General features: G+C 68.6%; 52 protein-coding genes (1 of these 52 cut by a window edge). 33 read left to right on the top strand and 19 right to left on the bottom strand.

The window, feature by feature from the left end; genetic code table 11:
• A protein-coding gene (locus tag Aple_RS09190) for a choice-of-anchor I family protein (RefSeq protein WP_155344075.1) crosses the window boundary here: on the top strand, nucleotides 1–644 show its 3' end. The gene continues 886 nt to the left of window position 1, outside the view; the window shows 644 of its 1,530 coding nt (coding positions 887–1,530); its start codon lies beyond the left edge, outside the window; it ends in the stop codon at nucleotides 642–644.
• A gap of 80 nt (nucleotides 645–724) precedes the next feature.
• Nucleotides 725–2,269 carry a serine/threonine protein kinase gene (locus Aple_RS09185; RefSeq protein WP_155344074.1) on the top strand — a complete coding sequence of 515 codons (1,545 nt, stop codon included), beginning with the start codon at nucleotides 725–727 and terminating at the stop codon, nucleotides 2,267–2,269.
• Between the two features lie 108 nt (nucleotides 2,270–2,377).
• On the opposite strand, the gene Aple_RS09180 is transcribed toward Aple_RS09185, so the two are convergent.
• Nucleotides 2,378–3,043, bottom strand: a complete 666-nt coding sequence (locus tag Aple_RS09180) for an HAD family hydrolase (RefSeq protein ID WP_246264278.1) — start codon at nucleotides 3,041–3,043, stop codon at nucleotides 2,378–2,380.
• A gap of 282 nt (nucleotides 3,044–3,325) precedes the next feature.
• Between Aple_RS09180 and Aple_RS09175 the strand changes: the two genes are divergently transcribed.
• The gene (locus Aple_RS09175; protein WP_155344073.1) at nucleotides 3,326–3,496 is read left to right on the top strand and encodes a hypothetical protein; all 171 of its coding nucleotides are present in this window, start codon (nucleotides 3,326–3,328) and stop codon (nucleotides 3,494–3,496) included.
• Here Aple_RS09175 and Aple_RS09170 read toward each other — a convergent pair.
• Nucleotides 3,493–4,137 carry an FMN-dependent NADH-azoreductase gene (locus tag Aple_RS09170; protein WP_155344072.1) on the bottom strand — a complete coding sequence of 215 codons (645 nt, stop codon included), beginning with the start codon at nucleotides 4,135–4,137 and terminating at the stop codon, nucleotides 3,493–3,495. The genes Aple_RS09175 and Aple_RS09170 overlap by 4 nt on opposite strands.
• Nucleotides 4,138–4,299: 162 nt before the next feature.
• Between Aple_RS09170 and Aple_RS09165 the strand changes: the two genes are divergently transcribed.
• Nucleotides 4,300–4,692 (top strand): MarR family winged helix-turn-helix transcriptional regulator, encoded by a 393-nt coding sequence (locus Aple_RS09165; protein WP_218038203.1) that lies wholly within the window; start codon nucleotides 4,300–4,302, stop codon nucleotides 4,690–4,692.
• Here the strand turns inward: Aple_RS09165 and Aple_RS09160 are convergent.
• From Aple_RS09160 to Aple_RS09130, 6 genes are all read right to left on the bottom strand, one after another.
• Complete coding sequence (locus tag Aple_RS09160; protein WP_373869575.1) at nucleotides 4,689–5,720, bottom strand: IS630 family transposase; 1,032 nt, start codon at nucleotides 5,718–5,720, stop codon at nucleotides 4,689–4,691. The genes Aple_RS09165 and Aple_RS09160 overlap by 4 nt on opposite strands.
• A 590-nt stretch (nucleotides 5,721–6,310) precedes the next feature.
• Complete coding sequence (gene hrpA / locus Aple_RS09150; protein ID WP_155344069.1) at nucleotides 6,311–10,147, bottom strand: ATP-dependent RNA helicase HrpA; 3,837 nt, start codon at nucleotides 10,145–10,147, stop codon at nucleotides 6,311–6,313.
• 60 nt (nucleotides 10,148–10,207) lie between these two features.
• On the bottom strand, nucleotides 10,208–10,678 hold the full coding sequence (locus tag Aple_RS09145) for a winged helix-turn-helix domain-containing protein (protein ID WP_246264277.1): 471 nt from the start codon (nucleotides 10,676–10,678) through the stop codon (nucleotides 10,208–10,210).
• Nucleotides 10,679–10,817: 139 nt separating this feature from the next.
• The gene (locus Aple_RS09140) at nucleotides 10,818–11,597 is read right to left on the bottom strand and encodes a serine hydrolase (protein WP_170321359.1); all 780 of its coding nucleotides are present in this window, start codon (nucleotides 11,595–11,597) and stop codon (nucleotides 10,818–10,820) included.
• 342 nt (nucleotides 11,598–11,939) lie between these two features.
• Nucleotides 11,940–12,590, bottom strand: coding sequence for a hypothetical protein (locus Aple_RS09135; protein WP_246264275.1), 651 nt, complete (start codon nucleotides 12,588–12,590; stop codon nucleotides 11,940–11,942).
• A 29-nt stretch (nucleotides 12,591–12,619) separates the two neighbouring features.
• Nucleotides 12,620–13,807, bottom strand: a complete 1,188-nt coding sequence (locus Aple_RS09130) for an AAA family ATPase (RefSeq protein WP_281361537.1) — start codon at nucleotides 13,805–13,807, stop codon at nucleotides 12,620–12,622.
• A 606-nt stretch (nucleotides 13,808–14,413) separates the two neighbouring features.
• Between Aple_RS09130 and Aple_RS09125 the strand changes: the two genes are divergently transcribed.
• The 4 genes from Aple_RS09125 (at nucleotide 14,414) to Aple_RS09110 (ending at nucleotide 16,584) form a co-directional block, all read left to right on the top strand.
• Nucleotides 14,414–15,157 carry a MerR family transcriptional regulator gene (locus tag Aple_RS09125; protein WP_155344064.1) on the top strand — a complete coding sequence of 248 codons (744 nt, stop codon included), beginning with the start codon at nucleotides 14,414–14,416 and terminating at the stop codon, nucleotides 15,155–15,157.
• The gene (locus tag Aple_RS09120; protein WP_155344063.1) at nucleotides 15,154–15,768 is read left to right on the top strand and encodes a hypothetical protein; all 615 of its coding nucleotides are present in this window, start codon (nucleotides 15,154–15,156) and stop codon (nucleotides 15,766–15,768) included. Before Aple_RS09125 ends, Aple_RS09120 begins: the two co-directional genes overlap by 4 nt.
• A 125-nt stretch (nucleotides 15,769–15,893) precedes the next feature.
• On the top strand, nucleotides 15,894–16,160 hold the full coding sequence (locus tag Aple_RS09115; protein WP_155344062.1) for a hypothetical protein: 267 nt from the start codon (nucleotides 15,894–15,896) through the stop codon (nucleotides 16,158–16,160).
• Nucleotides 16,153–16,584: a PIN domain-containing protein gene (locus Aple_RS09110; RefSeq protein WP_155344061.1), complete on the top strand. Its 432-nt coding sequence runs from the start codon at nucleotides 16,153–16,155 to the stop codon at nucleotides 16,582–16,584. The genes Aple_RS09115 and Aple_RS09110 overlap by 8 nt, the downstream gene beginning before the upstream one ends.
• A gap of 78 nt (nucleotides 16,585–16,662) precedes the next feature.
• On the opposite strand, the gene ppgK is transcribed toward Aple_RS09110, so the two are convergent.
• On the bottom strand, nucleotides 16,663–17,385 hold the full coding sequence (ppgK, locus tag Aple_RS09105) for a polyphosphate--glucose phosphotransferase (RefSeq protein ID WP_155344060.1): 723 nt from the start codon (nucleotides 17,383–17,385) through the stop codon (nucleotides 16,663–16,665).
• Nucleotides 17,386–17,549: 164 nt separating this feature from the next.
• Between ppgK and Aple_RS09100 the strand changes: the two genes are divergently transcribed.
• The 6 genes from Aple_RS09100 (at nucleotide 17,550) to Aple_RS09075 (ending at nucleotide 25,635) form a co-directional block, all read left to right on the top strand.
• Nucleotides 17,550–18,761, top strand: a complete 1,212-nt coding sequence (locus Aple_RS09100; protein WP_155344059.1) for an ROK family transcriptional regulator — start codon at nucleotides 17,550–17,552, stop codon at nucleotides 18,759–18,761.
• Between the two features lie 113 nt (nucleotides 18,762–18,874).
• On the top strand, nucleotides 18,875–19,720 hold the full coding sequence (locus Aple_RS09095) for a carbohydrate ABC transporter permease (protein WP_218038202.1): 846 nt from the start codon (nucleotides 18,875–18,877) through the stop codon (nucleotides 19,718–19,720).
• Nucleotides 19,713–20,519: a carbohydrate ABC transporter permease gene (locus Aple_RS09090; RefSeq protein ID WP_155344057.1), complete on the top strand. Its 807-nt coding sequence runs from the start codon at nucleotides 19,713–19,715 to the stop codon at nucleotides 20,517–20,519. Before Aple_RS09095 ends, Aple_RS09090 begins: the two co-directional genes overlap by 8 nt.
• A gap of 21 nt (nucleotides 20,520–20,540) precedes the next feature.
• Entirely contained in the window at nucleotides 20,541–21,812 is a 1,272-nt protein-coding gene (locus Aple_RS09085) for an ABC transporter substrate-binding protein (protein ID WP_155344056.1), read from the top strand.
• A 53-nt stretch (nucleotides 21,813–21,865) separates the two neighbouring features.
• Nucleotides 21,866–23,365: a glycoside hydrolase family 15 protein gene (locus tag Aple_RS09080; protein ID WP_155344055.1), complete on the top strand. Its 1,500-nt coding sequence runs from the start codon at nucleotides 21,866–21,868 to the stop codon at nucleotides 23,363–23,365.
• Nucleotides 23,362–25,635, top strand: a complete 2,274-nt coding sequence (locus Aple_RS09075; RefSeq protein WP_155344054.1) for a glycoside hydrolase family 31 protein — start codon at nucleotides 23,362–23,364, stop codon at nucleotides 25,633–25,635. Before Aple_RS09080 ends, Aple_RS09075 begins: the two co-directional genes overlap by 4 nt.
• On the opposite strand, the gene Aple_RS09070 is transcribed toward Aple_RS09075, so the two are convergent.
• Nucleotides 25,595–26,554 carry an NADP-dependent oxidoreductase gene (locus Aple_RS09070; RefSeq protein WP_155344053.1) on the bottom strand — a complete coding sequence of 320 codons (960 nt, stop codon included), beginning with the start codon at nucleotides 26,552–26,554 and terminating at the stop codon, nucleotides 25,595–25,597. The genes Aple_RS09075 and Aple_RS09070 overlap by 41 nt on opposite strands.
• Nucleotides 26,555–26,699: 145 nt before the next feature.
• Between Aple_RS09070 and Aple_RS09065 the strand changes: the two genes are divergently transcribed.
• From Aple_RS09065 to Aple_RS09050, 4 genes are all read left to right on the top strand, one after another.
• On the top strand, nucleotides 26,700–27,569 hold the full coding sequence (locus Aple_RS09065) for a LysR family transcriptional regulator (protein ID WP_155344052.1): 870 nt from the start codon (nucleotides 26,700–26,702) through the stop codon (nucleotides 27,567–27,569).
• Between the two features lie 123 nt (nucleotides 27,570–27,692).
• Entirely contained in the window at nucleotides 27,693–30,467 is a 2,775-nt protein-coding gene (locus Aple_RS09060; RefSeq protein WP_170321358.1) for an AfsR/SARP family transcriptional regulator, read from the top strand.
• A 62-nt stretch (nucleotides 30,468–30,529) separates the two neighbouring features.
• Nucleotides 30,530–30,958, top strand: a complete 429-nt coding sequence (locus Aple_RS09055) for a hypothetical protein (RefSeq protein ID WP_155344050.1) — start codon at nucleotides 30,530–30,532, stop codon at nucleotides 30,956–30,958.
• Nucleotides 30,959–31,105: 147 nt separating this feature from the next.
• Nucleotides 31,106–32,689 (top strand): serine/threonine-protein kinase, encoded by a 1,584-nt coding sequence (locus Aple_RS09050; RefSeq protein WP_170321357.1) that lies wholly within the window; start codon nucleotides 31,106–31,108, stop codon nucleotides 32,687–32,689.
• A gap of 37 nt (nucleotides 32,690–32,726) precedes the next feature.
• Here the strand turns inward: Aple_RS09050 and Aple_RS09045 are convergent, their stop codons facing one another.
• The 3 genes from Aple_RS09045 to Aple_RS09035 form a co-directional block, all read right to left on the bottom strand.
• Complete coding sequence (locus Aple_RS09045) at nucleotides 32,727–33,131, bottom strand: hypothetical protein (protein WP_155344048.1); 405 nt, start codon at nucleotides 33,129–33,131, stop codon at nucleotides 32,727–32,729.
• Nucleotides 33,132–33,348: 217 nt separating this feature from the next.
• Nucleotides 33,349–34,113: a hypothetical protein gene (locus tag Aple_RS09040; protein WP_155344047.1), complete on the bottom strand. Its 765-nt coding sequence runs from the start codon at nucleotides 34,111–34,113 to the stop codon at nucleotides 33,349–33,351.
• Between the two features lie 7 nt (nucleotides 34,114–34,120).
• Nucleotides 34,121–34,420 (bottom strand): hypothetical protein, encoded by a 300-nt coding sequence (locus Aple_RS09035; RefSeq protein WP_155344046.1) that lies wholly within the window; start codon nucleotides 34,418–34,420, stop codon nucleotides 34,121–34,123.
• A 53-nt stretch (nucleotides 34,421–34,473) separates the two neighbouring features.
• Here Aple_RS09035 and Aple_RS09030 point away from each other — a divergent pair, with 53 nt between their 5' ends.
• A complete protein-coding gene (locus Aple_RS09030; protein WP_155344045.1) occupies nucleotides 34,474–34,917 on the top strand; it encodes a tetratricopeptide repeat protein in 444 nt (147 codons plus the stop codon).
• 248 nt (nucleotides 34,918–35,165) lie between these two features.
• On the opposite strand, the gene Aple_RS09025 is transcribed toward Aple_RS09030, so the two are convergent.
• Together Aple_RS09025 and Aple_RS09020 are read right to left on the bottom strand one after the other, a co-directional pair.
• Nucleotides 35,166–35,324 carry a hypothetical protein gene (locus tag Aple_RS09025; RefSeq protein ID WP_155344044.1) on the bottom strand — a complete coding sequence of 53 codons (159 nt, stop codon included), beginning with the start codon at nucleotides 35,322–35,324 and terminating at the stop codon, nucleotides 35,166–35,168.
• A complete protein-coding gene (locus tag Aple_RS09020) occupies nucleotides 35,321–35,974 on the bottom strand; it encodes a DsbA family oxidoreductase (protein ID WP_155344146.1) in 654 nt (217 codons plus the stop codon). Before Aple_RS09020 ends, Aple_RS09025 begins: the two co-directional genes overlap by 4 nt.
• 146 nt (nucleotides 35,975–36,120) lie before the next feature.
• Between Aple_RS09020 and Aple_RS09015 the strand changes: the two genes are divergently transcribed.
• A complete protein-coding gene (locus Aple_RS09015) occupies nucleotides 36,121–36,720 on the top strand; it encodes a TetR/AcrR family transcriptional regulator (RefSeq protein ID WP_170321356.1) in 600 nt (199 codons plus the stop codon).
• Between the two features lie 111 nt (nucleotides 36,721–36,831).
• Entirely contained in the window at nucleotides 36,832–37,482 is a 651-nt protein-coding gene (locus Aple_RS09010) for an HAD hydrolase-like protein (protein ID WP_218038200.1), read from the top strand.
• On the opposite strand, the gene Aple_RS09005 is transcribed toward Aple_RS09010, so the two are convergent.
• Nucleotides 37,468–37,887 carry a hypothetical protein gene (locus tag Aple_RS09005; protein ID WP_155344041.1) on the bottom strand — a complete coding sequence of 140 codons (420 nt, stop codon included), beginning with the start codon at nucleotides 37,885–37,887 and terminating at the stop codon, nucleotides 37,468–37,470. The two genes, Aple_RS09010 and Aple_RS09005, sit on opposite strands and share 15 nt — an antisense overlap.
• Before the next feature lie 65 nt (nucleotides 37,888–37,952).
• Here Aple_RS09005 and Aple_RS09000 point away from each other — a divergent pair, with 65 nt between their 5' ends.
• The 11 genes from Aple_RS09000 (at nucleotide 37,953) to Aple_RS08950 (ending at nucleotide 49,173) form a co-directional block, all read left to right on the top strand.
• Entirely contained in the window at nucleotides 37,953–39,158 is a 1,206-nt protein-coding gene (locus Aple_RS09000) for a rod shape-determining protein (RefSeq protein ID WP_174889807.1), read from the top strand.
• A 10-nt stretch (nucleotides 39,159–39,168) separates the two neighbouring features.
• Nucleotides 39,169–39,882, top strand: coding sequence for a rod shape-determining protein MreC (gene mreC / locus Aple_RS08995; protein ID WP_155344039.1), 714 nt, complete (start codon nucleotides 39,169–39,171; stop codon nucleotides 39,880–39,882).
• The gene (locus tag Aple_RS08990; protein WP_155344038.1) at nucleotides 39,879–40,397 is read left to right on the top strand and encodes a hypothetical protein; all 519 of its coding nucleotides are present in this window, start codon (nucleotides 39,879–39,881) and stop codon (nucleotides 40,395–40,397) included. The genes mreC and Aple_RS08990 overlap by 4 nt, the downstream gene beginning before the upstream one ends.
• Complete coding sequence (locus Aple_RS08985; protein WP_155344037.1) at nucleotides 40,390–42,084, top strand: penicillin-binding transpeptidase domain-containing protein; 1,695 nt, start codon at nucleotides 40,390–40,392, stop codon at nucleotides 42,082–42,084. Before Aple_RS08990 ends, Aple_RS08985 begins: the two co-directional genes overlap by 8 nt.
• 14 nt (nucleotides 42,085–42,098) lie before the next feature.
• On the top strand, nucleotides 42,099–43,205 hold the full coding sequence (rodA, locus tag Aple_RS08980) for a rod shape-determining protein RodA (protein WP_246264271.1): 1,107 nt from the start codon (nucleotides 42,099–42,101) through the stop codon (nucleotides 43,203–43,205).
• Nucleotides 43,206–43,330: 125 nt separating this feature from the next.
• The gene (locus tag Aple_RS08975; RefSeq protein ID WP_155344035.1) at nucleotides 43,331–45,520 is read left to right on the top strand and encodes a sensor histidine kinase; all 2,190 of its coding nucleotides are present in this window, start codon (nucleotides 43,331–43,333) and stop codon (nucleotides 45,518–45,520) included.
• Complete coding sequence (locus Aple_RS08970) at nucleotides 45,513–45,926, top strand: roadblock/LC7 domain-containing protein (RefSeq protein ID WP_155344034.1); 414 nt, start codon at nucleotides 45,513–45,515, stop codon at nucleotides 45,924–45,926. The genes Aple_RS08975 and Aple_RS08970 overlap by 8 nt, the downstream gene beginning before the upstream one ends.
• Nucleotides 45,916–46,269, top strand: a complete 354-nt coding sequence (locus Aple_RS08965; protein ID WP_155344033.1) for a DUF742 domain-containing protein — start codon at nucleotides 45,916–45,918, stop codon at nucleotides 46,267–46,269. Before Aple_RS08970 ends, Aple_RS08965 begins: the two co-directional genes overlap by 11 nt.
• Nucleotides 46,250–46,822, top strand: coding sequence for a GTP-binding protein (locus tag Aple_RS08960; RefSeq protein WP_155344032.1), 573 nt, complete (start codon nucleotides 46,250–46,252; stop codon nucleotides 46,820–46,822). Before Aple_RS08965 ends, Aple_RS08960 begins: the two co-directional genes overlap by 20 nt.
• 111 nt (nucleotides 46,823–46,933) lie before the next feature.
• Nucleotides 46,934–47,236, top strand: a complete 303-nt coding sequence (locus Aple_RS08955; protein ID WP_155344031.1) for a hypothetical protein — start codon at nucleotides 46,934–46,936, stop codon at nucleotides 47,234–47,236.
• Complete coding sequence (locus Aple_RS08950) at nucleotides 47,236–49,173, top strand: hypothetical protein (RefSeq protein WP_155344030.1); 1,938 nt, start codon at nucleotides 47,236–47,238, stop codon at nucleotides 49,171–49,173. The genes Aple_RS08955 and Aple_RS08950 overlap by 1 nt, the downstream gene beginning before the upstream one ends.
• A 31-nt stretch (nucleotides 49,174–49,204) precedes the next feature.
• Here Aple_RS08950 and Aple_RS08945 read toward each other — a convergent pair whose 3' ends face one another.
• The 3 genes from Aple_RS08945 to Aple_RS55490 form a co-directional block, all read right to left on the bottom strand.
• Nucleotides 49,205–49,717 carry a hypothetical protein gene (locus Aple_RS08945; protein ID WP_155344029.1) on the bottom strand — a complete coding sequence of 171 codons (513 nt, stop codon included), beginning with the start codon at nucleotides 49,715–49,717 and terminating at the stop codon, nucleotides 49,205–49,207.
• 222 nt (nucleotides 49,718–49,939) lie between these two features.
• Entirely contained in the window at nucleotides 49,940–51,760 is a 1,821-nt protein-coding gene (locus tag Aple_RS08940) for a WD40 repeat domain-containing protein (RefSeq protein WP_155344028.1), read from the bottom strand.
• Between the two features lie 97 nt (nucleotides 51,761–51,857).
• Nucleotides 51,858–55,301: a discoidin domain-containing protein gene (locus Aple_RS55490; RefSeq protein WP_281361536.1), complete on the bottom strand. Its 3,444-nt coding sequence runs from the start codon at nucleotides 55,299–55,301 to the stop codon at nucleotides 51,858–51,860.
• A gap of 279 nt (nucleotides 55,302–55,580) precedes the next feature.
• Between Aple_RS55490 and Aple_RS08930 the strand changes: the two genes are divergently transcribed.
• Nucleotides 55,581–57,671: glycoside hydrolase family 3 protein (locus Aple_RS08930; protein WP_155344144.1), on the top strand; the 2,091-nt coding region annotated here is incomplete at its 3' end.

Below are 57,671 nucleotides of genomic sequence, written 5' to 3'. Positions count from 1 at the left end.
GCACCTACCTGGTGACCGCCAACGAGGGCGACGCCCGCGACTACGACTGCTTCTCCGAGGAGGTCAGGGTCAAGGACCTCACGCTGGCCCGGCCGGACGGGGACGCGCTCAAGAAGGACGCCGAGCTCGGCCGCCTCAACGTGACCACGACCTCGCCCAAGAACGCCGCCGGGGCCACCACCGACCTGCACTCCTTCGGCGCCCGGTCGATCTCGATCAGGTCCTCCTCGGGCGCGCCGGTGTGGGACTCGGGCGACCAGATCGAAAAGCTGATCGCCGAGAAACTGCCGGCCCAGTTCAACGCCGACCAGGAGAACAACACCTTCGACAGCCGCAGCGACAACAAGGGCCCCGAGCCGGAGGGTGTCGCGATCGGCGAGATCAAGGGCAGGACGTACGCGTTCGCCGGGCTTGAGCGGGTCGGCGGGATCGTCGCGTACGACGTGAGCAACCCGAGCAGGCCGAGCCTGGCCGGCTACGTCAACAGCCGCGACTTCACCGGCAACGTGGCTGCGGGCACCGCCGGGGACGTCGGCCCCGAGGGCGTGCTGTTCATCCCGGCCGCGCAGAGCCCGACCTTCCGGCCGCTGCTGGTGGTCGGTCACGAGATCAGCGGAACGACGGCCATCTACGAGCTGGGCTAACCTCCGCTGGATGTTCGTGAACCTGCCCGTCACTGCGGGCAGGTTCACTTATCTGTACGGATCCCAATACGGTATGACGCATGGTCGCACCCCTGACGCCTGAGGATCCCCGCGCGCTGGGCGAGTTCACGCTGTCCGGCCGGCTCGGCGAAGGTGGGCAGGGGGTTGTCTATCTCGGCGCGTCCCCTGATGGGGTGCCTGTCGCCATCAAGGTGCTGAAAAGCGGCTTCGACCCGAGTGTGCGGCAGCGGCTGGCCCGCGAGCTCGACGCGCTGCGCGGCGTGGCCTCGTTCTGCACGGCGCGGGTCATCACCGCCGAGGTGGACGGCCGCGAACCCTACGTGGTGAGCGAGTTCATCGACGGCCCTTCCCTCCACGACCGGGTCAGCGCCGACGGCCCGTTACGCGGGGGTGAACTCGAACGCCTCGCGGTCGGTACGGCTACCGCGCTCGCCGCCATCCACGGTGCGGGCATCGTGCACCGGGACTTCAAGCCGGGCAACGTCCTGCTCGGTCCCGACGGGCCCCGGGTGGTGGACTTCGGCATCGCCCGGCAGAGCGAGAGCGCCACGATGACGGCCGGGCCGATCGGCACCCCCGCCTACCTGTCCCCCGAGCAGATCGCCGGGCATCCGGCCAGCCCCGCGTCGGACGTGTTCGCGTGGGGGGCGACGATGGTGTACGCGGCGACCGGCCGCCCGGCGTTCGGCGCCGACAGCGTGGCCTCGGTGCTGCACCGGATCATGACGATCACCCCCGACACCACCGGCGTCCCCGAACCGCTCCGCGCCACCGTGCAACGCTGCATCGACAAGGACCCCACCCGCCGCCCCACCTCCCGCGACCTGCTCCTCACCCTGGTCGGCTCCACCCCCGACCCGCTCTCCATGGGCGCCGCCGCAGCCCACCCGCCGGCACAGACTCCCCCGCCGCCGGGCTACCCGCCCGCCGGGCAGTCATCCTGGCCCGGTCAGGCTCCCCAGTCCTGGCCCGGCGGCCAGCCGATGGGTACCGGACCAGGTCAGAGCTGGGAGCAGCATGCCACCGCGCCGAGCAGTACGGGCGGCAACCGAGGGCTGATGATCGCCCTGCTGGTGGCTCTGGTCGCGATCATCGGCACCACCGCCATCGTGGTCCCCCGCATCGTCTCCGGAACCGGCGACACCAACGCGAACTCGTCCTCCTCCACCGCCGAAGCGACCGTGGACCCAGCGGAGACTCCATCCGACGACGCCGAAACCCCTACCGAAGAACCCACACCCTCAGAGGACTCCACTGAGGACACCACCGAGGCCACCGACGCCACCGTCATCCCGGACGCCTATGCCGGAATCTGGGCAGGCCACATCGTGCCCGAACCCCAGGGCGCCATGAGCGAACACGACATCCGCATCGAACTCCCCGCCGGCGAAGCCACCGGCAAATGGTACGAAGACGGCTGCGACACCGGCACTCTGACGGTGAACAAGATCGAGGCCGACTCCATGGTCCTCCGCCTCGACAACAACGCCGGCTGCGTCCCCGGCACCGTCATCCTCACTCCCAAGGACGACCAGCTCGGCTACCAGTGGGACGACGACCTCGGGCTCGTCACCTACAAGGGCGACCTCAAAAAGGAAAGCTGACCGCGCGACTCACCCGATCGCCAATGCTTCCTCCGCTCGCAACCGGCAAGGGATGGCCCGACAGTCCGGCCGCTTTTCGCGGGTGTCCTCAACCTCGCGGTCGCGACCTTACGAGGGAGCGTCCAAGAGTTCAGCCAGCTCGTCCAACCCGTCGATGACGAAGTCACAGGCGGCGGACTCCGGACGATCGGCGTGCAGGTAACCCCACGGCCCCCTCCGCAACAACGCCGTGCGCATCCCTACCCGCGCGGCTGGAAGCACGTCATTGTCCAACCGATCCCCCACATAGAGGATCTCCTCTGGCGCCCGCCCCGCCACCTCCGCCACCTTCGCGAAGAACCCGGCCTGCGGCTTCGACAACCCCCACCCCGCCGAGGTGTAGATCGCGTCGACCGGCAACTCCATGGCCACCAGCGCGTCATACGCCTGCACCGGCTGATTCCCAGCGACGATCACCTGAAAGCCCAGCTTCCTGAGCTCCCCCAGACTCCCCCTGACATCCGGATAGAGATCGTCGCCATCGAAGTTCTCCCGAAGCCCATCCGGATCCTCCCGCCGCCACGCCTCCATCTCAGCCCGCACATCCAGCCCCGGCCGAACCACCTCAAAAGCATCCCGATGAGACCGATCGAGCGCCGCCATCCCGCCTAACACCCCCATGAACGTCAAGCGCGTCACCCCCAACCGATCAGCCCACCGCGACCAAATCCGCGTCTCATCAATCAACGTCTCCCCAACATCAAACACAACCGCCCGAATCACAACACCCTCCACATCAGGCCATCCTGCCGCTGGTCCGCGACCGACAAGATCTCCGCCTACGTTACTCCGGGTCTTCCCTGACATATGGGTCGCACGACGCGGTCCCCAACAAGGAGACCCCCGTGACCGACTTGGGATCCCCGACGGGTCAGGCACCGCCATCCGGCGCCGTTTACGCAGGAAATGGACCCGGTTGGAGGAAATCCTCTCCGACATGCTGACCATCGCCCGGCTGGACCCGGGAACCCCACAGGCCAGGGAACCAGCCGGCCTGGCTGAGCCGGCGAACCAGGAGTGCACAATGCGCCCCAGACGAGCAAAAGGCTCGTCCGGCCCTTTCAGGCGGGGTGCAGGCGGCCGGGTGCGCCTGGCCGCCTGCCCACCGACCTGCTGGACGACGGCGACCGCCACGCCATGCTGACGGTGTGGCTGCCGCCGCTCGCCCATCCCCACCTGATCGCCTAAGCGGGCACCCCGGCACGCCACAGGGTGTCGATCTCGCGCTGGGCCGCCGCCAGGCTCTCGACGGCCAGCGGGATCAGATCGGACATCGCCGGATTCACCTGGGCCAGCGTCAGCTCGGCCGTGATGAACCGCGGCCGCAACCCCACCACGGACAGCCCGTGCGGAAGCCACGGCTCGGCGTGGTCCCAGCCTTCACGCGGGGTGCCCGGGCCGTAGCCACCGCCGCGGCTGGCCAGCACGATGAACTCCTTGTCGGCCAGCAGCCCGGTCCCGGTCTCGGGGTCGTACGCCAGCCTGGGGGTGATGAGGTAATCCACCCAGGCTTTGACGCTGCTGGGCGCGCTGTAGTTGTAGAGCGGCATGCCCAGCAGGACCGTGTCTGCCCGCTTGACCTCGTCGACGAGCTGCTCGGTCAGCTGCCACGCGGCGGCCTGATCGGGGGTGTGCTGCTCGACCGGGGCGAGCCGGGCCAGGAAGGCCGCCTCGTCGAGGTGCGGCAGCGGGCGGCGGCCCAGGTCGCGGTAGGTGACAGTGCCCTCCGGGTGCGCCGCCCGCCAGACCTCGGCCGCTTGGGCGGTGAGCTTGCGGCTGGTCGAGCGCTCGCCCTGGATGCTGGAGTCGATGTGAAGCAGGTGTGCCATATGATTCCCCTTGGATAAATCGTTTGTGATACACAAATGATTACTACACCATCGACTGTTCTGCCAAGTCGGTAGACTGGTGTCATGACCTCCCCGCCCGCCACAGGCCAGACGGGCCACCGCTCGGGCCCCCTGCTGGACCACCTCGCGCGCCTTATTCGCATGCGCGCCGAAACGGTGCTGGCCCCACTCGGACTTCGGCCCCGCCACGTCGTCACGCTGACCGTGCTGCGCAACGGCGGCGCCTGCAACCAGCAGGCCTTGGCCACCATGCTGGCAATGGACGCCACCAACGTGGTCGGCCTGCTGAACGAACTCGAGGCCCAGAAGCTGATCGAACGCCGCCGCGCCCCCGAAGACCGTCGCCGCCACGTGGTGCAGCTCACCGAAGCGGGCACACAGCGGCTGGCCGACGTCGAGGCCGCCCTGGCGGCGGTCGATGACGAGGTGCTCGCCTCACTCGACGCCGACCAGCGCGAGACCCTCTACGCCCTGCTCCAGCAGGCGGTCAGCAACGGCAAGGTGATCTGCACCGAAACCGTTGTGGAGTGCTAGTGTCCTGGTCCAGAGATTCGAGCGCAGTAGCGGCCGATGGCGCCGATGATCTGGTCGGCGTCCTTGGTCCAGGTGAACGGGCGGGCGTTTTCGTTCCAGTGCTTGAGCCATTCCTGCAGCGCCCTTGTCAGCTCGTCGAGGGAACAGAACACGCCGCGATCGAGGCGGCGGCGCTGTAGTTCGGCGAACCACCGCTCGACCTGGTTAATCCACGACGAGTAGGTGGGGGTGAAGTGCAGGTGGACCGTAGGATGCGCGAGGAGCCATTTATGGACCACCGGGGCCTTGTGCGTGGACAGGTTGTCACAGATCACGTGAATCTCAAGGCCCGGCTCGACGTGGTGGAAGATCTCATCCAGGAAGTCCCGGAAGTCCACCGCACGATGCTGGGCCGATAACTTGCCGATCACCTTGCCGGTGGCCACGTTCAGCGCCGCGAACAGGTCGATGGTGCCGTGCCGGTGATAGTCGTGGCTGCGCCGCTCGGGCGTGCCGGGCATCATCGGCAGCACTGGCGCCGACCGCTCGATCGCCTGGATGTGCGGCTTCTCGTCGACGGACAACACCACCGCGTGCTCGGGCGGGGATAAGTACAGGCCGACCACATCGCGGATCTTGTCGATCAGCAACGGATCGGTGGAGATCTTGAACTCCTCCACCAGATGCGGTTGCAGGCCGAACGCCCGCCAGATGCGCCGCACGCTGGAGGCCGAGATCCCCACCCGGGCGGCCAGCTCCCGCCGGGACCAGTGGGTGGCTCCTTCGGGGACCTCTTCCAGGGTGCGCACCACCACCTCCTCCACCTGAGCATCGGTGAGCGTGCGTGGAGCACCGGGCCGCGGCTCGTCACCAAGCCCGTCCAGCCGGCGATCGATGAACCGATTGCGCCACTTGCCCACCGTGTCCCGCGTGACGCCCAGACGCCGGGCCACGGCGGTGTTGTCCAGGCCGTCGGCACACAGCAAGATGATCCGCGACCGGTGGGCCAGCACCTGCGCGGTCTTACCGCGAGTGGCCCACCCTTGCAGCGTCCGCCGCTCGTCTACGCTCAGCGTGAGCGGCCGTCGTGGTTTGCCCGCCATCCCTCCATTAGATGACGGAACTCAAAACCGGGACACTAGCCCCGTTTTCCGCACACGCTGCATCGTTGCAACTCAGTCGCTATACAAGATCCGGCACCTTAGATGATCACCCCAGGTCAATGGTGATCACGTGCGGAATGCAGGGCTAGCGTGACTCATCGGGCGGGGTCTGGGGCCACAGGTCCGGCTTCAGGCTTGGCTGTGATGTAGGGGGCCAGGCCGTAGTCGCCGACCAGACCGCCGACGCTCAGCCCACCTCACCCCCCCCCCGCTACCAGCAGATCGCCGACCGGATCGCCGCCGACATTCGCAGCGGCCATATCCCCGGCCGCCGCCCCGTCCCCAGCGAAGGCGCCCTCGTCACCGAGTACAGCGTCTCCAGGGGTCCGGCAGGCCATCACCTACCTCCTTCGCCACGGGTGGGTAATGACCGTCCCTTACCAGAGCGCCTACCCCGCCTCACCCCAGAGCCGGCTCACCGAGTAGGCGGTGTCTCCCTTGGGCGAAGTCGGGTAGGCGGAAGTAGCACGTGGGGCCTACAGCTGTTCCATCGCCTTTCTGATGCGTTTTTCGGAGACCGGGGTCGGGGTGCCGAGTTGCTGGGCGAAGAAGCTGACGCGGAGTTCTTCGATCATCCAGCGGATGTCCTTGACGGCGGGGGCGTCGCGGCGGGCGGGGGGAAGTTTGTCCACCAGGTCGCGGTAGTCGTCTTCGATGTCGTGGACTTTGAACATCCATTCGCGGTCGCGGTGCGGGTCGTCGGGGAGTTTTTCGAGGCGGCGTTCGATGGCTTTGAGGTAGCGCTGGAGGTCGGGGAGGCGGGCATGGCCGGTGGCGGTGACGAAGCCGGGGAAGACGAGGTTGCCTAGCTGGTCCTTGATGTCGGCTACGGCGTCGGCGGGGCCTTTGGTGGCGTTCTGGACGGTGTGCCAGAGGGCGAGCACGCGTTCGACTTTCGTGACGACGTCGTGAGTCGTCGCGTACAGGTCGGATCTGAGGTGGTCGTGAAGGCGGGTGAACGACTGCTCGTCCCAGGCGGGGCCGCCGGCGTCCTTGATGAGTTTGTCGGCGGCGCAGGCGGCGCAGTCGTCGAAGAGGGCGGTGGCGCCGCCGTGCGGGCTGCGGCTGAGAGCGAGTTTCTGGGTGGTGGTGAGGCCGCGAAGGATGGATTTGGCGGGGTTGAGGGTGCTGAGCAGGAGCAGTCGCCGGGTGCCCGCCCACATGGCGCGCTCCTGCTCGGCCGGCGTCTCGAACATCCGGACCGCGACCGTGTCACCGCGATCGACCAGCGCCGGATAGGCCCGCAACCGGCCCTGCTCGAACACCTTCGGCAGGGTCCCGATCGTCCAGGAGGTCAGGCCCTCGCGTTCGAGGCCGGTGGCGGCCTCAGAGAGGGTGGCCCGGAGTTTGGGCGCGAGCCGGCGTTTCAGCGCGTCGAGATCCTTGTCCTCGGCGACCGGCCGTTTGCGCTCGTCCACCACCCGGTAGGTCACGCGCAGATGGTCGGGCACCTGCTCCATGCTCCACGCCTCCCGGGGAATCACCACCCCGGTCATGCGGTGCAACTCGCGCTCCAGCGCGTCCAGGATCGGCTCGCTGCCCGGTGTCACCCGTTCCAGCACGGATTTGGCGAAGTTGGGCGCGGGAACGAAGTTACGCCGCAGATGTTTGGGCAGCGACCGGATCAGCGCGGTGATCAGATCCTCCCGCAGGCCGGGGATCTGCCAGTCGAAGCCCGCGCCGTTGACCTGGTTGAGCACCTGCAACGGCACGTGCACGGTGACACCGTCGGCTTCGGTACCAGGCTCGAACTGGTAGCTCAGCTTCATACGCTGACCGCTCTGCCGGATCACGTCCGGATAGTCGCGGGCGCTGACATCGGCGTTCTCGTTGACCAGCATGTCCGGCGAGAACGTGAGAATCGTCTTGTCGGGCGCTTTCTTCCACCAGCTGTCGAAATGCCGCCCGGACACCACCTCGGCCGGAATGCGCTGATCGTAGAAGTCGAAGAGGGTCTCGTCGTCGACCAGGATGTCGCGGCGGCGGGCCTTCTCCTCCAGCTCCTCAACCTCCTGCAGGAGCTTACGGTTCTCGTGGAAGAACGGATGGTGGGTCCGCCAGTCGCCGTCCACCAGCGCGCGCCGGATGAACAGCTCGCGCGACAGCTCGGGATCGATCCTGCCGTAGTTGACCTTACGCTCGGTGACGATGGGAACGCCGTAAAGCGTCACCTTCTCCAGGGCCATCACCGCGGCCTGGTCCTTCTCCCAGTGCGGCTCGCTGTACGCGCGTTTGACCAGATGCTGCGCGAGCGGTTCGACCCACTCCGGCTCGATCTTGGCATTGACCCGCGCCCACAGCCGGGACGTCTCCACCAGTTCCGCCGACATCACCCATTGCGGTTGCTTCCGGGCCAGCGCCGACCCAGGGAAGATCGCGAAGCGGGCGTTGCGGGCGCCGACATACTCGGTGAGCGGCCGCCGCTGCCCCGGTTGCTCCTTCTTGGCCACGTCCTTGACGCCGATATGCGACAGCAGCCCCGCCAGCAGCGACAGATGCACCCGCTGCGGGTCGGCGTCGGCGCTGTTGAGCGTGACGCCGAGGGTCTTGGCGACCTGCCGCAGCTGGCTGTCGATGTCCTGCCACTCGCGAACCCGCAGGTAGTTGAGGAACTCAGCCTTGCACAGCCGCCGGAACGCGCTGGAGGACAGCTCCTGCTGCTTCTCCCGCAGATACCGCCACAGATTCAGGTAAGTGAGAAAGTCGGATTCCTTGTCCGCGAACCTGCGGTGCTTCTCGTCGGCGGCCTGCTGCTTGTCGGCCGGACGTTCGCGCGGATCCTGGATCGACAACGCCGCCGTGATGATCATCACTTCGCGCACGCAGCCGTTCTGGTCGGCCTCCAGCACCATCCTGGCCAGCCGCGGGTCCACCGGCAACTGCGCCAGCTTGCGCCCCAGCGGCGTCAGCCCGCCCTTCGCGTCCAGCGCCCCCAGCTCGTGCAGCAGGTTGACGCCGTCCTTCACCTGCCTGCTGTCCGGCGGCTCCACGAACGGGAACGCCGCGATGTCCCCCAGCCCGAGCGAGGTCATCTGCAAGATGACGCTCGCCAGGTTGGTACGGAGAATCTCCGGATCCGTGAACTCCGGCCGCCCACCGAAGTCCTCTTCGGCGTACAGCCGGATGCACACCCCGTCGGACGTACGCCCGCAGCGCCCCTTCCGCTGGTTGGCCGACGCCTGCGAGATCGGCTCGATCGGCAGCCGCTGCACCTTCAGCCGGTGGCTGTACCGCGAAATACGGGCATTCCCGGGGTCGATCACATACTTGATGCCCGGCACCGTCAGCGACGTCTCGGCCACGTTGGTGGCCAGCACGATCCGCCGCCCGGTGTGCCGCTGGAACACCCGGTGCTGCTCGCCCGCCGACAGTCGCGCGTACAACGGGAGGATCTCCTCGCGGCGGCCCTTCAACGCGTCGGCGGTGTCGCGGATCTCCCGCTCCCCGCTGAGAAAGACGAGAATGTCCCCCGGGCCTTCCCGGTTCAGCTCGTCGACCGCGTCCACGATCGCCTGCGTCTGGTCGTCCTGATCCTCATCGATCGGGCGATAGCGCACCTCCACCGGGTACGTCCGCCCGCTCACCTCCACGATCGGCGCGCCGCCGAAATGCTGGGAGAACCGTTCGGGGTCGATCGTGGCCGAGGTGATGACGACCTTGAGGTCGGGGCGTTTGGGCAACAACTGCTTGACGTACCCAAGAATGAAGTCGATGTTGAGGCTGCGTTCGTGGGCCTCGTCGATGATCAGTGTGTCGTACTGGGAGAGGAACCGGTCGGTCTGCATTTCGGCCAGCAGGATGCCGTCCGTCATCAGTTTGACCAGGGTGCCGTCGCTCGAATGGTCGGTGAACCTGACCTTGTAGCCGACCGCCTCCCCGAGCGGGATCTCCAGCTCCTCGGCGATGCGCTCGGCGACGGTCCTGGCCGCGATCCGGCGCGGCTGGGTGTGCCCGATCAGGCCGTGCACACCCCGGCCCAGCTCCAGGCAGATCTTCGGCAGCTGGGTGGTCTTGCCGGAACCGGTCTCGCCCGCGACGATCACGACCTGGTGGTCCCTGATCGCCGCCAGGATGTCGTCCTTGCGCTGGCTGACCGGCAGCTGGTCGGGATAGGTGAGCACGGGAACGGCGGCGCGCCGGACCGCGACCCGCTGTTCCGCGACGTCGAGTTCGCCGGAGATCTGCGCGGCGATGGCCTGCCGGGCCTTCGGGTCGCGGACTTTGCGCATGCCGTCGAGGCGGCGGCCCAGCCTGCGCTGATCGCGCAACATCAGGTGGGGCAGGCGGCCCTGGAGGTCGGAGAGCGTATTCATTCCGTCCTCAAGGATAGGCAACCCGCCCCTGGGCACCGCCAATCGTTTTCTCCGGGCGCGTCAGCGGGGCGGAGCCTGGTACTTGTAACCCACGTTGCGCACGGTGATGATCCGCTCCGCGTGCCGCCCGAGTTTGCGGCGGAGGCGGAGAATGTGCACGTCGATCGTGCGGGCGTTGTCGTCGCCGTACCGGTCCCAGACGGCGGCCATGAGCTGTTTGCGGTTGTAGACGCGGCCGGGCGCGGCGGCCAGGTAATCGAGCAGCTCGAACTCGCGGTAGGTCAGTTCGACCGAGACGCCGTCCAGGCGGACGGTGCGGGTGTCGCGGTCGATCTCCAGGTCGTCCCGGCGGCGCGGCGGCAGCTCGGGTTCCGCTCGCGGTTCCGTACGCGGTGCGGAGACCAGGTGGCTGACGATGACAAGCGCGGAATCGGTGCCGGGAACGGGGATGACACCGAGCACGGTGCCGTCATCCACGATCGGTTCGTGAGCGGAACGCGGGACGAAGTCGATGACGTTCGCCTGAGACATCGGGATTCTCCTTTTTTGCCTGGTTGATGTGGCCGACGGGGGTGCGCGGTAGATCAACAGGCGGCGCTGCAGACGCGGAGCAGATCGATGTAGCGACGCTCGGTCAGGGCATCCATGCTCGAATCTTGGCATGAATAATTCATATTGTCCAGGTAGGAATTAAGGGGAAGGTCCCCCTGAGGGGCAGCGGCACGCACGGGTAGAGCCGGACCAGGCCGAGGCCGGGAAGGCGCCGGGACACGAGGGCGCTGACCTGTTCGATCGTGGCTATGCCGGTTTCCATGGTGGGTTGGATGTCGGATTGCACGGAGATCAGGTAGTCGCGGCCCGGCCCGAAGACCCGGCCGTAGCTGGTCACCGCCCAGGTGTTGTCCACAAACGCCCGCGGCGTCCAGCCGTTCTTGAGCGCGACCCGATCGCCAGGCCGGGCTCCCGCGCTGATTCCCCACTTCTGGGCGGGCTCGACTTGCTCCATCAGGGCCAGCACGTAGGCCCGGTCCTCCGGTGCGAGCCCTTGGGTGCCTTTGACCAGGGCGGTGAGCAGTCGTACCCGATCGGCTGGGCTGGTGGTGGTGCCCCAGAAGTGGCTGGGGCCAGGGGCGGTATCGGTCAGGCCGAGCTGGCGGTAGGTGGTCTCCAACCCGGCGGCCCCACCGATCCGGCGGTAGAGCTCATCGGCGGCAAGGTTGTCGCTATGGCGGATCATGTCCTCGGCAGTCGCCTGCTCCGCGGCGGTGAGTCTCCGACGCTCCGCCCGAACCTGGCGCAGCAGCGTGACCAGAATGTCCACCTTGCTCCCACTAGCAGTGATCTGATCCTTCCGAGTGGACCGGTAGCCGACGGTCGCCCCGGTAATCAGATCCTTGACCATGACCGCGACCTGTCCCGGCCGATGAGCGACCAGCTCACCTAACTCCACATCCAGCTCGCGCCGAGCTTCCTCTGCCGCCCTCTCATCCCGATATCGCGTGGTGCAAGGCGCGGCCACGCTCCCGACGGAAGGTACGTCGCCCCCGAACCAGCCAACAAGCCAACCAGCACATAGCGGACAAACCCTGACATGCGGGGATGCTAGCGACCACACCGTGCGTTTCCGCTGCCGTTTGACCTAGTCGTAACGACAACGTTTCTCATGAGGGCACGCGGATCGCTGAACTCGCCATACTGATCGAGACCTTCAGGACCGCTGAACGACCTCGACGACTGCCCCCAGCGGGCACGAGATCATCGCGGACCATGACCGGCGCCCGGCGGGTCGCGTTCAGGGGTGTGCGGGTTGGCGCAGGTGTTCCGAGCAGCATCGAGTCGCATCACCGCACAATTGGGTCCACGAACGGTTCGACCCGACAGGATGCGCCAGGAGCCTCATCTCCCTGGCCTTCTCGAAGATCTCCGGCGCATCTGACTCTCGATATCTGCGGCCCGAGCGACTGACCTCGTTCATGAGGATCCGCTTCGGGTCGGAGAGCCGACCGGTATCTCTGCCCCGGTATCTCGCTGGCAACTGCCAGTTCGCTACGAATGCGGCGAGCGCGTCAGGGAAAAGTAACAGCCACGCCTCGGTTTCCCACACTGCCAATACATAATGCGCGGAGCCCAGCGCCTTGTTCATCGCCTTTTCCACACGCTCGCGCAGTACGGGATATTCGCTGCTATCCGCCCGGTCCAGATCCTCGTGCACGAAAACACAGGCGACCTCCGCGCCCTCCCGCGCGGCACGAGCGTTGACCAGCTTGCGCAACCGGTCGACCCGTTCGTCCAGACGTTCGTTTCCTGCCGCCCAGAATTTCATGCTCGGATTGATCTCGACCAGTCGTCCGCGCATATCTGGGCAGTGCTCTTCGAGCAGGGTTCGCAGACAGCGGCGATCATTGCTGTCCTCTCCGACCAGGACGACGACAGGGCGTTTCACGGCACGAGTTCGGGTGCCGCCATTCCGGCTCACAGATCACCCCCGAGCGCGCCGGAGAACCAGAGTTCACCAAGCGGCAGCCCTTCGCTGGCCGCGACGATCTCTTTTACTTTCTCATTTGAGATCGCGGGTATGATCGAGGATCCGTCGGCTGACCGCTCGCACACGATGAGCTCATCCGGCGTCAGGCGGTTGGCGAATGCCGGAGAATGCGTCGCGATGAGGAACTGGGTGCGCTTGCTTTGTTCGCGTATGCGGTTGACCAGTAGCTCCAGTGCCTGCGGGTGAAGCCCGTGGTCGATTTCCTCGATGCACGTCAGCGCGGGCGGCCTCGGGTCGTAGAGGAGGGCCAGCAGGCTCAGCAGGCGGATCGTTCCGTACGAGGCGTCCGCGAGTTGGGTGGGGTCACGCAGGCCCCTTTCGCGTAGGACTACCACTACTTCACGAGCCGGGCCGGACGGGTGCTCGAAGTCGATGTCCTCCAACTGTGGCAGCACCGCGACAGCGTCTGCCACAAGGAACTCCCATGCCTCCGTGGCCGACAGTGAAAGGAGGGAGATGGCCAGGTTGGAGGCGTCCGAATCAATCGCGGAGAACTTGGTCCCCCGCATGCGCGAAGGCTTGGCCGCTGCTTCCACGTCAATCTGTACTATCTTGAAGGAATCCAGGAAGTCGGCGAGTGAACGCACTTGCGCACCGCCCATCCCGGGAGCCAGCCGAGAGAGCGTGGAAAGCCCACTGCTGAGAGGGTTGATGCCCAGGGCAGCTTCACCGAGCCGACTCTCGTCAAGCCGGAAAGGAGGAGGCGCGAGTATTTCGCGCACTGAACCATCCGGTGCGAGCGTCTCCATCGATGCGCTGGCCCCTTCCACCTGGGTCAGCCTCCGTGTTCCGTCCGCAAAATCGAAAACGAACCGCTCTTCGCGGGCTAGGACGGGACCGGTAAGTTTGAGCGTATAGTGACCTGCCACAGTCTGGGCGTCCCAGGTGCCGCTAAGGTCGATCTGAAGAAAGTCATCAGCTCGGTCGCCGCGGAACAGAATTGACTCAAGACCACCCCGGCGTTCGAGTGCCGGTTCCAAGTCCGTTCTCACGATGTCAGCCAGGAATCGGAAGACTTCGAGCACATTAGTTTTTCCCGCGCCGTTCGGCCCGACCATCACGTTCACGGGCCCAAGTGGAAGCGTGATATCTCGTAGGCTTCGGAAGTTACGCACCCGCAATTCCAGCAACCGATCGTCCACAACATCCCACCTGTCCGCTAGTCACACGATCATCCTGCCGGAGTTCCCAGGCTCGAAGTGATACGGCAACGGGCCATCCCCGCGGGCGCGGGGCCAACCAAAAGCGTAGTCGTTACTGTGGGTCATAACCGCTCCACGCCAGGGAACGTCGCTGACGATTGGGCCCTCATAGGGGTTCGATCGGCTGGCAATCCTGTGCGGCACCGACGGGGCGTGACCAGGCCTGCTTCCCCGGCTCTTCTCGATCGCATTGGTCGTGCTCTCGTCCTCGATCATGCGGTGGATCTGGGCCTGGATGCCGGGTACGTCCTTCGGGGCAGGTAGTCGAAGATCGACTTGCCGGTCCGCTCGACCGGGTCGTAGCCGTAGGTCTCCTGGACGCCCGCGCTGATCTCCTGGACCGAGGCTAGCCAGCTCGGCGGGAGAGTTCATTGTCCCGGAACTCGTGTCGGTTATGCCTGGTTAGTGTGCTCTGATGGAAGCACAGACGACACCAGCCTTCGAAGAGATCGGGGACGCTGTTTGAAGCGTGCGAGAAGCGTTTGACCTTGTCGTAGCGTCAACGTTTCTAATGGGGGCATGCGGATCGGTGAACTCGCCGCACTGGTCGGGATCTCCACCCGCGCTGTGCGCCACTACCATCACCTGGGACTTCTCCCCGAGCCGGTACGGCTGGCCAACGGTTACCGTGATTACGGCCTTCGTGACGCTGTCACTCTGGCCCGGATTCGGCGGCTGGCCGAGCTCGGCCTCTCGCTTGACGAGATCCACGATGTCCTGGCCGACGATCAGGGTAAGGAGCTTCGCGAAGTCCTCGCGGGGCTTGACGCTGACCTGGCCCGTCAGCAGGACATGATCGCCGCGCGCAGAGCGCGCCTGGCCACGCTGCTGACTGAGCCCGATCTCACCCCCGAATCGGCGGTCTCGCCCGACCTGGCGGCGGTGCTTCGAGACTTGACCGCCGGCGGGTCGAGTTTCGCCGCCCTCGACCGGCAACTCCTGGCCCTCATGGACACGGTCGCGACACCCGCCGATCGCGATCAGGTCCTCGACCTGGTTCGTCCCCTCATCGAGCCCGATGCCCTCGCTCGCAGCCACGATCTCTACGCCCGCCTCGACGACCTGGCCGACGCCGACCCGGCCGACCCCCGTGTCGCCGCCCTCGCCGCCGACCTGGTCGCCCACATTCCCGCCGACATGGCCGCCGCGATGATCGCCCACTCCGACGGCGACTGGCAGGGCTGGATATTCGACGAGGCCACCCCCGCCCAAGCCGAGGTCTTCCGCCTGGCCGTGATCACCCTGACGGAGCGCACTCAATGATCGCAATCATCCGCAGAATCGCTGGATTCGACGCGAAAGGCATGGTCAGCCTGGTCCTCTGGGCGCTCCGCCGCCGCAACGGCGTCCCGCCCGGCTCGGTCGAGGTCACGTACGCAAAAGAACAGACCACCACATTCGTCATCTTTCTGATCTTGATGGCTTTGGAAACGGTCGTCCTCGACGTGATCCTCCGCGCCATCGACGCCCCGGAGGCCGTGCGCCTGCCCGTCCTCTTTCTCGACCTCTACGGCATCCTCATCGGCCTCGCGGTCGTCGCCGCCTGCGTCACCCGCCCCCACGTGGTGACCGCCACCGAACTACGCCTCCGCTACGGCGCCTTCTTCGACCTGCGCATCCCCCGCGGGCAGATCGCCACCATCCGCCTGTCCCGCAACTACAACGAGAACGGCATGGTCACCGTCACCGGAGACCGCCTCAGCCTCGCCGTCTCCTCCCAAACCAACATGATCGTCAACCTGACCGACCCGATCACCATCACCCGACCCCTCGGCCGCCAGGCTCAGGTCACCACCATCCGCTTCTTCGCCGACGACCCCACCACGGCCCTCACCGAACTGAGTCTCCGAAGTTCGGACTCCCCTGCCATGTGAACGCCCACACCGAAACCTGTGCCGTACAGCATGGCGGACGGCCAGACCGAAGCGTCCTGGTGGAAATCCGGTTCCTGGCCAAACAGCCTGGGTAGCGGGCCAAACTGGGAGTATGATCCCCGGGTATGAGCGACATTAAGCGGCGCATCACCATCACCGTAGACCCGGTGGCAGCGGACTACGCCGAGCAGCTCGTCGCGGCCGGCCGTGCAGAGTCGGTGTCCGCCGCGTTCAACGCGGCGATCCTGGCTCGCCGGCGCCGCGAGCACCAGGGCCTTGCGCTGCTGCGCGAGCGGGCAGCTCACGCCGACCCGGCCAGGGTCGCCAGGATGCGCGCTCACATCGACCAGCAGGCCCGCGCCCAGGGCTTCCAGGTAGCGGCCGGTGAGTGATCACACTCCGACGCCGTACATCCTCGACACGAGCGTCCTGCAAGAGTTGGTCCGCGGGGACGGCGATCTCATCAGCCTGATTCAGGACTTCGACAGGACCGGCCAGCCCATGGTGGCGCCGGTCCTGGCCGTGGCCGGGGCGCTGCTGGCCAATCGCGGCGTCGCGGACGCTGAGGCATCGCTGGCCGGATTTTCGGCTTTCGGCAACGTCGTCATCGCACCGTTGGATGGCGTTGATCAGGCAGCTGATCTTGTCGACATGATCTCCGCCACCGGACTTGACCCGTGGAATGCGCACGTCGCCGCAATCGCCAACGTCTCGGTCTGCCCGATCCTCACCATGAACGCCGCCGAATGGCAGGAGCCCTCAGCCGCGCTCGAACACCCGCTCCACACCATCGAAATAGCCGAACCCGACAACTAGACCAGCAGGTGAGAGGGGTCGGAACGAACTGCTGCTCATCAGAGTCTGCCTCTCGCTGGTCGTTGTCGCCCCGGGGATTCACTTCTCGGTGGTGGCCAGGGCGGCGCCGACGATGCCGGCCTCGTTGAGGAGCATGGCTGGGAGGATCGGGGTGTTGATGGTGACGTCCGGGAGGAACTTCTTGGCCTTCTTGCTGACTCCCCCGCCGATGATGATCAGGTTGGGGGAGAGCAGGCGTTCCATCTGGAGGAGGTACTCCTGGACGCGGTCGGCCCAGATGCCCCAGCTGAGTTCCTTCTCTGAGCGGGCCTGGTCGGAGGCGCGGGTCTCGGCGTCCTTGCCGCGGATCTCGATGTGGCCGAACTCGGTGTTGGGGACCAGTTTGCCGCCGGTGAACAGGGCGCTGCCGATGCCGGTGCCGAAGGTGAGGACCAGGACCACGCCCTGGTGGCCCTGACCGGCGCCGAAGGTCATTTCGGCGATGCCGGCGGCGTCGGCGTCGTTGAGGACGTGGGTGTTCTTGCCGAAGAGGGCGCGGCCGTCGACGCCGACCCAGGAGCGGTCGACGTTGGCGGCGGTACGGATCTCCCCGTTGATGATCACTCCGGGGAAGGTGATGCCGATCGGGCCCTTCCAGGAGAAGTGTTTGACGATCTTCTGGACCACGTCGGCCACCGCGTCCGGCGTTGACGGCTCGGGGGTCGGGATGCGGTAGCGGTCTTCGACCAGTTCGCCCGTCTTGATGTCCACCGGCGCGCCCTTGATGCCCGACCCGCCGATGTCGATGCCGAGTACGTTCATGCTCTTCACCGTTACCCGCGGAAGGCCTGGTCACTCCCCCTGGACCACCACGGCCCAGATGGTCACATTTCCGGAAATCTCGTTGTGCGCTCCCTCTTGACGGGGTTTCCCGGTCAGGAATATCTTCACATCCGAATTTACTACCAAAGAAAGTCTACCTCCCCATGGCCGTACAGCGGTACAGCACAGACCGAGGCGATCTCACCCGGACGGCGATCCTGGCCTTGCTGGGCACGGTGGGGCCGCTGAGCCGGACCGAGATCGCCCGCCAGCTCGACCTCAGCCCCGCCACCGTCACCCAGCTCACCCGCGAGCTGATGGGGCACGGGATGCTGGAGGAGCTGGAGCTGGAGCCGTCCCGCGGCGGGCGCCCGGCGCAGAAGCTGGGGCTGATCGGGAGCGCGGGGCGGGCGCTGGGGGTCAAGGTGACCACCGACCACCTGGTGATCGTCGACGTACGGCTGGACGGCGAGGTGCTCGGCGCCTGGGAGCGGCCGGTGGACACCACGTCGCCGCGCGCGCTGGACGACCTGGTGGACGCCGTCGCCGACGCGGTGTCGCGGACCGCGGCCGATCCCCCGCTGCTCGGCATCGGGGTCGGGGTGCCCGGCAGCGTCGAGGACCAGGCGATCGGCACGGTGAACGCGCCGACGCTGGGCTGGCAGGCGACCCCGGTGGGAGACCGGCTGCGCCGCCGGCTGGACCTCCCGGTGCTGGTCGAGAACGACGTCAACGCGCTGGCCGCCGCCGAACGCCTGTACGGCAGGGGCCGTACCCACCGTGACTTCCTGGTCCTCACCATCGGGCGCGGGGTCGGCGCGGCGATCGTCACCGACGGCCGGGTCTACCGGGGCGCCAGGGGTGGCGCCGGGGAATTCGGGCACGTGCCGATGCTCGCGGCGGGGCCGGTGTGCGGGTGCGGTAACCAAGGGTGCCTGGAGTCCCTGGTGGGGGCGGCTGGGCTCGTGGGCGCAGCTCGTACCCGGATGGAGTTGCCCGAAGACGCGGGCGTCGCGGACGTCGGGCGGGCGGCGGCGGGTGGGGACGCGGCGGCGCAGGCGGTGTTCGCCGAGGCGGGGGCCGTGCTGGGGCGGGCCGCGGCCGGGCTGATCAACGTGGTGGATCCGGAGGTGGTCGTGGTGCTCGGGGAGGGGACCGCCGACTGGGCGTACTGGCAGGTGGGGTTCGATCCGGCGATTCGGGCGCATCTGTATCCGGGGCGGCGGGACATCTCGGTCGAGGTGGAGAGCTGGGATGACACCAGCTGGGCGCAGGGGGCGGCGGCGCTGGTGCTGGCGACGCCGTTCGACGCGGCGGGGGCGGCGGGCGAGCAGGGGCGCCTGGTCCGGGCCCGGCTGATCGGCTCGACACCATGACCGGCGCGAAAACAGCCGAAGTCAGCGCGAATCCCACAAGGAAAGCCGCCCCGGCGCATGCACGGTCGCATGCCGTGGGACCGCGCCGTTCCCGTTTGAGGTACGCGGGCACGGTGGCCCTTTTCCTGCTCCCCAGCGCCATCCCGCTGACGCTGTTCACGCTGATCCCGATGGCGAGCTCGCTGTGGACCAGCCTGCACGAGTGGAACCTGATCACCCCGATGCGCTGGGTGGGCCTGGACAACTACGTCGAACTGCTCGGCGAGGACCGGACCCTGGCCGCGTTCGGGCACACGCTCTACTTCATCGCCGGTTACCTGCCGCTCGTGTACGCCGGTGGGTTCGGCTTGGCGTTGCTGCTCAACCGGGCGATGCGCGGCCGGAACGTGCTGCGCGCCATCTACTTCCTGCCGGTGGTGACCAGCTGGGTGGTGGTCGCGCTGATGTGGAAGTGGCTGCTCAACCCGGCCAGCGGGGTGGTGAACTGGCTGATCGGCCTGGTCGGCCTGGAAGGGCCCGGCTGGTGGACGGATCCGACCTGGGCGATGCCGTCGATCATCCTGGCCTCGGCCTGGAAGGACCTCGGCTTCGTCATGATCATCCTGCTGGCGGGCCTGCAGGCGATCCCGCAGGAGTACCGCGACGCCGCACGAGTCGACGGCGCGACCGGCTTCAAGAGCTTCCGCTACATCACACTCCCCCTGCTCTCCCCCTCGACGTTCTTCGTCGTGGTGATCTCGCTCATCAACGGCTTCCAGGTCTTCGACCAGGTGCACGTGATGACCGGCGGCGGCCCGGCCGGCGCCACCACGGTGGTGGTCGAACAGATCTACGACCTCACCTTCAGGTACGGCAGGGCGGGCGCCGCCTCCGCCCTCTCCTGGCTGCTGTTCGCGGTCATCCTGATCGTGACGTTGATCCAGATCCGGGCCCAGCGCCGGTGGGTGAACTATGGGTAAGGTCCTGCGCGCGATCCCGGTGCTGCTCGGCGCGCTGGTGATGTTGTTCCCGTTCGCGTGGACGGTGGTCACCTCGCTCACCCCGGACGGCACGCTGCTGGTCTCGCCGCCCGACTTCACGCCGGAAGGCGCGGGCCTGGACGCCTACCGGCGGCTGCTGGAGGCGATGCCGTTCTGGCGGATCGTGTTCAACAGCGCCTGGCTCGCCGTCGCCTCCACCGTGCTCCAGCTGGTGACCAGCTCCATGGCCGCGTACGCCTTCGCCCGGTTGCCGTTCCCCGGCCGGAACGCGCTGTTCGCCGTCTACCTGGCCACGCTGATGGTGCCGATGCAGGTCCTGGTCGTGCCGCTGTTCCTGGAGATGCGGGCGTTCAACCTGGTGGACACCTACTTCGCGGTGCTCGCTCCGACGGTCGCCTCCGCGTTCGGCGTCTTCCTGCTGCGGCAGGCGATCGCGCAGGTGCCGCGCGAGTTCGACGAGGCGGCGGTACTGGACGGCGCGGGGCATCCGCGGGTGTTCGTCTTCGTGATCCTGCCGCTGATCCGGCCCGCGCTCGCGACCTTCGCCATCTTCGGCTTCATCGCCAGCTGGAACGCCTACCTGTGGCCGCTGGTGATCATCAGGTCGCCGGAGTTCATGACCATCCCGCTCGGGCTGGCCTCCCTGCACGGCCAGTTCACCACCGAGTGGAACGTGGTGATGGCGGGTTCGGTGGTCAGTGTCGTACCGATCCTCATTCTTTATCTCTTCGCCCAGAAACACGTCATCGCCAGCGTCGCGCAGTCCGGCCTCAAGTAATCCCCCCACGGAGGTACCACCATGAAGAGAACCACGAAGGCCGCGGCGGCGTTGCTCACCGCGGTGCTGGCCACCGCCTGCGCCCAGGGCTCGGCCACCCGGGACACCGGCACCGCGCCGGACGGCAAGGTGACGTTGCGCTACTTCACCTTCTCCGCCGCCCCCGACCACGTCGCCGACCTCGACACGATCGTGGCCGCGTTCGAGAAGGAGAACCCGCGCATCGACGTCGTCGTGGAGACGGCGCCGTTCGCGGACTACTTCACCAAGCTCCAGACCAGCATCGCCGGGAACACCGCGCCCGACACCTTCGAGCTCAACTACGAGAACTTCGTCACCTACGCCAGCGCGGGCTCCCTGCTCGACCTGGGCACCGCCGCCGCCGGCGACGACTACCAGCCCTCGGTGTACGCGGCCGAGTCGCTGAAGGCGTTCACCCATGGTGGCAAGCAGTTCGCCCTGCCCGCGTCGTTCTCTACCGTCGTGCTCTTCTACAACAAGTCGCTGTTCGACGCGGCCGGGCTGCCCGCGCCCACCGCCGACTGGACCTGGGCGGAGGAGAAGGCCGCCGCCGCCAAACTGACCGACAAGAAGAAGGGTGTGTACGGCGACTTCCAGCCGGTGCAGTTCTTCGAGTTCTACAAGACGCTCAAGCAGGCGGGCGGCGAGTTCCTGACCGCCGACGGGAAGAAGACCGCGTTCAACAGTCCCGAAGGGGTGAAGGCCGCGACCTGGCTGGTGGACAAGGTGGGTAACACCATGCCTACCGAGGCTGAGATCGGCGGCACGGCTGACTACGACACCAACCTGTTCAAGTCGGGCAAGCTCGCGATGTGGCACAACGGCATCTGGCAGTTCGCCGGGATGGCCGACGCGCCGTTCGAGTGGGACGTCGTGGTCGAGCCCGGCGACCAGACCAAGGCCAGCGCGGTCTTCCACAACGCCATCGCCGCGTCCGCCACCACCAAGCACCCGGCTGAGGCCTGGGCCTGGTCACGCTTCCTGACCTCCTCCCAGACCGCGGCCACCACCCGGATCAAGGCTTCCTGGGAGCTCCCGCCCATTTCTGACCAGGCGACCCTCGCCGGCTACCTGGACAACACGGCGAAGCCCGCCAACCGCCAGGCGGTCTTCGACTCGCTGGCGTCGATCGCCCTGCCGCCTGTCATCGCGCGCCAGCAGGAGATGCAGGACGCGATGACCGAGGAGCTGAGCAACGCCGCCGCCGGCCGCAAGTCGGTCCAGCAGGCGCTGACCGACGCCGCCGCCACCATCGACGGCCTGCTCGGCTGACGACCTGATGTCCGACACCACCACCGACGGCCTGCTCGGCTAAGGATCCGACCGTGAACGTAGGAAGCGACCTGACGCACGCGGACCTGGCCCGCCTGGCCGCGCGCAGCGTCGACCTGATCGACCGGCATCAGTCGCCCTCGGGGGCCTACCCTGCCAGTCCCACCTTCTCCGCCTACCAGGGCTACGCCTGGCTCCGCGACGGCGCCTTCATCGCCGAAGGCATGAGCCGCGTCGCCGACCCCGCGGGCCCGAGCGCCTTCCACGCGTGGTGCGCCCGCGTGGTCGGCGCCCGGTCCTCCCAGGTCACCGACCTCACCCGCCGCGCCTCCCGCGGCCTCCCCGTCACCCCCGCCGACATGCTCCCCACCCGCTTCACCCTCGACGGCTCCAACGGCACCGACGCCTGGTGGGACCACCAACTCGACGGGTACGGCACCTGGCTCTGGTCCCTCAACCTCCACCTGCGCCGCCACCCCACCGACATCCCCGGAGCCCCCGAAGCCATCCGCGTCGCCACCCACTACCTCACGACCTTCTGGCACCACCCCTGCTACGACTGGTGGGAAGAACACATCGACCAACGCCATGTGTCGACCCTGGCCGCAATCCATGCAGGCCTCCGCGCAGCGATCAACCTGGGTGCCCTGACCCGACCCCTCACCGAAGCTGCCGAAGAGGCCATCGACGGCATCTCCACTTTGATCTCGAAAGAGGGAGTAGTGGAGTCGGCCACGGCTCCGGGGGGCGTAACCGGTCAGGTCACGGCTCCGGGGAGCGCGACCGGCCAGACCATCACCCCAGGGAACGCAACCGGCCAGATCATCGCCCCAGGGAGCGAGGCCGAGGAGACCACCGCCCTGGGGAGCGTAACCAGCCGAACCACCGTCCAAGGGAGCGCAACCGGCCAGACCACTACCCCGGGGAGCGAGGCCGATCAAGCCGCCGCCCAGGGGAGCGTAACCAGCCAAACCACCACCCCAGGGAGCGAAGCCGGTCAGGCCACTGGGAGAACCACGATGCCGCGACTGCCAATTCGTCCGGCAACCACGGGGATAACGGGGGCGGGCGGAGCCCGAGGGGAAACAAAGGGCTGGGTGGGTGGGAGAACCCACCTCACCAAATGGCTGGGGTCGGATGCGGTTGATGGGAGTTTGCTGGCTTGTGTTGAGCCTTTTGGGCTCTATTCGGCAGACCACCCGGTGGCCGTGGGGACGGTCGCGGCGGTTGAGGAGTCCCTGGCCGATGGTTATGGGGTCTATCGGTATTTGGAGGACACCTTCTACGGGGGTGGAAGGTGGGTGCTACTCGCCGGGTTCCTGGGGCTGAACCATGTTGCCGCTGGTAGGCGTGGAGAGGCTATGGCGTGTTTGCGGTGGATGGCGGGGCAGGCCGACGCTGATGGGGAGTTGCCGGAGCAGGTTTCTGATCGGTTGTTGGCGCCTGGGCGTCGGCAGGAGTGGGTCGAGCGGTGGGGGCCGGTGGCCAGTCCGTTGTTGTGGTCGCATGGGATGTATTTGATGCTCGCGGATGAATTGGGAGTGGTCGCGTGATCCGGCATCGTCCGATGGGGTCGGGGCATCCGTACGCCGAGACCGAGGATCAGCGGGTGCCCGCCCGGCCGCTTGACGGGGAGAGCGTGGAGTTGCGGGTGCGGGCGGCGGCGAAAGTCGATGCCGTGGTGTGCGAGTGGGTGGCCGACGGGACGCCGATCGAGTTGCCCATGGAGAAAGCGAGCGCCGCCTCCGAAGGGACGAGCGCCGGGGATGGCGGGCATCTCGCGTCGGCTCAGGCCAAAGCGACGAGGGCGGCGGCCGCGGGCAGCTGGTCGGTTCGGTCACCGGTGCTGCGGGCCGGGTCACGGTACGCCTACCGGTTCCGGGCGGCCACAGCCGATGGTGCAAGCCGTACCTCCCGATGGTTTGAGGTGACGGCGGCGAGCTGGCGGGAGAGCGGCGGGAACCTGGAAGGGGCGGATCGGGTCGTTCCGGGAAGCGTCCGGTGGCTGCACGACGGCGACGGTGTCCTACGGGTGCGATTCGATATCGCGATAAATCCGGACGAGCACGTGGTCGGCTTCGGAGAACGCTTCGACGCCGTCGACCAGCGGGGCCGGACACTCGACGCGGTGGTGTTCGAGCAGTACAAAAACCAAGGAACACTAGGCCGCACATATCTGCCTATGCCGTTCTTTTTCGTGATCGGGCCAAACGGCAGCCACGGCTGGCACGTGCAGACCTCCGCACGAGTCTGGTTCGACGTCGGCGCCTCCGAACCAGGGCTCCTACGCGTCGAGGCGGAAACAAGCGGCGACCTCACGCTGCGCGCCTACGAAGGCTCCCCCACCGAAATCCTCGCCCAGTTCGTCAAAGACGTCGGCGCACCCGAAGAACTCCCCTCGTGGGTGTTCCGCCTCTGGGCCAGCGCCAACGAGTGGAACACCCAGGCCCGCGTACTCACCGAGATGAACCAGCACCGCGACCTGGACATCCCCGTCGGCGCCCTCGTGATCGAAGCATGGAGCGACGAATCCACCTTCACCGCGTTCCGCGGCGCCCAATACGACCCCACCGAACGCCCCCACACCTGGGCCGACTACAGCTTTCCCCCCAACTCCCCCTGGCCCGACCCCAAAGCCATGATCGACGAACTCCACGCCAGGGACATCAAGGTCATCCTCTGGCAGATCCCCCTGCAGAAGATGCGCCCCCACCCCACCGGCCAGGCCGCCATCGACGCCCGCCAACTCGTCGAGAAGGGCTACGGCGTGCGCGAAGCCGACGGCCGCCCGTACCGCAACAGAGGCTGGTGGTTCCCCCTCGCCCTGATGCCCGACCTGAGCTCCCAGGAAATCCGCGACTGGTGGACGGCCAAACGCCGCTACCTCGTAGCAGAGCTGGACATCGACGGCTTCAAAACCGACGGCGGCGAACACGCCTGGGGCCACGACCTCCGCTACGCCGACGGCCGCCGCGGCTCGGACGGCAACAACCTCGCCCCCGTCAACTACGCCCGCGCCTTCGGCGACCTCCTCCGCTCCTGCGGTAAACCCCCCGTGACGTTCAGCCGCGCCGGCTTCACCGGCTCCCAGGCACACGGCGCCTACTGGGCAGGCGACGAGGCCTCCACCTGGACCGCCTTCCGCTCCTCGATCACCGCCGGAATCACCGCCTCAGCCTGCGGCATCGTCTACTGGGGCTGGGACATCGCCGGCTTCTCCGGCCCGATCCCGGACGGCGAGCTCTACCTCCGCGCCGCCGGAACCTCCTGCTTCATGCCGATCATGCAGTACCACTCCGAGTACAACCACCACCGCCACCCCAACGGCGACCGCACCCCGTGGAACATCGCCGAACGCACCGGCGACACCCGGGTGATCCCAGTCTTCCGAAGGTTCGCACACCTACGCGAACGGCTCGTGCCGTACCTCACCGAACAGGCGAGAGCCGCCGTGCACGGCGGCGCCCCCCTGATGCGCGCACTGTTCTTCGACCACCCCACCGACCCGGAGATCTGGCGCTTCCCACTCCAGTACCAGCTGGGCGACGCGCTTCTGGTGATCCCGGTCACCGAACCCGGCGTCGACCAGGTGACCGGCTACCTGCCCGCAGGCGACTGGGTAGACGTCTGGACCGGAACGGAACACCAGGGAGCCCGAGAGGTCACGCTATCCGCACCGATCGAACACCCCCCGGTGCTGTGCCGCGCCGAACGCTGGACCGACCTGGCCGCGATCTTCTCGGACGCCGGTGCCGGCGGCCCGGAGCTGGGCGAGGCCGCGTTCAGCGCACCTGCAGCACGGTCTTGCCGCGCGGCCCCGTGACCTCGACGCCGCCGGCGAGGGCTCGCGGTGCCTCCTCAAGGGGGAGCCTCGCGCCGATGACGGGCCGGATGGTGCCTGCCGTGACGAGCCTGGCTAGCTCGGCGAGCCGTTCGGGCTTGCGATCGAGCCGGTAGTTCGCGGTGCGGATGCGCTGGTCGGCCAGGAGCTGCTCGTCCAGGCCGAAGGCGGTCGAGAACAGCGCCCCGCCGTCCCGTACGGCGCCGGCCAGGCTGCTGGTGATGGACCGGTCGCCGACGACGTCGAGGATCGCGTCGACTCCCCCGGGCGCGAGCCTGCGCAGGGCCTGTTCGAGAGGCTCGGCACCGCGGACGACGATCTCGGTGGCGCCGAGCCCTCGCACCTGCTCCGCGACCCGGGCGGAGGCCGTCGCGATGGTACGGATCCCAAGGGCCGCGGCGGCCTGCACCGCGAAAGTGCCCACGCCTCCCGTCGCACCGATGACCAGCAGCGTGCCGCCCTCAGGCACCCGCATGTGGTCGAGCACGCCGAGCGCGGTCATACCGGCGGTCGGGAGCGCGGCGGCCTCCTGGCTCGGCAGCTCGCCGGGGACGGCCGCCAGCGCGCCGAACGCGGGCACCGCCTGCACCACGCAGACCTCCGCGAACGTGCCGAACCGCAGCGGCTGGCTCCAGAACTGGCCGAAGACGCGATCCCCCACGCGGAACTCCGTGACGCCATCGCCGATCGCGGTCACGGTGCCGGCGCCGTCCATGCCGAGCGTGAGCGGGAACCGATACTCCCCCAGGCCCGCCAGCGCCCCGGAGGCGATGCCCATGTCCAGCGGGTTGATCGCCGCCGCCTCGATGGCGACCTGCACCTGGCCGCTGCCGGGCTCGGGCACGGGCAGCTCCTTGAGCGCCGGCGTGTCTCCGAAGCGCTCGATACCGATTGCTCGCATGCTCTCTCCATTCCGCGGTGGGCCCTCCGCCCAGCCGCCACGCCAGCCTGCGGGAACGGCGGGGTCTCACGGAATGACCGATCCGGCACCGACTAGGACCGAAAAGGCATCAATGACGATGCCGATCAGGCAATAGTGTGGAGGCATGGCAGCGGAGTCCCGACCCTTGCGGTACTTCGTCGCGGTGGCGGAGGAACGCAATTTCACCCGCGCCGCAGGACGACTCGGCATCGCCGGCCCCGCGCTGTCGCGAGCGATCCGCACCCTCGAAGCCGAGCTCGGCGTGCGCCTGTTCGAGCGCTCCACGCGAGTGGTGGAGCTGACCGAGCCCGGCGCGGTACTGCTGGCTCATGTACGGCCCGCCCTCGAAGCTCTCGACGCGGCGACCCGCCGTGCCGTGCGCGCCTCGGCACCGCATCGCAGCGTACTGCTCGCCGTCAAGGCCGATGCCGACGGCGGCCTGCTGGAGGACATCCTCGCCGCGGTGGCCACCGAGCCCGATGCCGAACCCGTCGCCGTACGCCTGTGCGGCTGGCGGGAACACACCCGCCTGCTGCGGACGGGCGAGGCCGACGCCGCCCTCATGTTCGAGCCCTACGACCCGGGCGGCATCGACACGGACGTCGTCGCGGTCGAGCCTCGCGTCGCGGCGCTGCCCGCCGACCACGCCCTCGCCAGGGCCTCCCAGGTACGGCTCGCCGACCTCGGCATCAGCCCCGAGCAGGTCGGCGAACGAGCGGAACGCGACATCGGCGAGCAGGGCGTGCACGACCTCGCGCAACTACTCGCGCTGATCGGCCTAGGCGCGACGATAACCCTGCTCCCAAGATCGGTCGCGGCCAGATACCCCCGCCAGGCGGTGGCCTACGTCCCCATCCAGGACTGCCCGCCCGCCCGGCTGGTCATCGCCTGGCCGGAGCGCTCCCGCAGCCGAGGCGTGGCCGCACTGGTACGCGCGGCGGCCGCCGTCGCCGAGTCGCGAGGGGTGGGCGCGACCGCCGAGGCGTCACGGTGAGCGGCACCGGGCAGGGCAACGTTTCCGCGTACGTGACGCATGCGCCGATCCGGCAACTGGAGCACGATCGGCTGGGAGATCCGGTGGCGGAGCTCCGGCGAGGCATTGTCAAATGTGTACATCATGGATTTCAACCTCCTCGGCCCGCTCGAGGTCGTGGACGGCGATCGGGTCATCCCCATCCGGGTACCGCGCCATCGCGCGGTCCTCGCCGTACTCGCCCTTGAAGGGGGACGCCCCGTCTCCCTCGAGCTGTTACAGGAGGCGCTGACGGGTGGCCGGGAGATCACCACCGGCGTGATCAAAGTCTACGTCAGCGACCTGCGGAAGATCCTGCCGAGGGATCTTATCGAGACCGTCCCGGCCGGATATCGGCTGCGGGTCGAGCCAGACCGGGTCGACGTGTGGCGCTTCCGCGACCTGGCCGGCCGTCGGGACGAGGATCCGGTCACCCGCGTCCGCACCCTGGAGCAGGCGCTGGACCTGTGGCGCGGTCCGGCGCTGGCCGACGTGGAGTCCGATCACCTGCGGCGGATGGAGGCCGCCGCGCTGGAGGAACAGCGCGCGGCCGTGGAAGAGGAGCTCTGCGACGTCCGGATCGGGCTCGGTCACCACCGCGAGTGCGTCGTCCAGCTCAGGAATCTTGCCCGCCGGTATCCGCTGCGGGAGCACGTCCACCTGCTCCTGATGGTCGCCTTGTACCGCTCCGGCAACCTCGGCGAGGCGCTCTCCCACTACCACCGGGTGCGGCAGGTCCTGGCCGAGGAACTCGGCGCCGAGCCGTCCGCCAAGCTGCGCCGAGTGCACGAACGCATGCTCCGCGAGGACCCGGCCCTGGACGCGGAGGAGGTCCGCACCCCTTCGGAGCTTCCCCCCGACGACCGCTCCTTCGTCGGCCGACGCGACCTTCTCGACGGCTTGTCGGCCGCGATCGCCCGCGGCCCCGCGCACGGGCCGCACCCCATCGTCCTGTACGGCCACGCGGGAGTGGGCAAGTCCGCGCTCGCCGTACACACGGCTTGGCGGTATCGGGCGCGGTTCCCCGGGGGCCAGCTGTTCGCGGATCTGCGCAGGCAGCCGGACGCGGCCGGGACGCTCGCCCGGTTCCTGCGCGCGTTCGGCTACCCAGGCGGCTCGATCCCCGCGACCATGGAGGAGCGGACCGCGGCCTACCGGACGCTCACCGCGGACCGCAGGCTCCTCGTCCTGCTCGACAACGTGACCGACGAGGAGCAGGTCCGCCCGCTGATGCCGACCGGCCCGGGCTCACTGGCGATCATCACGAGCCGCTCCGCGCTGGCCGGGCTGGCCGGAAGCGAGCCGTTCGAGGTCGACGTCTTCACGGCGGCTGAATCCCGTGAGCTGCTGGAGCGGATGGCCGGGCGGGCACGGGCCGAGGCCGACGGCGAGGCCACCGCGAGGGTGCTCAACGCCTGCGCCGGGCTGCCCATCGCGGTCCGCGCGGCGGCGGCGCGGCTTGCGGCCAGCCGGGACCGTTCCGCCCAAGGGCTGGCCCGGCGGCTGCGTGACGAGACCGCCCGCCTGGACGAGTTCCAGGCGGGCGACACCGGGGTTCGGCCGCTGCTCAGCCTGGCCTACGAGGGCCTCGACGCCCGGCCGCAGGCGCTGCTCGCGCGGCTGACCGCGATCACCGCCCCGAGCTTCGCGGCCTGGATCGCGGAACCCCTCGCCGGCGGGCCGACCTCCCTCGACGGGATCGCCGAGCGCGGCCTGCTGCAGCGGCTGGCCTGCGACGACGCCGGCCAGGACCGGTTCCGCATGCACGAGCTCACCCAGCTGATGGCCCGCGAACGGCTCCCGCCCGAGGACACCGCGCGGGCGCTGTCCCGCCTCGCGCGGGTGGCGCTGGCCCGGGTGCGGGCTGCCGTCCTCCCGCTGACCTCGGAGGGGTTCGGGGCAAGCCCTGGTCCGGAGGCGGTCAGCATGGGCACGACCGAGATCCGTGACTCGATCGAGTGGCTGGACGCCGAGCTCGGCTTTCTTACCGCGCTGGTGGCCGACCTGCACGACCTGCCCGGACACGCGTGGCGGCTCGCGCATGCCCTGACGCCTTTCCTGGAGGCACGCCACCAGCAGGACGAATGGCGGACCGTCAACCGGCACGCGCTCGCCGCCGCACGTGCCGACGGGGACCCGCTCGGTGCGGCGCTGGTCCTGCGCGATCTCGGTGACCAGCAGCGGGCCGAGCGCAACCTCGCGGGCGCGATCGAGACCTACCAGTCGAGCCTCGGGCAACTGATCCGGTACGGCGATGCCGTGGAGCGCGCACGGGTCCTACTCCGGCTCGGTGTGGCCCGGCTGGACCAGTCCCGGCTCGAGCAGGCGGAGCGCTCGCTCGCCCAGGGACGGGCCGAGTTCCGCGGTTGCGGCGACCGGCGCGGAGAGGCCGCCTGCGTGCGCGCGCTCGGCGTCGTCCGGCACCGGGCCGGGGACCAGGAAACCGCGCTCGCCTGCCTTCTCAGCGCGCTGCGTTCGGCCCGCGACCTTGGCGACCGCTACGGCCAGGCCGCCTGTCTGCATGCCCTGGTCTCCGTACGGCTGGCGCGGGGAGAGGTGAGCGCGGCGCGCCAGCATGCGGAAGAGGAACGGGACCTGGCCGACCACCGCCTGCGTGACCTGAGATTGACCGCGAACGCGCTGCTCAGCATGGCCATGGTCCTGGCGGCACAGGGCGATCCAGAGGCCGGGGAGCACGCGGGCGAGGCGGCCAGACGCCTGCGCGCCCTGGGAGATCGATGCGGGCACGCATGGGCGCTCACCACGATCGGCGACATCACCGGCCGAGCGGATGAGCTGGACCTGGCCTACTCGATGTTCGGCGAACTCGGCGACCAACACGGCCTCGCCGAGACTTCACGCAGACTGAAACGATCCTGAACCCCTCTGCTCGCACTCTGTCCATGACGCGGGAACCGCCCGCGCAGAGGAAGGACAGAGCGATGAGACGCATCCTCCACCTGCTCGCGACCATCACCCTGACCGTCGGCCTCATGGCCGGGGCCACGGCCGGCGCACAGGCCGCCACCGCCGGGGCACCCACCACCGCCTTGGGCCTGACGTCCTTCGGGCTCGACTGCGGCCACTGGTACAACGCGACGTGCAACCTCTATTTCAGCCGCAGCCTCACCCGCAAGCTCGCCAAGCTGCCGTCCATCGGCCGGTCGTCCCTCGGAGAGTGCAACAAGCTGTCCGACTGGAAGGCGAAGGCCGCCTGCTTCGGGCTCGTCGTCGTGGCCAGGTCCGTGCAGAAGACGGTGAAAACCGCCGCCAAGAACAACCAGTGCCTGAAGATCCGCTTCCAGAAGGCGGCCCCGGCCGTGATCGTCGGATGGTGGCCCTCGGGCAGCCAGAAGTACTGCAAGAACTGAACCGGACGGTTCGAGGTGATGGCGTGGGGACCACGCCATCACCATTTCCTGATATATGGCCACTCAACGGGTGGATGGGAGATCCTTGTGTCGAATTGGACGCGACCCGTTGCGTCCGGGCGCCGACACCGAGGGTTGGAACCGACCGTGCCCGAACAGCCGTCCCGAATCGGGGGCTACCGGATCGTGCGGCGGTTGGGACAGGGCGGGATGGGGATCGTCTATCTCGCGGAGGCGGAGTCCGGCGCCCAGGTGGCGCTGAAGGTGATCCAGGGCGAGTGGGCCCGCGATCCCAGGTATCGGCGCAGATTCCAGCGTGAGGTGAGGATCCTCCGGCGGGTGGCCGACTCCGCGCGGTTCTGCACCGTGCCCATCCTGGACTCGGGGACCGATGGGGACCGCGCCTACCTCGTCACCGAGTTCGTGGACGGGCAGGATCTGGCCGAGCGGGTAGCCCGGGACGGCCCGCTCACCGGGTCCGATCTCCTCGACCTCGCCACCCGGATGCTGGTCGCGCTGGAGGCGATCCACGCCGCGGACGTCGTGCACCGCGATCTGAAGCCGGGAAACGTCCTGCTGGGCCCCGACGGGCCGAAGGTCATCGACTTCGGCATCGCCCAGATGGCGGATCCGTTCACGCTCACGACCACCCTCGTCGGCACCCCCGGCTACATGTCGCCGGAACAGGCGTTGGACCACCAGGTGACCTTCGCAGCCGACGTCTTCTCGTGGGGCGCGGTCACGGCGTTCGCGGCGACCGGCCGCTGTCCTTTCGGGGAGGGCAGCTCACCCGCCGTCACTTTCCGGGTGGCGTACGAGGAGCCCGACCTGGAGGGCGTCGACGGGCGTTTGCGCGACGTGATCGCGTGGGCGCTGAACAAGGCCCCGGAACGCCGCCCGACTCCACGCGAACTGTACGCGGCGCTCACCGGTGAGCCTGGTGACGTGGTGATCCCCGCCGACAGCGGGTGGACCGTGCCGGACCCGCACCTGCCGCCCGGGCCTTCCGGCCGCCCGCCGGCGGGCGGCCGCCTGGCCAAGCGGCTGGCGGGGCCGGTCGCGGTGGTGCTCGCCCTGATGGGCGTCTACTTCCTGACCGGCCTCCGTGAACTCCTGGGCGAGCCCGGCTGCGCCGACCCCGGTGAGACCCGGGCCCTGCCGCTCTCACTGACGGACTTCGACACCACGAGGAAGGGCCGGGTGGCCGCCACGGAGGACGGCTGGACGGTCACGTCCCCGGGTGGTTACACCTGGACGGGCGTCCACGGGCGGCTGCCCGCCTGGTGTCGCCTCCAGGTCGATCTGGACGTCCAGGTGAAGGGACCGACCGAGGAACCCTACCTGGGCATGGGCTGGGGGTACGGCATCGGCGTATGCTCCCGCTTCGACGGCAGCCAGCCGCGGGGACTGTCCCTCCAGTACGCCTTCTACCAAGGGGATGAAGCGCAGGAGAACCACATCAAGGTGGTACGCCTGCCGGCCGCGAACGCCCATCCCGGCGCCCAACCCGCCGATCCTCCCCAGGGCCTGGACCAGGGCACCCACCACTGGCGGATCATGTTCGACCAGGGCAGGGTGGCCTACCAGCTGGACTACGGCGTGATCCAGACCTCCTGGTATCCGGTCACCGGCGACCCGCCGCTGCTGGCCGACTGCCTGGACAGCTCGTTCGTGCTCCGCTCCTGGCTGGCCGAGGTCGAGGTACGCAACGTGACCGTCAGCCCCGGGTGAACGCGATTCTGGGCCTCGACTGCCCCGAATCGCGGGCCTACTGTCGGCGGAAGGAAAGGAGCGTCATGAAACTCATCACGATCGCCTCCGTGCTCCTCGCCGGCGCTTCCTGGCTCGGCGTCGCCCCGATCGCCCCGATCACCGCGGAAGCCCAAACGGCCTGCTCATGGACGCTGGTCGCGCCGGGACAGAAGAAGACGGTGAGCAAACGGATCATTCGCCTGCAGAAGTGCGGCGGAAGCATCCGCGCGACCCTGACCGGCGGCCGGGCCGGAGACGTGGTCAGGCTCGAAATCCGCGCTGGCGCCGCGAAGTCGGCGAAGGTCCGCAGCGGACGGACCACGGCGATAACAGCGTCGCTGGCCATAGGCTCCCGGCAGGCGAGATCCTGCGGCACGCCGGCAAAGGGAAGCAAGTCCTGCACGGCATGGTGGCCATCCACGTCGGGCGGTCCTCCACCGACAATTCCATGATCGAGTACAGCTCCCGCACGGTCGGCGGCCTACGTGCCGGCCATAGTCGAACCCAAGTCCGACGGCGTGAGCGAGTTTCAAGACTCAGCAATTGCCAATTCACGTGCCGGTACGGCAGCTGAGGTCCGCGCATGGGCACGACGGCAGGGGCTACCGGTGGCGGCCACGGACCGGATCCGGGAATGCTTACGATTCCGGTTCGGTGTCGAGGAGTTTGGCTGCGGCATGCGGATCCATGAGGGTGGACCAGATCTGCTCGTTTCCGATCAAGGACCGGTCGGGCATCCGCGGCTCGGGTGCCCAGCTTTGCGGGTCGCAGCCAGGTACGAGTTCCAGAACCAGAGCCACAAGATCGGTAGGTACAGGGCCGGTGATGCGGACCGCGCAGTAGGTCTCGTGCCCGTCATCGGCCCGAACCTGGATGCCGATCACACTGGTGCCGAGGTCGGCACTGTGCTCATGGCCGTCGTGGAGCGAGGAACAGGTGAGCGTGTGGATCGCCTGCCGCAGGCGGCGTAGCGCGCGGACACCGCTTTCAGCTTGATAGCGGACGCGATCCTCTTCCGCGGGCAGCAGATGCCCGACATAGGTGGCGGCGGTGATCGCCTCGGCGTGCACGGTGTTGTAGCGGGCACGGGCGGCCTTCGCGTCGGCTTCGAGTGCGGTATAGAAGTCGTCGACGGCGCCGTCCTCGCGGGTGCCCGCGGCGATGATCCACGCTAGGTCCGCTTCCAGCCAGGCGGCCGCACGCCAGCGCTGGATCTTCACCTTGAACAGGATCTGATCGGTGATCACGCGGATCCGCTCGCGCGAAGTGGCGGCGTCGGCGAACTGGGCGGATGCTTTGGCCAGCACCGGGTGGTCGATCTCGTCGAGTGGATCGTCCACCGGTGGTACCGGCAGGCGCAGATCATCGCGAAGGGCGCGGAGGGTGGGACGGGCTCGCCGCATCGCAGGATCAGTCCTCCCGGGCACCACCGACGGCGTTGATCTGCTCGGCGGTGAGGCCGGTGAGCAGGGCGACGCGGGCGAGGTTGGAGCCGTCGAGCTTGCGCATGGACTCCATCATCCTGGAGCGGATCTCCTCGCGCCGTAGTTCCAGATAAACCCGGACTGCTTCGGCGACCAGGTCCTTCTTCGTCAGGCCGAGGAAGTGCGCACCGTCGGAAATCAACTGATCGACCTCGGGGTCGACCTTCAGCGGAGCGGTGGTCCGGCTCGGCTTGGCAGGCGCACCGGGTCCCGTTGTCGTAGCCATCGAATACCTCCTCTGGTACCACATGGTACCGACTCTCCGATGGAATCTCCAGATTGGAGGCTGACCCTTCGTCATCCAGCAATCACGCAGCGCAAGCCCTCGGGCGCCACCAGGAAGCGGTCGCAGTTGCCGCACACGCTCTCGAGCTTGCCAGACAGGCCAAGTACTTCGGCGGGCAGCCGGACCTCGACCCGCCCATCCAGGCCCTGGTCGTGCAGTCCACATCGCTCTTTGAGCTGAGTCCCTTCGAGGGTACAGCCGCCGCGTCCAGGCAAATCCTTCGCCACCATCCCGATGGCATCAGCCACTGGTTCGTGTTGACTCGGTCTCTCGCCAGTCCGGAACAATGGGCCGAGGCCCTCGAAGCGGTGAATCGGTGGATCGAGTTGGATTCCAGCCCGACCGCGTGGTCGTACAAGGCGAAGGCGCTGCTCGAGCTGGGGCGCTATGAAGACGCCGGCCGGGCCGGTGAACCGATGAACTCGTTGCGGCCATGACCACAGATGCCTTGATCTCCTGGCCATCACCTACGACCAGGGAAAACTCGTGCACCACCTCCGTGGACGCAACCATGCGTCGCCACGGCATGATGATCAGCCACGGCGATTCCGCGAGTGCCGGTGCGTCTCCGACTCAGCGATGACCTCCCTTTCAATCCGAACGGCGCAAGTTCACGGCGCCTGGAGTTCCGAGAGTGTGCCGCTGCTCCCGTCCGTCTCGTTGAACGCGATGCCGCCGAGGCGGGTCATCGTGCAATCGCCTGGCCGAGCTGGGGCGATGGCGGGGACGGGAGCAGGCAGGCGTCGCCTTCGCACAGCGCCGCGTCGGTGTCGCCGAGTATCGTCAGCAGGCCCGTCGGTTCGTCGGGTTCGGGGGTCTGATCGGTTCTCGCGGGGCTGCTCATGCCGCGTTCTCCTTCTCGTCATGCACCTTGGTCAATACGTCGGCGAACGTCGTGGATTCCTGGGCGCCGGAGACGGCGTACTTGCCGTCGAAGACGAAGAACGGCACGCCCCGGATGCCATACCGTGCGGCCTGCTGCAAATCGGCCTGCACATCCGAGAGGTGCTCGTCGCTGTTGAGCGATCGTACGACGTCGTCGCGATCGAGACCGATCTCCGCGGCGAGGTCCGCGAGGTCGCTGACGCGGCCTACGTGGCGGCCTTCGGTGAAGTAGGCCGCCATCAGCCGTTCTTTCATCTCCGCCTGGAGTCCGCGTGTCTTCGCATAGTGCAGCAGTTCGTGCGCCCTGAGGGTCTTGGTCATCTTGAGCTGGCCATAGTCGAACTCGAGTCCGACGGCGTGAGCGAGTTTCAAGACGTGCTGCTCCATTTCGCGCGCCTGCGCCAGAGGGACTCCCATTTTGTGCGCGATGAGCTGCACGTGACTTTCTTCGACGTCCTCGGGTGTGTCGGGGGCGAGCTCGAAGGAGTGGAACTCGACCTCGACCGGCAGACCGGACGCGGCGACGGCCGCCTCGAACTTGCGCTTGCCGATGTAGCAGAACGGGCACGCGATGTCGGACCAGATGTCGACCTTTATGGTGCTGACCACGGCTGCCAACCTCGCTTCTCCCGGACTTGTGTCGCCGGCGCCTGCCGATCCCGCGGGCGCCGTGGTAAGTTGAGCTTCGCCTCAAGTTACCTTCCGTACCGTAGCACCAACTTGAGGAGGCCATCAAGTTAGGGGGTGAGACCAGCGTGGCGCCTACGAGCGGCAAGCCGGCGTTGCGCCGTGACGCTCGGGAGAACCTGGAAAGGCTCACGGCGGCGGCGGTGAAGGTGTTCCTGGCTCAGGGTTTCTGCGCCCCGCTGGAGGAGGTGGCCCGTGCCGCGGGGGTGAGCATCGGCACTCTCTATAACCGGTTCGGCACCCGCGAAGCGCTCATCGACGCCGTGGTTCCGGTCATCGCCGCAGACCGTACGGGCAAATTGGCGGCGGAGGCGCAGGCGCAGCCCGACTCGTGGTCGCGGTTCCGGTTCTACGTGACGCGCCTGCTCGAGCTCCAGGCCGCTTCTCCCCCGGTCGACGACATCATGGCCCGCCGCTACCCCGGCTCGCAGGAGCTGACCAACCAGTGCGACCACGCCCTCGCCCACGCCACCCGGTTCATCGAGGCGGCCCAGGCCGACGGCCGTCTGCGCGGGGACTTCCGAATCGCCGACCTGACCGCCATGTTCCTCGCGAACTCCGGCATCCTGCGCGCGGCCACGACAGTCGAGGATGACGCCTGGCGGCGACACCTCGAGTTCGTTCTGGACGGCCTACACGTCGATCCCGCCAGCCGCGGGACCGGATAGACGGGCGGGATCTTGTCACCGGGCTGCCGAAGACCGCCGAGATCAACCGGACCGGCCGCGACGGACACGGTCATATTGACGCCGAGGCCGATGAAGGATGGACTGCCACACGTGAGCAGCGGACGCTACTGTCTTTTCGACCTTGATGGCACCCTGACCAACCCGGAGACCGGCATCATCGACTCGATGCGCCACGCCCTGGCGGCGGTCGGGTCGCCGGAGACGGATCAGGCGCTTCTCCGTTCGCACATCGGCCCTCCCCTGCAGGACGTGTTCGTCCGGCTCGGCGTCCCGCCTGAGCGTCTCGGCGACGCGGTGGCCGCGTACCGGCAACGATTCACTGAATCCGGAATGTACGAGAACGAGATCATTCCCGGGATCCCCGACGTGCTGACGTCCCTAGTGGCCGCCGGCTGGACACTCGCAGTGGCAACCTGCAAGCCGACCGTCTTCGCGGAGAAGATCCTCGCGCATTTCGCGCTGGACAGATTCTTCACATTCGTGGCCGGGGCGACTCTGGACGGGTCCCGGCGGCACAAGGCCGACGTGATCAGACACGCGCTCGGCGCGCTCGGCGCCCCGCCCGAGGCGACCGTCATGATCGGCGACCGCCGCGAGGACGTCGCGGGCGCGGCGGAATGCCGGGTGCGCAGCATCGCCGTCACCTGGGGATTCGGCGACAACGCCGAGTTCGGCGAGCCGGGCGTCCTTGCTGTCGTCGACACGCCGGTAAGCCTCCTTGAGGTGCTATCGACAGCGTGACCGTGCCAGCTCTGAGCAGGATCTGGTGAGCATGGCTGCGCGTGCATGAGGCGCGGCGGTGGTGAACCGGGCCACCGGCTGGCCGACCAGCACGACCGCCGCTGCGAACGCGGCGACCCCGAACGCCAGCAGGTACGCCGACTCGAAACGGCCGAACGTGCGGGCGGGCGTGAAGAACTTGGCCTCCAGGTTCCACACGTCGATGTCTGGCCGCCCCGACACGCGGGCGAGCCCGGCCTGGAACGCGGGCAGGTCGGCTTCGCCGTTCTTCAGTCGGACCAGGGCGTTGACATACGCCTTGAAGCCGATGAGGTGATCGGAGTACTTCGCGCACCGCCCGCGCGAGCGAACAGGCTCACGTACCAGCTCGTCAAGAAGGTCGCCAAGCTCGCCAAGGACATCCACCGCAGGGCCGTTTAACCCCTCGCTTCCAGGGCAGACGGAGTTCCCCCGTCTTAAGGCTGGTAATGATGGGCATTGCGTGGGGTCTGTTCGGCCGGGACATCGCCGTCGATCTGGGTACCGCCAACACACTGGTCTACGTCCGCCGCAAGGGGATCGTCCTGAACGAGCCCTCAGTCGTGGCGATCAACCTGCACACCGATCGGATCGTCGCCGTCGGCAAGGCGGCCAAGCGGATGATCGGCCGTACCCCACCGCACATCGCCACGATCCGGCCGCTCAAGGACGGCGTCATCGCCGACCTGGACGCGGCCGAGCGCATGCTGCGGCACTTCATCAGGAAGGCGCACCGCAGCCGGTTCCTGTCCAGGCCCCGGATCGTGGTGGCCGTGCCGAGCGGCACGACCGGGATCGAGCAGCGCGCGGTCAAGGAGGCCGCCTACGAGGCCGGGGCCCGCCGGGTGCACATCGTCGAGGAGGCCATGGCCGCCGCGATCGGGTCGGGGCTGCGGGTCAGCGAGGCGACCGGGAGCATGGTCGTGGACATCGGCGGCGGCACCACCGAGGTGGCGATCGTGTCGCTGGGCGGGACCGTGGTGGCCAAGTCGATCCGGGTCGGCGGTGACGAGCTGGACGAGGCGATCATCACCTTCGTCAAGAAGGAGCACGCCCTCCTGCTCGGGGAGCACACGGCGGAACGGATCAAGATCACGCTCGGGGCCGTACAGGACGAGCGGTCGGCTGAGGCGCCGAAGGGGCGGCATCGGACCGGGTTGCCGGCGGAACCGGTGGTCGAGGAAGAAGCGGAGGAACCGCCGGAGCAGACCGTGCCCGCGGCTCGCGGGTGGAACCCGTTCCGGCGGGCCGACCAGCCGTCGCAGGCGCCGCCAGGGGAGGCGGCGGCCGAGCCCGAGGTGACGACGATGACGATCCGGGGGCGGGATCTCGTCACCGGGCTGCCGAAGACCGCCGAGATCAACCGGGCCGAGATCAGCGAGGCCATCGAAGGCCAGGTCCAGACGATCATCGACGCGGTGCAGAGCACGCTCGACCAGTGTCCCGCCGAGCTGGCCGGAGACCTGCTGGACAACGGGATCGTGCTCACCGGGGGCGGCGCCCTGCTGCGCGGCCTGGCGCATCGGCTCGGCAAGGCCACCGGCATGCCGATCCATCTCGTCGAACGGCCGCTCTACTCGGTGGCGCTCGGCGCGGGACAGTGCGTGGAGCGGTTCGGCGCGCTGCGCGAGGTGTTCCTGCCAGATTCCCGCCGCTAGGACGCCGCCGATGAGAAGCCGCCCGGCCCGCGTGCTGCTGCTGCTCGCCGCCGTCTCCCTCCTGCTCATCGCCCTGGACCGCTGGACCCCGCTCGACCCGCTCCGCCGCGCCGGTTCCCTGCTGTACGGCACGACCGCCTCGCTCATCGCCGCGGCGACCAGGATCGGCGACAACGCGGACCGATTACGCGCCCTGGAACGCGAGAACGCGGCCCTTCGCGCCGACAATCTCACCCGGCGGGAGACCTCCGCGGCGATCACCCTGCCCTACCGCGGCCTGCCCGCTCACGCCGTCGGCTTCGCCCCCGGGACCATCACCATCGACATCGGCACCGGCGACGGCATCACCCGAGACCTCACCGTCCTGAACGCCGACGGCCTGATCGGCCGCGTCACCTGGGCGGGCCCCACCACTGCCACCGTCTCCCTGCTCACCGACCGCGCCGCCTCGATCGGCGCCCGCGTGCCCTCCGGCGAGGTGGGCACGATCACCGGCCACGACGACCTGCTTCTATTGCGCCTGCTGAACCCTCAGGCCGCCCTCGCGCGCGGCGACAGGGTGACCACGCTGGGCTCCGACAATCACCGGCCCTACATCCCCGGCGTGCCCATCGGCGAGGTCATCCAGGTCAACCCCACTCCGGGCGCGCCCACCCAGACCGCCCTGGTCCGTCCGTACGCCGCGCTCACCACCGTCGATCTGGTCACGGTGGTGCTCCCGTGAAGGCCGTCGTGCTGGTGCTGCTGGCGCCGGTGGCGCAGCTGATGGTGATCGGCCGGTGGGGTGGTCCCGAGCTGGCGCTGGTGGCCGTCGTGGTGCTGGCGCGGGCGCCGGGAACGGGGGCGGTGCTCGGGTTCGTGGCGGGCATCGCGGCGGATGTCGCGCCGCCGGCGGAGCTCGCGATGGGGACCAGCGCCCTGGTCCTCACCTTCGCGGGGTACGCCGCCGGGCAGCTGGGCGCTCGCCGGTTCCAGGAGCGTTCCCTGGCGGCCTTCGGCGAGCGCTCGGCGGCCGAGCGGTCGGCGGCCTCCTGGGTCGGGCTGCTCGGCGTGATCGCGGTGGCGGCCACGCTCGCGCTGGCCGGGCTCGACCTTGGGATGGCGGTCGACATAGGCGATCTCGCCTGGCGGGTCGGGTGGAACCTGGGGGCGGTGGTCGCGGGGGCCGTCGCGGTGGTGGGGCTGTCGAGGCGGCGGGTGGGGGCCGGGCGGGCTGTGCTGCGGAGGCGATATGCCTAGGCTGCTCGCGTTGCATGTGGTCATCGGGGCGATGCTGGTCACGTTGCTCGGGCGGCTCTGGTTCCTGCAGGTGGCCGATGGTCCGGTCTACGTGCGGGCGGCGGCGGAGACGCGGGTCAGGACCGTGGCCATCGCGCCCGTGCGCGGCAGGATCCTGGACGCGACCGGCCTGCCGCTGGTGGCCAACCGCACGGTGCCGGTCGTGGCGGTGGACTACATGGCGCTCATCCATCAGGCCGATGGGGGGCGCTCTGTGCTGGCGCGGCTGGCCGAGGTGTTGCGGGAGCCGTACGAGCGGGTGGCCGAGCGGGTGCGGTTGTGCGGTGGGGAGGTCCGGCGGCCGTGCTGGCCGGGGTCGCCGTACCAGCCGATTCCGGTGGCGGGCGAGGTGGACGTGCCGACGGCGCTGCAGATCACCGAGCGGCAGGAGGAGTTTCCCGGCGTCAGCACCGAACTCCAGCCGATTCGCACGTATCCGCTGGGTGCGGCGGCTGTTCACACGCTGGGCTACGTCCAGGCCGGGGTCGGGCAGGACGGCCTGGAGGCTGGGTACGACCGCGAGCTGGCGGGAACCCCCGGCCGCCGGGACGTGGTCGTGCGCAACACCGGCGAAGTGGCGCATGTCCTGCGCGAGATCCCACCCGTCCCCGGGGCCGATCTCGTGACCAGTCTCGACGCGCGGATCCAGCAAATCAGCGAGCGCGCGCTCGCGGACGCCATCGCCGGCGCCCGGCGGCGGGGGCTGCCCGCGGACTCGGGCGCCGTCGTCGTGCTGGAAGCGACGACTGGCCGCGTGACCGCGCTGGCGGCCAACCCCTCCTACGACCCGGAGGTGTGGACCGGCGGGGTTTCCCAGCGCGAATTCGAGGCGCTGCCGCTCGCGTCCAGGGCCGTGCTCGGGCAGTGGCCGCCCGGTTCGACGTGGAAGGTCGCCTCGGTGGCCGCCGCCGCGAAGGCCGGGTACGACCTGTCCGCGAACTACGACTGCCCGGGGAACTACCGGGTGGGCGACCGATCGTTCCGCAACTTCGGCGGCCTCGCGCTCGGCCGGATGGACCTGCGCGAAGCCCTCGTGCAGTCCTGCGACACGATCTTCTACCGGATCGCGGACGAGCTCTGGGCCGACCGCAGGGACGCCGTCCTGGGCGAGGTGGCCAAGGGATTCGGGTTCGGCGCCAGGACCGGCGTCGACCTGCCGAGTGAGGCGAAAGGCGCGGTGCCGGGCACCGGCGACCTGCCGGGACACGCGGCCAACTTCGCCATCGGCCAGGGAGACGTCCTGGTCACGCCACTGCAACTGGCCCGCGCCTACGCCGCGATAGCCAACGGCGGCACGCTGTTCAGCCCTCGCGTGGCCAAGGCCGTCGTCCGCCCCGGCGGCGAGGTCATCCGGACGATCACCCCGCCGTCCACACGTGTTCCGGTCCCGCCCGGCGTCCTGGCGTTCATCCGCGACGCTCTGACCGACGTCCCCAGGACCGGTACGGCCTCCGCCGCCTTCACCGGTTTCACCCATTCCATCGCCGCCAAGACCGGAACAGCCGAAGTATCCGGCCGTGCGGACACGTCCTGGTTCGCCTCATTCGACCAGCGCTACGTGGTGGTCGTGGTCGTTTCCCAGGGCGGCACCGGCGCGGAAACCGCGGCCCCCGCCGCGCGAGCGATCTGGGAGGGCATCTCCCTATGACGATCGTCCGGCCGATGAGCACGGCGCGGGTCGCGAGCGGGCGAGGGTGGACGCCCGAGCGGGGTGGCGTGGACTGGGTGCTGGCCGGAGTGGCCGTGGCCCTGTCGGGGGTCGGGTTGCTGCTGGTCTGGTCGTCGGGGGGCGCGGAGATGGCGCGGCGGCAGGCGGTGGCCGTCGGTCTTGGCTTGGTCGCCATGGCGGTGCTGGCGCGGCTCGACCTTCGGGCGCTGCGGTCGTTCACGGCGGTGTTCTACCTGGTCGCGGTCGTGTTGCTGGCCGCGGTGCTGCCGCTGGGGGATCAGGTCAACGGGGCGCGGTCCTGGCTGGATCTGGGGTTGCGGTTCCAGCCGTCGGAGCTGGCCAAGGTCGCGCTGGTGCTCGTGGTGGCGGTGCCGCTGGCCCCCGGAGATCGCGGGCCGAGAGCGCGCGGCGTGCTGGCCGCGCTCGGGCTGGCAGGGCTGCCGATCGGGCTGATCATGCTGCAGCCGGACCTCGGCACGGCGCTGGTGTTCACCGCGACCACGGCCGGCGCGGTGCTCGTGTCCGGGGCGAGCAAGCGCCTGATCGCGGGGCTGGTGCTCGCCTCGGCCGGGGCGGTGGCCTGGCTGGTGACGGTGGCGCGGCCGTACCAGATCGAGCGGCTCGCGGTGTTGCTCGATCCGTCGGCCGATCCGGGCGGCAGCGGGTACACGGCGGCGCAGGCGAAGATCGCGATCGGCTCGGGCGGGTTGCTCGGGCGGGGGTTGTTCCAGGGCGAGCAGACGGCCGGGGGGTTCGTGCCCGAGCAGCACACCGACTTCATCTTCACCGTCGCCGGTGAGGAGCTGGGGTTCGCCGGGTGCGCCGCGATCCTGCTGCTGGTCACGGCGCTGCTCTGGCGCGGGCTGCGGATCGCCGCGGCCAGCGCCTCGCCGTACGGGCGGGTGGTGGCGGGGGCGGTCGTGAGCTGGCTGGCGTTCCAGGCGTTCGTGAACGTCGGGATGACCGTCGGGCTGATGCCCATCACCGGCCTGCCGCTGCCCTTCGTCTCCTTCGGCGGCTCGGCCACCATCGCCTGCCTGGCCGCCGTCGGCCTGCTCCAGTGCGTACGCCGGACCAGATCGGCGATCGTCTCCGGTTAGCACCACAGTTGCGGGCGGGGCCGGAGGAGAACTATGTTGCTCTGATTGTGGCGGCGCATAATCAGCGCTGCCGTGCGTTCGGGGGCGCTGCATGCTGGCGCCATCACCCGAGCGAGACGAGAGCCATGGGTTTAAAACGTGACACCATCCGATCCAAGGCGTTCTCCCTACTCGTGGTCCCGCTGCTGTCGCTGACGGCGATCTGGGCCTACACGGCGGTCACGGCCATCGGCGAAGCGACCACACTGCAGGGGATCGCGGCACGTTACAGCTCCTATCTGGGTCCCGTGGAGGACCTCAACAACAACCTCCGCGAAGAACGCAGGCTCAGCGTTGTCGCGCTCCACGACGACCGCGACGCGCGCGGCGAGCTGACCAGGCAGCGCAGTGCCACCGACAATGCCCGGGACGTGTTTAGGGCGGCCACCGCCGAGCAGGACCCGCAGACCCTGCCCGAGCAGACCATGGAACTGATCGCCCAGCTGGACGGGCTGTCGGCGACCCGGCGGTCGATCGACACCGGCACCAGCACCGGCCTGACCGCAATGAGCGTCTACAGCGACCTGGTGGACGAGGTCTACGGCTTCATGGCCGGCCTGGCCCGCAACGACGGCATGTCGCTGGAACAGTATTCGCAGATCCGCTCGCTGGGCTCGCTCGAACTGGCGGTGGACCTGCTGGCCCGCGAGCAGAGCCTGATCGCCGACGCGGTGGTCAAGAAGGATCTCGGGCCGTCCACCCACACGGCCTTCAGCGAGCTGGTCAGCAGCCGGAGGTTCCTGCTCCGCAACGGTCACAGCGACCTGAGCCCGGCGTTGCGGGTGGAGCTGGAGCGGATCTTCGCGCTGCCCGTGTACAGCGGGGTGGTGGCGGGCGAGAACCGTATCGTCGCATTCGTGCCGACGCTGGGCGAACTGCCGTACGAGCTGGAGCAGTGGCTTCGCGACGCCGACGAGGTGAGCGCCGCCATCGAGCGGGTCACCGAGGTCGCGACGGAGCGCGCCCGCGACGACGCCGAGTCCCGGATCACCGCCGTGTTCACCAGGACCGCGCTGATCAGCGGCCTCGGCCTGATCGCGGTCGTGCTGTCGATCCTGGTCTCGGTCCGGTTCGGCCGCCGCCTGGTCCTCGAGCTGAGCGCCCTGCAGGAGTCGGCCGTCGCCATCGCCAGGACCCGGCTGCCCGATCTGGTGCGGCGGCTGCGCGACGGCGACAGCGTGGACCCGGCCGAGGAGACCCCGAAACTGGCGGAGGGGCGGACGGCCGAGGTCAGGCAGGTCTCCGAGGCGTTCAACTCGGTGCTCAGCGAGGCCGTGCGGGCCTCGGTCGGGCAGGCGGAGCTGCGCCGCAGCGTCGGGCAGGTCTTCCTCAACCTGGCGCGGCGCAGCCAGTCGCTGCTGCACCGCCAGCTCAGCCTGCTGGAGGTGATGGAGCATCGGGAGGAGGAGCCCGAGACGCTGGAGGATCTGTTCCGGCTCGACCACCTGTCCACCCGCATGCGCCGGCACGCCGAGAACCTGATCATCCTGTCCGGTTCGGCGCCGAGCCGCCGCTGGCGGGAGCCGGTGCCGATCTTCGACCTGGTTCGCGGCTCGGTGACCGAGGTGGAGGACTACACCCGGGTCACCGTGCACGAGATGCGGCACGCGCCGACCGTGGTCGGCACCGCCGTCACCGACCTGATGCACCTGGTGGCCGAGCTGATCGAGAACGCCACCGTGTTCTCACCGCCGGGCACCCGGGTGTTCGTCCGCGGCGAGACCGCCGCCAACGGCTACGCCATCGAGATCGAGGACCGCGGCCTCGGGCTCGAGCCGGGCAAGCTGGAGGCGCTCAACCGTCGGCTGGCCGAACCGCCCGAGTTCGACCTGGCCGACAGCGAGCGGCTGGGCCTGTTCGTGGTGGCCCGGCTGGCCGCCCGGCACGGGGTGAAGGTGGTCCTCCGCCCGTCCCCGTACGACGGGGTGACGGCGATCGTGATGATCCCGCCGAGCATGCTGGCCGCCGCCGACGAGCGGCCTACCCGCCCGGTACGGCACCAGCCACCCCCACCACCCCCGGCACGCACCCCACCCGTTCCTTCGCTCGTCGTGAGCGAAGACGACGACATGGAGGGGTTGCCGCAGCGGGTGCCGCAAACACATCTCGCCGCCCAGTTGCGGGGCGCCGAGCCGGAACGTCCGAGCAACCAAGCAGACATCGACGCGTCCACGGCGGAGCAGCGGGCCGGTCTGATGACGGCCATGCAGCGCGGCTGGGAACGCGGGCGCAGAGAAACGCTGTACGGCACACGAAAGGACAGCACCGATGGCTGAACTCGCGAAGGAGCTGGACTGGCTGCTCGACGACCTGATCCGGCGCACACCCGGTGTCCTGCACGCGATCGTGCTCTCCGCGGACGGGCTGGCGATGGGCGGCTCCCAAAGCCTGAACCGCGAGGACACCGAACATCTGGCGGCGATCGCGGCCGGCAGCCACAGCCTGGCCCAAGGGGCGGGGCGGCGGTTCGGAGTCGGCGGCGTCCGGCAGACGATCATCGAGCTGGACTCGGCGTTCCTGTTCGTCACCGCGGCCGGGGACGGCGCCAGGCTGGCCGTCATGACCGGCGCGGACGCCGATCTCGGGGTGGTCACCTACGAACTGACCATGCTGGTGAAACGGGTCGGGGAGCATCTGAGCACGCGACCGCGGGCCGCGAGCGGGCAGGTTCATGGGCGCTGAGGAAGACCCGGGGCCGCTGGTCCGCATGTACGCGGTGACCGGTGGGAGGGCCCGGCCGATCGGGGAGGCGTTCGACGTCGTCGCGGTGGTGACGACGCTCGGCATGCCGTACGAGCTGGTGGGGTTGTCGCCGGAGCACATCACGGTGCTCCGGATGTGCGTCCGGCCGACGACGGTGGCCGATATCGGCGTGCGCCTGCGCCTGCCGCTCAACATCACCCGGGTGCTGCTGAGCGACCTGCGGCGGGAGGGCCTGGTGTCGATCGATCGCCCGGCGGCCTCCGCCGCCGCCATGAACGAGCGGATCTATCAGGAAGTGCTCAATGGACTACGCGCGCTCTGAGACCTTGGCGATCAAGATCCTGGTCGCGGGCGGCTTCGGCGTGGGCAAGACCACGATGGTATCGGCGGTGAGCGAGATCCAGCCGCTGCACACCGAGGAGCTGCTCAGCGACCGCAGCGCGGCGGTGGACGACACGACCGGCGTGGAGATGAAGCTCACCACCACGGTCGCGCTCGACTTCGGCCGGATCACACTGCGCGAGGGCCTGTGGATCTACCTGTTCGGCACGCCGGGGCAGGACCGGTTCTGGTTCATGTGGGATGAACTGTCCATCGGCGCCCTGGGCGCGGTGGTGATCGCCGACACCCGCCGCCTCGGCGAGGCGTTCCCGGCGGTGGACTACTTCGAACAACGGAACATCCCATTCGTAGTGACGGTGAACTGCTTCGACGGTGCGCGGCGGCATTCGCCTCAGGCGGTGCGCAAAGCGCTCGCACTGCCGGAACACGTCCCGGTGGTGCTTTCCGACGTCCGCGACCGCGAATCGGTGAAGGAGATTCTGCTCACCCTGGTACGGCACGCCCGCGAACACGCGCCCTCCCTGACCGCCTAAACCCATAACTTCGGCGAGCGGAAGGGCCGATAACCAAACGGTCTTTCTACGCTGGGGTGGAGTATGGGACCTTCGGCTTGGATCGGTATCCGTACGGGAGCGAGGGCCCGGATGGCTGAGACGGCGAATCCGATGCACACGGCGTTGCTGGACTTACAGCGCCGAATTCGCACTGAATTGCACGTGATCGAGCAGACACTGGCGAAAGCCGACAAGCACATGGGCGGCGGGATGGTGTGGCTCGGGCCGGAGGCCCGGCGGTGGCGTGACGACCTCGGCCTGCGGCGGACCCAGCTCCGGCGGGCATCGGACCGGGTGGAGCGGGCGATCGACGACGCCCTGGCCGGGCAGCCCGTCAGGGTGCCGGAAGCCACGGCGGACGCGTATCGGCGGCAGCGAAGTGGGCGGTTGTGATGACGCCCTACAGTTCCGAGTTCCGTGGGGTCGACCCTGACCGGATGCTCGCGATGATCAATTCGATGGAGGCGGACGCGGAGGCGTTGGAGGCGTTCGTGCAGCGGTTCCGGGGGGAGTTCGTGCAGCTGGGGGTCGACACGTCGGCGTTGACGGAGCTGGAGCGGATCAGCGCGTGGACGCGGGACCAGCTGCCGTTGATGCGCCGCCGCCACGAACTGGCGATAGCCGCCGAGCGGGTGGGCGGGACCGCGTTCGTGCAGATCCCCGACGTCACGATGACCTTGGCCGAGGCCCACGCCAAAGGCCGGGACCTGGCCGCCATGTTCAGCACCGGCATCCTCTCCAACAAGGACTTCACCGCGAAGTTCAAGGGTGAACTGGTGCATCAGCACATCGGTGAACTCAAACAGCTCGCCGGTGACCAGGACGCCTCAGCCGCATTCGTGGCCGCGCTGCCCGGGCCGGTACGACAGGCGTTGCCGAACCTGCTGATGGAGACCGGCAGCTCGACCGCGCGTGCGGATCTGGCGGCGTTCTCGACGGTGTTCGGCGCGGCGTTGCGTGCCACCAAACCGCCGCCGGGGATGGCCGAGTACAAGCGTGAGCTGGCGACTCCGACGAATGAGGACGCGGCCTGGCAGCGGCTGGCGCTGCTGAAGGGCTCGGGCGCGCCTTCGGATGTGCTGGCGCAGACCGCACGGCTGGTGCTGGACCGCTTCGCGGCCGACCCCGGCCAAGACTGGTACGGCGGCGGGCTGGACGAATATCGCGCCTACGGATTACCGGGCGACTCGGTCGCCCTGGCGTTGCAGGTGATCGCCGACGACCCGGTCGCGGTCCGGTCGGCGTTCACCGAGACGGGCCGCCCGGAGCGGATGAGCCGGCTGTTCGAGTACGCCCAGCGTCATGAGGGCGACATAGCGGACGTGCTCGGCCGGGCGCTGGCGACCGGATCGGGCGTCCACCACGAGCAGCCGGGCGCCCACAGCGCCGACGCGGCAGCCTTCGCCTTCGACACCATCACCACCACCGCGTCCTTCGGCCAGAACATCCCGACCGCCGCCCAGGACTCCATGGCCGAACTGGCCGCCTCCTACCGACACGAAATGTTCGCCGGCGCCCGCGTCGATGACGGCAATTTTCGCACCTCGGGCATGACCGCACCCCCCGATTTCTCGACGATGCCCGGACTGACTCCGAGCTTCTATCTGAGTCCTCAGCACACCTACGGCTTCCTGAAGTCCTTCGCCGCCGATGAGAACAACACCGACACCTTCGACAAGGCCATGGGAGAACTACGCCATGACCTCCTGGTTCGAGCCGCCCGTCTGGACGGCGAAGGAGCGCGGGGAAATCCGCCCAAAGATTCCGGCTACTTCGGAGTGACGGCCGGGGGGATCGGCGACCTGATCGGCATGGAGTACGCGGCGGCGCTGAAGGTGCGCGGTGACATGGACGCGTTCGACGAGAAGATCCGCGGCATCATGACCGACACCGTGTCAGCCGGGCTGGGCGCGGTACCTGGTCCGGAGCAGGGAGTGGCCTGGCTGGCCTGGCAGATGTCCATGTTCGGCACAAGCAAGCTGCTGGACACCTTGAAGGAAGGGGACCCGGCGGATCGTGTGGCCAAGCTTGACGGTGCGCGCGACAAATGGATTCTCGCGCAGCGCTACGACGTCGCCACCAAATTGTGGGAGGGAGAATATCCAGCCCATCCGCCGTGGCCGACCACTCTGATGAGAAGCGGCAAGCCACTTCCGCTGAACGAGGTTCTCAACGACGTCACGAAACTACAGGCGTTCTACGATTGGTCGGATTCGACGGACAAGGACGGGGAAGGCTCGACCTTCGACAAGAAGCTCACAACGGGGGTTCGCGGAGAGACCAGCCCTGAGTCCGTGGCGACAGCCAAAACGTACGAGAAGAAGTCATAGCCTCACGCCTCACAGCGACTCGACCTGCTGGCTACTCACACCTGGTCTCGCCGTTGATCTGCGCGGCGATCCTGGTGTCCGACGGCAGTGAAACGGTGAATGAGAACCGTAGTCCGGCTGCCTCTTTGACCCAGACAATGGTGCGCGTGGGGAGGACGTCTGCTTGGCTGGGACCGCTGACGTCTCTCTCGTATCCTCGTTCGGCGAAACTGTATCCGATATCTCTTGTCGCTCCATCGAGCTTGTTGTCCGGGTCAGGGTTGAGCGTCGGCAATTGGCCAACGGCGGTAAAGACGCGCTTGACCTTGCCGTCGCCGCAGGGAACGTCACTGGCGGCCGTATTCGTGATGTTGATCGACTCGTCCACCCAGTCATCCCACGCCATGACGGCCTTACCGTCCGCAGCCAGTTGGGCACCGGCTTCTTGCAGGGACAGGCCAGACGAACATCCAGTCGCCGCGACCACTGCCAGCAGTCCGACCAGGCAATTCCGTGCGACCCGCAACCCGTACCTCCACGACGTCACAACCGGATCCAGCTTCACGCCGACTAGGCCGGTATACCATGTATCAACTGACCTTGGAGCCCGGGCTCATCCACCCGCCCGGGCAGGTCCAGCGAATCACGAAAAGCGTGGAATACGGGGCTAGGCATTATCGCCACGAACGCGAATAACCAGTCAAGCCATTCCGCCACCCCGGCATGATGGTGGTGGTGGGAACGTTCACCTCCAAGATAAGAATCACAACCCGGAGATCGCGCCTCCTCACCGGCCGCCCAGGTCCCACATCCGGATCCTCTCGTCGCGGCCGGCTCTGATCAGCAAGGTGCGGCCGTTCAGGTGGGTGAGTTCGATGATGCCGTAGCGGCGGCCGACGGTGAGGGGTGGGCCGATTGGGGTGGTGTCGGTTAGGTTCCAGGCTCGGGCGGTGCCGTCTTCGGAGGTGGTGACCGCGATTGGGCGGTCGCCGATGAGGCCGGTTCTGATGTGGGAGATTGTTCCGGTGTGGCCGGTTAGTGGGGGGAGTTCGCGGCCGGTGCGCAGGTCCCAGATGCGGACGATGGGGCCGGCGGCGCTGAGGACCAGGGTGGTGCAGCGGGCCTGGGCGACGGCGGGGCGGGCCTCGCGGTGGCCGGGTGAGCGGACGTCGGGGATGGTGCCGAGGCGGCGGCCGGTGTAGAGGTCCCAGATTCTGATGCGGTTTCTGACGTCGATCACGACGTCCTGGTCGGCCAGGCGGGTGACGATGGCGCGGGTGACGGGCTGCTCGCCGGTGATCGGGATGGGTGCGCCGATGGGGGTGCGGGTGGCCAGGTCGCGTAGGCGTCCCCGGCCGGATTCCTCGCCGAGGTGAGCGGGGCGGCCGTGGAACGAGAGGATCGGGCCCACGCCGAGGCCCGCGAGGACCGGTTCGAGTTTGCCTCCGGGGTCGAGTTCCCAGTAACGCAAGCCGCTATCCCAAGTGGTGATTAATGGCTCCATTCCCGGAATGTCAGTGAAGAGCGGATATTTCAGCGTTAGCGGGCGATCGTGGAGGACTTCGAGGCGTTGGAGGGTGGTCAGGTCCCACACCATGAGCGTGCCGTCGGCGCTGCCCGAGACGAGGATTCCGCGGCCGTCGCGTTCGGCGACGGTGAACGAAACGATCTCGTCGATGTGGCCGATCGGGGTCGTGGCGGCGAGTTGTGTCGCGGTGGTGAGGTCCCAGAGGCGGAGGGCGTTGTCGCCTCCCCCAGAGAGCGCGACCGGACGGCCGTCCAGGTCGCCGACGGCCAGGTGGACCTGGTCGTAGACCAATCGTGTGTACTGGTCCGCGGGGACGGGCGGGGGGTTGCCGGGCAGCCGGGCGATTTCCTTCCGCGTCGCCGGGTCCCAGAGGGAGATCGTGCCGCGCGGCGGGTAGGCGGTGCCGAGGTCGTAGCGGTCGGTGCCCAGGTTGACGGTGAGCAGCACCGTCCTGCCGTTGATCGTGGCCTTGCGCACGGTCGAGAAGTCGCCGTCGATCCTGCCCGCCTTGCGGCCCGAGGCGAGGTCCCAGAGGGTGACGCGGTCGGGGCCTGGCTCGTTCTCGTCGCCGCCGTTGTCGTTCACCGCGGCGGTGAGCCGCCCGCCGAGGGTGAACAGGACCATCGCGCGGACGCCGTTGTCCTCCCCGAGGTAGACCACGGGCGCAGCCTGACGGCCGGTGGCGACGTCCACGACCTTCAGCTCGTCCGAGGCCACGACACGGACCATCCGGCCATTGAGGGTCCGCGTATCCTCCGCCTCGCGGACGATCTTGCCGCCGCGCTGCGGTGTGCCGACCGGCGTCAAGCCTGGCAGCGCCCAGGCGCGCAGGGTGCCGTCCTGGCCGGTGCTGACCGCCACGGTCTGGTCGCCGCGTCGCTCGAAGCCGACGCCGGTGATGTTGGTGTGCTCGTCGCCGCCGAAGGTCCGCGCCTCCCCGAACCCGGCGGGCGCGGCCGTGCGGGGCCGCTCCACGCACAGACTCTCCGCGTACGGCCAGCGCGGCGCCACCGCACCGGACGAAGCCCGCGGCACAACCCCGGCCACCACCAGGACGACCACGACCAGCGATCTCCTCATGCCAGTGAGATCACGAAATATCGCCCATGGTTCGCGCAGTCGTGCAATCGTGACCCGAAGGCGGCCGTCGCGCCAGCGCGCGACGGCCGCCCAAGGGTTAGCTGTAGATGCCGAACTCCCAGAGCGAGTAGCCGTAGGGCGTGCCGCGCTGGGTCATGTTCACCCGGACGTATCTGGCCGACACGTTCAGGTCGATGCCGTCGAAGCCGCCGTCACCCGTGGTGGTGGTGAAGACGTTGGTCCAGGTCGTGCCGTTGGGCGAGGTCTGGATCTGGTACACCTTGCCGTACGCGGATTCCCAGCCGAGTTGCACGTGCCTGATCGCGGTGGTCGCGCCGAGGTCCACCTGGATCCACTGCGGGTCGGCCCATTCGCTGGCCCACCGTGAGGTGAAGCTGCCGTCGGTGGCCCGGTTCGGGGTGAACGGGCCGCCGTCGCCGGTCGCCTGGGACGTGGACGCGGTGGTCGGCTTGCCGATCGCCACGTTGGTGCCCGGGACCACCGGCGGCACGACCCGGAACGACTTCTGCTCGATGCCGACGTTGCCGTGGCCGTCGTACGCGTAGACGTACACCTTCCAGACGCCCATCTGCTGCGGCGCGGTCACCGTGAAGCGGCCGGGCGCGGTCTGGGTGAAGCGCACGTGGTCGAAGCCGCGGTTGCCGTTGATGTGCTTGTTGCTGTACATCAGGTTGTATCTGATCAGGTCGCCGTTGGGGTCGGTGGAGGGGGCCTCGACGGTGAACGTCTGTCCCGCCGGGACTGCGGTGGGGGTGCTCACCGTCATCGAGGTGATCTCGGGTGGGGTGTTGGCGGAGGCCACGCCCGTGTACGCCTGCTTCAGCGCGTGGTAGCCGTGCCGCCGCCAGCCGCCGGTGAACGTGTTCAGCCAGACGCCGCCGAAATCGTTCTCCAGCCCGTAGTGGAACTCGGTGGCGCCCAGCGCGACTCCGGTGTGGCCGTGGATGGCGTTCCAACTGGCCGTGTACATGGCACGTTTCTGCAGGTCGGTCGGCTCGGTCGGGACACCGTTGACGTCGTTGGGAACCTCCCACTCGCCGTCAGGGCCGGCCTCGGTGACGATGTAAGGCTTGGTGTAGCCGCCGCTGATCCAGTCGGTGCGTACGGTGCCGATCGCGCCGTAGGAGTTCACCGCGAGCAGGTCCAGCGACGGGGAGTGCGCCTTGTAGTACGTCCAGGCGTGGGTGTAGGCGTCGGTCGAGGTGACCGGGTGGTTCGGGTCGGCGGCGTGGATGGCGTCGGCGACCTCGTTGACGAACTTCGCGTACGCCACCCGCCGGGCCTCCACCACGTCAGCCGGGAGACCATGGTCCTGCATGGTGAGGATGACCTCGTTGCCGACATCCCACATCAGCACGCCCTGCCGGTTCTTCAGCGCGTTGACCCGCGCGACGATCTCGTTCTTCACGCTCGTCTTGTACGCGGTGTCGTTGACGTAGTCGGCGCCCTGGTTGAGCCAGTGCCCGACGATCACCTTGATGCCCTGCTGGGCGGCCCGGTCGAGCAGGACCGGCGTCTGGGTGTCGTCCACGCCCCAGGTGCGGATCGTGTTGACGCCCATCGCCTTGAGGTCGCGCATGTAGCCGTCGGCGGCGGCCTGCGGCGGGCCGTAGGTGAGGCCCTTGATCTCCTGCGGCACGCCGTTGACGGTCAGCTGCCAGTTGCCCTGCGTGCCGGTGACGCGGACGACGCTCGGCCCGGCCGGAGTGGCGGGGTCGGTCATCGGGGTTGGGGTGGTCCCGGACTGGCGGGCGACCGAAACCCAGTCGACGTTGAGCGTGCCGCCGGAGGTGGTGTCCGCGGTGGGCGTGGTCGTGCCCGCGAGCGCGTTCGGGAGGGAGCCGCCGATGGCCAGGTCGAGGCGGAGGTAGAAGCCGTGGTGCACGGCGGCCTGCCAGGCGGTCACGCCGACCTGGCTCTCGCGGACCACCCAGGTCTGGCGGCCGTCCAGGTAGAAGCGGATCTCCTCGTCCTGCTTGGTCCTGTCGATGATCTGCGTGTACTCGTGGTAGCCGGTCTGGCAGCCGTCGCAGGTGGCGAAACCGCTGGTGCGGCCGTTGTACTCGTTGCAGGCGCCGTCGGGGGCAGTGCCGCAGTGGAGGGTGTTGGCGAGCTGGCCGCGGCCGTTGACGTTGGTCATGATGTCGGTCTCGCCGACGGTGGGCCAGTTGTTGTAGTTGCCGCGGTAGGCGGCGCCGGTGGCGCGGAAGCCGGGCCAGTAGCCGAGGGGGTTGGCGACGTCGGGCTGCTTTAGGCGGGCGGAGAAGCGGAGCATCTCGCCGGGCTGGGGGGCGAAGTCGGTGCGCTGGGTTTCGACGCGGCCGGAGGTCCAGGCGCCGGCGCCGTCCTTGAGGGCCTTGATGGCGAGGGTGCCGGTGCCGTCTAGGGAGACGTTGGCGGTGGAGGCGGACATCGTTTCTACTTCGCCGGTGCCCCAGTTGGCGGCGCCGCCGGGGTATTGGGTGCCGGTGCGGAGGAGCCAGTTGGTGGCGCTGGGGGAGGTTCCGGCGGGGCCGGTGAAGTCGTCTCGCCAGGCTTCGATCCAGTTGCCGGGGTCGGGGGACGGGGATGGGGACGGGCTTGGGCTCGGGCTCGGGCTTGTGGTGCTTCCCGCGTGGACGGCGAATTCGTAGAGGGAGTAGCCCCAGCCGGTGTTGCGGGCGGTGCCGTGCATACGGATATAGCGACCGCTGCCGGAAATATTCAGGGTTTGTGTGCTGCCGGTGCCGGTGGTGGTCGTGTAGATGTCTGTCCAGGTTGTTGCGTTCGGGGAGGTCTGGATTTTGAAGGCGGTGGCGTAGGCGCCTTCCCAGGTCAGGACGACCCTGCAGATCTGGTGGGTCGTGCCGAGGTCGATCTGGAGCCACTGCGGGTCGCTGTAGGCGCTGGACCAGCGGGTGGTGGGGTTGCCGTCGACGGCGGCGGAGGCGGGGGTTCCCGCGTTCTCGAGCGAGGAGGCGGTGGCGGGTTTGCCCTGGGCGACGTTGAAGGGGTCGCAGGTGGGGGTTGGGGAGGGGGTGCCGGTCGTGCCGTACACCTGGAATTCCCAGAGGGAGTAGCCGTAGCCGGTGCCGCGGGCGGTGCCGTACATGCGGATATAGCGACCGCTGCCGGAAATATTCAGAGTTTGTGTGCCGCCGGTGCCGGTGGTGGTTGAGTAGATGTCTGTCCAGGTTGTTGCGTTCGGGGATGTTTGGATCTTGAACGCGGAGGCGTACGCGGCTTCCCAGGTCAGGACGACCTGGGACACTGTGGCCGTGGCGCCCAGGTCGACCTGGAGCCACTGCGGGTCGCTGAAGGAGCTGGCCCAGCGGGTGCCGGTCAGGTCGCCGTCGACGGCGGCGGACGCGGTGTAGGCGGCGCCCTCGGAGGAGGAGGCCGTCGCGGGCTTGCCCTGGGACAGCAGGGTGTCGGCGGCCAGGGCCGGGGTGATGAGCGCCAGGCCGGCCGCGACTAGTGCGGCGATCATGGCGGTGACCAGGCCTAATCGCAGACGGCCTGAGCTGGGTGACGGGTGCACGGGCTCTCCTCGGAACGGGGGGTGCCGGCCGGGACCGGGAACGTTGGGGAGAGCGCTCTCCATACCGAGAGATTGGCGCTGCCGGACAAGGGTTGTCAAGGGGGCTCACGGGGCGAATCGTCCCAATCCGAAATGTTCCGCTCACTTTCCCGACACATGATTTTTCGGGGTTTATCGCGGGTTAAGGGTTCTGAGCTTGGCCATTGACAGGGATCGGAGCGGGCCCTGACCCTAGGGCCTAATGGAGAGCGCTCTCCGTACTCGACGAGAGGACCTGGCGTGATCGACGACGAGCTCGACCACCTGGTGGAGAAACTGGACCTGGCGCAGAAGGTCCGGCTGCTCGCCGGCGCGACGGTGTGGCGCACCCACGCCGAGCCCGCCATCGGCCTGCGCGCCATGCTCAGCTCCGATGGCCCGGTGGGGGTGCGGGGGGAGGGCTGGGATGAGCGGAACACCTCGCCGACCCTTCCTTCGCCCACCGCGCTTGCCGCGACCTGGGACGAGGACCTGGTCGAGCGGCTCGGTGCGCTGCTCGCGGCCGAAGCCCGCCGCAAGGGCGTGCACATCCTGCTGGCGCCCACGCTCAACCTGCACCGATCAGCGCTGGGTGGCCGCCATTTCGAGTGTTTCTCGGAGGATCCGCTGCTGACCGGGCGGATCGGCGCGGCCTACATCCGGGGGGTGCAGTCCGGCGGGGTGGCGGCCACCGCGAAACACTTCACCGCAAACGACTCCGAGACCGACCGGATGACAGTCGACGTCCGCGTGGACGAACAGGCTCTGCACGAGCTCTACCTGGCCCCTTTCGAGGAGGCGGTCAACGCCGGAGCCTGGGTCATCATGTCCGGCTATAACGCGGTAAATGGGACGACAATGTCAGAAAGTCCCCTACTCGCGGATCCGTTGAAGGAGCGCTGGGGATTCGACGGGATCGTCATCTCCGACTGGGGCGGAGTGCGCTCCACTCTGGCCTCCGCCCAGGCCGCGCAGGATCTCGCCATGCCCGGTCCGAACGCGTACTGGGGTGACGCTCTCCTGGCCGCCGTACGATCCGGTGAGGTTCCCGAGTCCGCCATCGACGACAAGGTCCGCCGCATCCTGCGCCTGGCCGAGCGCGTGGGAGCGCTGGATCCCGGCGGAAATGACACGCCTGACAATCCGGCCGATGGGGAGCACCGTGCCCTCGCGCCGCGAGGCCCAGGGAGCCATCCCCGAACGAGTGACCCGGATGCCGCGTTATTGCGCCAGGCTGTTGCCGCGGGATGTGTCTTGTTGCGGAACGAGGGCGCCCTGCTGCCGCTCGACCCCGCGAACCTGCGGAGAGTGGCAGTGATCGGGCCGAACGCGGCGGCCATCCGGATCCAGGGCGGGGGAAGCGCCGGGGTATATCCGGATTCCGTCGTCTCGCCGCTGGATGGCATTCGCGATGCTCTGTGCGGAACCGCCGAAGTCGCGTACGCCCCTGGGGTGTCGACAACCGATCTCCCCACGCCCCTGGAAACCGCGAACGCCCGCAATCCCCGCACCGGCGAACCCGGCCTGCTGGTCCGGATCCTGGACGCCCACGGAGTGGAGATCCACGCCGAACACCGCCTGACCGGCCGCCTCCTGGAACCAACCGTGGTCGAATCCGCCGCGACCGTCGAAGTCCGCACCCTGCTAAATCCGGCTATATCCGGAGATTGGCGGCTAGCTGTCGCCGGGTGGGGACGCGTCACCCTGGAAGCCGACGGCCGTACGCTCCTCGACGAGGAGATCCCGCGCGACACCGACGACCCCGCGACCGTGCACCTGCACCCGCCCTACCGCACCACGCACCTCGCCCTCACCGCGCAAACCCCCGTCGAACTCGTCGCCAGGCGGCAACTCGCCCCCGACACCGGCCGCGCCACCGTGCTCGCCGCCGACCCACCCCGCCTCGACGACGACCGCGAACTCGCCGCCGCCGCCGACCTGGCCAGGACCTGCGACGTCGCCATCGTCGTCATCGGCACCACCGAAGAGATCGAAAGCGAGGGCCGCGACCGCACCTCCCTCGCCCTCCCCGGCCGCCAGAACGACCTGGTCACCACCGTCGCCGCCGCCAACCCGCGCACCATCGTGATCGTCAACTCCGGCGGCCCGATCGCCATGCCCTGGCACACCCAGATCCCCGCCCTCCTACTGACCTGGTTCCCCGGCCAGCAGGCCGGCCACGGCCTCGCCGACATCCTGCTCGGCGCCACAGAACCCGGCGGCCGCCTCCCCACCACCTGGAACGATTCACCCATCACCACGACCACCCCCACCGCGGGCACCCTCGACTACACCGAATCCCTCAACATCGGCTACCGCGCCTGGCTCCACCGCCCCGACCCCCCCACCTAC

The sequence above is a fragment of the Acrocarpospora pleiomorpha genome, from assembly GCF_009687885.1.
GTDB classification, from domain to species: Bacteria; Actinomycetota; Actinomycetes; order Streptosporangiales; family Streptosporangiaceae; genus Acrocarpospora; species Acrocarpospora pleiomorpha.
The sequence above is the reverse complement of the archived record's forward strand: the minus strand, read 5'-3'. Positions and strand labels throughout refer to the sequence as shown.

Excerpts from the sequence above, each read along its gene's own strand:
- Aple_RS09060 (WP_170321358.1), top strand. The coding sequence starts at position 27,693 with ATGGATTTCAACCTCCTCGGCCCGCTCGAGGTCGTGGACGGCGATCGG.
- Aple_RS09115 (WP_155344062.1), top strand. The coding sequence starts at position 15,894 with ATGAGCGACATTAAGCGGCGCATCACCATCACCGTAGACCCGGTGGCA.
- Aple_RS09145 (WP_246264277.1), bottom strand. The coding sequence starts at position 10,678 with ATGTCTCAGGCGAACGTCATCGACTTCGTCCCGCGTTCCGCTCACGAA.
- Aple_RS09055 (WP_155344050.1), top strand. The coding sequence starts at position 30,530 with ATGAGACGCATCCTCCACCTGCTCGCGACCATCACCCTGACCGTCGGC.
- Aple_RS09025 (WP_155344044.1), bottom strand. The coding sequence starts at position 35,324 with ATGAGCAGCCCCGCGAGAACCGATCAGACCCCCGAACCCGACGAACCG.
- Aple_RS08970 (WP_155344034.1), top strand. The coding sequence starts at position 45,513 with ATGGCTGAACTCGCGAAGGAGCTGGACTGGCTGCTCGACGACCTGATC.
- Aple_RS09065 (WP_155344052.1), top strand. The coding sequence starts at position 26,700 with ATGGCAGCGGAGTCCCGACCCTTGCGGTACTTCGTCGCGGTGGCGGAG.
- Aple_RS09000 (WP_174889807.1), top strand. The coding sequence starts at position 37,953 with ATGGGCATTGCGTGGGGTCTGTTCGGCCGGGACATCGCCGTCGATCTG.
- mreC (WP_155344039.1), top strand. The coding sequence starts at position 39,169 with ATGAGAAGCCGCCCGGCCCGCGTGCTGCTGCTGCTCGCCGCCGTCTCC.
- Aple_RS09085 (WP_155344056.1), top strand. The coding sequence starts at position 20,541 with ATGAAGAGAACCACGAAGGCCGCGGCGGCGTTGCTCACCGCGGTGCTG.
- Aple_RS08965 (WP_155344033.1), top strand. The coding sequence starts at position 45,916 with ATGGGCGCTGAGGAAGACCCGGGGCCGCTGGTCCGCATGTACGCGGTG.
- Aple_RS09040 (WP_155344047.1), bottom strand. The coding sequence starts at position 34,113 with ATGCGGCGAGCCCGTCCCACCCTCCGCGCCCTTCGCGATGATCTGCGC.
- Aple_RS09165 (WP_218038203.1), top strand. The coding sequence starts at position 4,300 with ATGCGCGCCGAAACGGTGCTGGCCCCACTCGGACTTCGGCCCCGCCAC.
- Aple_RS08975 (WP_155344035.1), top strand. The coding sequence starts at position 43,331 with ATGGGTTTAAAACGTGACACCATCCGATCCAAGGCGTTCTCCCTACTC.
- Aple_RS09090 (WP_155344057.1), top strand. The coding sequence starts at position 19,713 with ATGGGTAAGGTCCTGCGCGCGATCCCGGTGCTGCTCGGCGCGCTGGTG.
- Aple_RS08955 (WP_155344031.1), top strand. The coding sequence starts at position 46,934 with ATGGCTGAGACGGCGAATCCGATGCACACGGCGTTGCTGGACTTACAG.
- Aple_RS08960 (WP_155344032.1), top strand. The coding sequence starts at position 46,250 with ATGGACTACGCGCGCTCTGAGACCTTGGCGATCAAGATCCTGGTCGCG.
- Aple_RS08985 (WP_155344037.1), top strand. The coding sequence starts at position 40,390 with ATGCCTAGGCTGCTCGCGTTGCATGTGGTCATCGGGGCGATGCTGGTC.
- Aple_RS08950 (WP_155344030.1), top strand. The coding sequence starts at position 47,236 with ATGACGCCCTACAGTTCCGAGTTCCGTGGGGTCGACCCTGACCGGATG.
- Aple_RS09070 (WP_155344053.1), bottom strand. The coding sequence starts at position 26,554 with ATGCGAGCAATCGGTATCGAGCGCTTCGGAGACACGCCGGCGCTCAAG.
- Aple_RS09125 (WP_155344064.1), top strand. The coding sequence starts at position 14,414 with ATGCGGATCGGTGAACTCGCCGCACTGGTCGGGATCTCCACCCGCGCT.
- ppgK (WP_155344060.1), bottom strand. The coding sequence starts at position 17,385 with ATGAACGTACTCGGCATCGACATCGGCGGGTCGGGCATCAAGGGCGCG.
- rodA (WP_246264271.1), top strand. The coding sequence starts at position 42,099 with ATGAGCACGGCGCGGGTCGCGAGCGGGCGAGGGTGGACGCCCGAGCGG.
- Aple_RS09100 (WP_155344059.1), top strand. The coding sequence starts at position 17,550 with ATGGCCGTACAGCGGTACAGCACAGACCGAGGCGATCTCACCCGGACG.
- hrpA (WP_155344069.1), bottom strand. The coding sequence starts at position 10,147 with ATGAATACGCTCTCCGACCTCCAGGGCCGCCTGCCCCACCTGATGTTG.
- Aple_RS09035 (WP_155344046.1), bottom strand. The coding sequence starts at position 34,420 with ATGGCTACGACAACGGGACCCGGTGCGCCTGCCAAGCCGAGCCGGACC.
- Aple_RS08940 (WP_155344028.1), bottom strand. The coding sequence starts at position 51,760 with ATGAGGAGATCGCTGGTCGTGGTCGTCCTGGTGGTGGCCGGGGTTGTG.
- Aple_RS09185 (WP_155344074.1), top strand. The coding sequence starts at position 725 with ATGGTCGCACCCCTGACGCCTGAGGATCCCCGCGCGCTGGGCGAGTTC.
- Aple_RS09170 (WP_155344072.1), bottom strand. The coding sequence starts at position 4,137 with ATGGCACACCTGCTTCACATCGACTCCAGCATCCAGGGCGAGCGCTCG.
- Aple_RS09120 (WP_155344063.1), top strand. The coding sequence starts at position 15,154 with ATGATCGCAATCATCCGCAGAATCGCTGGATTCGACGCGAAAGGCATG.